At 66.1% G+C, this 44,971-nt stretch carries 39 protein-coding genes and 1 tRNA gene; 9 read left to right on the top strand and 31 right to left on the bottom strand.

Annotated elements, in window-relative coordinates; genetic code table 11:
- Positions 1-26: 26 nt before the first annotated feature.
- A tRNA-Met gene (locus AC1DQK_RS18845) sits at positions 27-103 on the top strand.
- A gap of 87 nt (positions 104-190) precedes the next feature.
- Here AC1DQK_RS18845 and cobA read toward each other — a convergent pair.
- The 12 genes from cobA to AC1DQK_RS18785 all read right to left on the bottom strand — a co-directional run bounded on the left by cobA (position 191) and on the right by AC1DQK_RS18785 (position 14,622).
- Entirely contained in the window at positions 191-1,000 is an 810-nt protein-coding gene (cobA, locus tag AC1DQK_RS18840; protein ID WP_477873352.1) for a uroporphyrinogen-III C-methyltransferase, read from the bottom strand.
- A gap of 4 nt (positions 1,001-1,004) precedes the next feature.
- Entirely contained in the window at positions 1,005-3,626 is a 2,622-nt protein-coding gene (locus tag AC1DQK_RS18835; protein ID WP_477873350.1) for a molybdopterin-dependent oxidoreductase, read from the bottom strand.
- Positions 3,623-3,979, bottom strand: a complete 357-nt coding sequence (gene nirD, locus AC1DQK_RS18830) for a nitrite reductase small subunit NirD (RefSeq protein WP_477873348.1) — start codon at positions 3,977-3,979, stop codon at positions 3,623-3,625. Before nirD ends, AC1DQK_RS18835 begins: the two co-directional genes overlap by 4 nt.
- A 5-nt stretch (positions 3,980-3,984) precedes the next feature.
- Entirely contained in the window at positions 3,985-6,456 is a 2,472-nt protein-coding gene (nirB, locus tag AC1DQK_RS18825) for a nitrite reductase large subunit NirB (protein ID WP_477873346.1), read from the bottom strand.
- Positions 6,457-6,504: 48 nt separating this feature from the next.
- Positions 6,505-7,713 (bottom strand): nitrate/nitrite transporter, encoded by a 1,209-nt coding sequence (locus AC1DQK_RS18820; protein WP_477873344.1) that lies wholly within the window; start codon positions 7,711-7,713, stop codon positions 6,505-6,507.
- Positions 7,714-7,722: 9 nt separating this feature from the next.
- Positions 7,723-7,959, bottom strand: a complete 237-nt coding sequence (locus AC1DQK_RS18815; RefSeq protein WP_477873342.1) for a hypothetical protein — start codon at positions 7,957-7,959, stop codon at positions 7,723-7,725.
- 178 nt (positions 7,960-8,137) lie between these two features.
- Positions 8,138-9,424: an alginate export family protein gene (locus AC1DQK_RS18810; RefSeq protein ID WP_477873340.1), complete on the bottom strand. Its 1,287-nt coding sequence runs from the start codon at positions 9,422-9,424 to the stop codon at positions 8,138-8,140.
- An 83-nt stretch (positions 9,425-9,507) separates the two neighbouring features.
- A complete protein-coding gene (locus tag AC1DQK_RS18805) occupies positions 9,508-10,311 on the bottom strand; it encodes an ABC transporter ATP-binding protein (RefSeq protein WP_477873338.1) in 804 nt (267 codons plus the stop codon).
- Positions 10,312-10,324: 13 nt separating this feature from the next.
- Positions 10,325-11,278, bottom strand: coding sequence for a nitrate ABC transporter permease (gene ntrB / locus AC1DQK_RS18800; RefSeq protein WP_477873336.1), 954 nt, complete (start codon positions 11,276-11,278; stop codon positions 10,325-10,327).
- Positions 11,279-11,301: 23 nt separating this feature from the next.
- Positions 11,302-12,606, bottom strand: coding sequence for a CmpA/NrtA family ABC transporter substrate-binding protein (locus AC1DQK_RS18795; RefSeq protein ID WP_477873334.1), 1,305 nt, complete (start codon positions 12,604-12,606; stop codon positions 11,302-11,304).
- 232 nt (positions 12,607-12,838) lie between these two features.
- Positions 12,839-14,044 carry a CmpA/NrtA family ABC transporter substrate-binding protein gene (locus AC1DQK_RS18790; RefSeq protein WP_477873332.1) on the bottom strand — a complete coding sequence of 402 codons (1,206 nt, stop codon included), beginning with the start codon at positions 14,042-14,044 and terminating at the stop codon, positions 12,839-12,841.
- Complete coding sequence (locus tag AC1DQK_RS18785; RefSeq protein ID WP_477873330.1) at positions 14,041-14,622, bottom strand: ANTAR domain-containing response regulator; 582 nt, start codon at positions 14,620-14,622, stop codon at positions 14,041-14,043. Before AC1DQK_RS18785 ends, AC1DQK_RS18790 begins: the two co-directional genes overlap by 4 nt.
- Before the next feature lie 185 nt (positions 14,623-14,807).
- On the opposite strand from AC1DQK_RS18785, the gene AC1DQK_RS18780 reads away from it, so the two are divergent.
- Positions 14,808-17,327, top strand: coding sequence for an esterase-like activity of phytase family protein (locus AC1DQK_RS18780; RefSeq protein ID WP_477873328.1), 2,520 nt, complete (start codon positions 14,808-14,810; stop codon positions 17,325-17,327).
- Between the two features lie 19 nt (positions 17,328-17,346).
- On the opposite strand, the gene AC1DQK_RS18775 is transcribed toward AC1DQK_RS18780, so the two are convergent.
- The 8 genes from AC1DQK_RS18775 to AC1DQK_RS18740 form a co-directional block, all read right to left on the bottom strand.
- A complete protein-coding gene (locus AC1DQK_RS18775) occupies positions 17,347-18,678 on the bottom strand; it encodes a PQQ-dependent sugar dehydrogenase (protein ID WP_477873326.1) in 1,332 nt (443 codons plus the stop codon).
- Positions 18,675-19,154, bottom strand: a complete 480-nt coding sequence (locus AC1DQK_RS18770) for a DUF2231 domain-containing protein (protein WP_477873324.1) — start codon at positions 19,152-19,154, stop codon at positions 18,675-18,677. Before AC1DQK_RS18770 ends, AC1DQK_RS18775 begins: the two co-directional genes overlap by 4 nt.
- Before the next feature lie 62 nt (positions 19,155-19,216).
- Complete coding sequence (locus AC1DQK_RS18765) at positions 19,217-19,990, bottom strand: DUF3618 domain-containing protein (RefSeq protein ID WP_477873322.1); 774 nt, start codon at positions 19,988-19,990, stop codon at positions 19,217-19,219.
- Complete coding sequence (locus AC1DQK_RS18760) at positions 19,987-20,382, bottom strand: phage holin family protein (RefSeq protein ID WP_477873321.1); 396 nt, start codon at positions 20,380-20,382, stop codon at positions 19,987-19,989. Before AC1DQK_RS18760 ends, AC1DQK_RS18765 begins: the two co-directional genes overlap by 4 nt.
- A complete protein-coding gene (locus AC1DQK_RS18755) occupies positions 20,369-21,004 on the bottom strand; it encodes a hypothetical protein (RefSeq protein ID WP_477873319.1) in 636 nt (211 codons plus the stop codon). Before AC1DQK_RS18755 ends, AC1DQK_RS18760 begins: the two co-directional genes overlap by 14 nt.
- A 42-nt stretch (positions 21,005-21,046) precedes the next feature.
- A complete protein-coding gene (locus tag AC1DQK_RS18750; protein WP_477873317.1) occupies positions 21,047-21,682 on the bottom strand; it encodes a hypothetical protein in 636 nt (211 codons plus the stop codon).
- 11 nt (positions 21,683-21,693) lie between these two features.
- Positions 21,694-22,872 (bottom strand): zinc-dependent alcohol dehydrogenase, encoded by a 1,179-nt coding sequence (locus tag AC1DQK_RS18745; RefSeq protein ID WP_477873315.1) that lies wholly within the window; start codon positions 22,870-22,872, stop codon positions 21,694-21,696.
- Between the two features lie 227 nt (positions 22,873-23,099).
- The gene (locus AC1DQK_RS18740; protein ID WP_477873313.1) at positions 23,100-23,309 is read right to left on the bottom strand and encodes a hypothetical protein; all 210 of its coding nucleotides are present in this window, start codon (positions 23,307-23,309) and stop codon (positions 23,100-23,102) included.
- A gap of 128 nt (positions 23,310-23,437) precedes the next feature.
- Between AC1DQK_RS18740 and AC1DQK_RS18735 the strand changes: the two genes are divergently transcribed.
- The 4 genes from AC1DQK_RS18735 (at position 23,438) to AC1DQK_RS18720 (ending at position 27,333) form a co-directional block, all read left to right on the top strand.
- Positions 23,438-23,722, top strand: coding sequence for a hypothetical protein (locus AC1DQK_RS18735; protein WP_477873311.1), 285 nt, complete (start codon positions 23,438-23,440; stop codon positions 23,720-23,722).
- Positions 23,723-23,829: 107 nt separating this feature from the next.
- On the top strand, positions 23,830-25,362 hold the full coding sequence (locus AC1DQK_RS18730) for a TIR domain-containing protein (protein WP_477873309.1): 1,533 nt from the start codon (positions 23,830-23,832) through the stop codon (positions 25,360-25,362).
- Positions 25,363-25,364: 2 nt separating this feature from the next.
- Positions 25,365-25,844 carry a nucleotide synthetase gene (locus AC1DQK_RS18725; RefSeq protein ID WP_477873307.1) on the top strand — a complete coding sequence of 160 codons (480 nt, stop codon included), beginning with the start codon at positions 25,365-25,367 and terminating at the stop codon, positions 25,842-25,844.
- A 19-nt stretch (positions 25,845-25,863) separates the two neighbouring features.
- The gene (locus AC1DQK_RS18720; protein ID WP_477873305.1) at positions 25,864-27,333 is read left to right on the top strand and encodes a TRAFs-binding domain-containing protein; all 1,470 of its coding nucleotides are present in this window, start codon (positions 25,864-25,866) and stop codon (positions 27,331-27,333) included.
- 36 nt (positions 27,334-27,369) lie between these two features.
- Here the strand turns inward: AC1DQK_RS18720 and AC1DQK_RS18715 are convergent, their stop codons facing one another.
- Positions 27,370-28,023 (bottom strand): Crp/Fnr family transcriptional regulator, encoded by a 654-nt coding sequence (locus tag AC1DQK_RS18715; RefSeq protein ID WP_477873303.1) that lies wholly within the window; start codon positions 28,021-28,023, stop codon positions 27,370-27,372.
- Between the two features lie 267 nt (positions 28,024-28,290).
- Between AC1DQK_RS18715 and AC1DQK_RS18710 the strand changes: the two genes are divergently transcribed.
- Positions 28,291-29,784, top strand: a complete 1,494-nt coding sequence (locus tag AC1DQK_RS18710; RefSeq protein ID WP_477873301.1) for a malonate--CoA ligase — start codon at positions 28,291-28,293, stop codon at positions 29,782-29,784.
- 15 nt (positions 29,785-29,799) lie between these two features.
- Here AC1DQK_RS18710 and AC1DQK_RS18705 read toward each other — a convergent pair whose 3' ends face one another.
- The 5 genes from AC1DQK_RS18705 to AC1DQK_RS18685 all read right to left on the bottom strand — a co-directional run bounded on the left by AC1DQK_RS18705 (position 29,800) and on the right by AC1DQK_RS18685 (position 34,150).
- Complete coding sequence (locus AC1DQK_RS18705) at positions 29,800-30,444, bottom strand: peptidylprolyl isomerase (protein ID WP_477873299.1); 645 nt, start codon at positions 30,442-30,444, stop codon at positions 29,800-29,802.
- A 55-nt stretch (positions 30,445-30,499) separates the two neighbouring features.
- Positions 30,500-31,012: a phosphoribosyltransferase gene (locus tag AC1DQK_RS18700; protein ID WP_477873297.1), complete on the bottom strand. Its 513-nt coding sequence runs from the start codon at positions 31,010-31,012 to the stop codon at positions 30,500-30,502.
- A gap of 108 nt (positions 31,013-31,120) precedes the next feature.
- On the bottom strand, positions 31,121-32,158 hold the full coding sequence (locus AC1DQK_RS18695) for an adenosine deaminase (RefSeq protein ID WP_477873295.1): 1,038 nt from the start codon (positions 32,156-32,158) through the stop codon (positions 31,121-31,123).
- Positions 32,159-32,269: 111 nt separating this feature from the next.
- Positions 32,270-33,145: a metallophosphoesterase family protein gene (locus AC1DQK_RS18690; protein WP_477873293.1), complete on the bottom strand. Its 876-nt coding sequence runs from the start codon at positions 33,143-33,145 to the stop codon at positions 32,270-32,272.
- Between the two features lie 30 nt (positions 33,146-33,175).
- Positions 33,176-34,150: a bile acid:sodium symporter family protein gene (locus AC1DQK_RS18685; RefSeq protein ID WP_477873291.1), complete on the bottom strand. Its 975-nt coding sequence runs from the start codon at positions 34,148-34,150 to the stop codon at positions 33,176-33,178.
- Positions 34,151-34,250: 100 nt separating this feature from the next.
- On the opposite strand from AC1DQK_RS18685, the gene AC1DQK_RS18680 reads away from it, so the two are divergent.
- Complete coding sequence (locus AC1DQK_RS18680; RefSeq protein ID WP_477873289.1) at positions 34,251-35,120, top strand: alpha/beta fold hydrolase; 870 nt, start codon at positions 34,251-34,253, stop codon at positions 35,118-35,120.
- On the opposite strand, the gene AC1DQK_RS18675 is transcribed toward AC1DQK_RS18680, so the two are convergent.
- The 5 genes from AC1DQK_RS18675 to AC1DQK_RS18655 all read right to left on the bottom strand — a co-directional run bounded on the left by AC1DQK_RS18675 (position 35,117) and on the right by AC1DQK_RS18655 (position 43,240).
- Positions 35,117-36,064, bottom strand: a complete 948-nt coding sequence (locus AC1DQK_RS18675) for a DUF2891 domain-containing protein (protein ID WP_477873356.1) — start codon at positions 36,062-36,064, stop codon at positions 35,117-35,119. The genes AC1DQK_RS18680 and AC1DQK_RS18675 overlap by 4 nt on opposite strands.
- A gap of 59 nt (positions 36,065-36,123) precedes the next feature.
- The gene (locus AC1DQK_RS18670; protein WP_477873287.1) at positions 36,124-37,065 is read right to left on the bottom strand and encodes a DUF979 domain-containing protein; all 942 of its coding nucleotides are present in this window, start codon (positions 37,063-37,065) and stop codon (positions 36,124-36,126) included.
- Complete coding sequence (locus AC1DQK_RS18665) at positions 37,062-37,721, bottom strand: DUF969 domain-containing protein (RefSeq protein ID WP_477873354.1); 660 nt, start codon at positions 37,719-37,721, stop codon at positions 37,062-37,064. Before AC1DQK_RS18665 ends, AC1DQK_RS18670 begins: the two co-directional genes overlap by 4 nt.
- A gap of 20 nt (positions 37,722-37,741) precedes the next feature.
- Positions 37,742-41,302 carry a hydantoinase B/oxoprolinase family protein gene (locus tag AC1DQK_RS18660; protein WP_477873285.1) on the bottom strand — a complete coding sequence of 1,187 codons (3,561 nt, stop codon included), beginning with the start codon at positions 41,300-41,302 and terminating at the stop codon, positions 37,742-37,744.
- Between the two features lie 159 nt (positions 41,303-41,461).
- Positions 41,462-43,240: a flavin-containing monooxygenase gene (locus tag AC1DQK_RS18655; protein WP_477873283.1), complete on the bottom strand. Its 1,779-nt coding sequence runs from the start codon at positions 43,238-43,240 to the stop codon at positions 41,462-41,464.
- A 219-nt stretch (positions 43,241-43,459) separates the two neighbouring features.
- On the opposite strand from AC1DQK_RS18655, the gene AC1DQK_RS18650 reads away from it, so the two are divergent.
- The gene (locus tag AC1DQK_RS18650) at positions 43,460-44,506 is read left to right on the top strand and encodes a helix-turn-helix transcriptional regulator (RefSeq protein ID WP_477873281.1); all 1,047 of its coding nucleotides are present in this window, start codon (positions 43,460-43,462) and stop codon (positions 44,504-44,506) included.
- The last annotated feature ends 465 nt before the right edge of the window (positions 44,507-44,971 follow it).

Raw genomic sequence — 44,971 nt, 5'->3', positions numbered from 1 at the left:
CACAACCCCAAGGCCGCTCTCAGTGTCGCGGGGTGGAGCAGCCCGGTAGCTCGTCAGGCTCATAACCTGAAGGTCACAGGTTCAAATCCTGTCCCCGCAACCAAATAAACAAACCAACATAATCTCAGCCCGCTCGGATAACTCCGCGCAGGCCGCTTCGCCTCCGGCAGGAGGCCAGGCCTCTCTACCTTTACGCGCGGAGAGGCGCCGCCTCGCCCCCGTCGTCGACAAAGCGCCGCCCATCCGCCGCTTGCGCCGCGGCAGGCAGCTCCCGCCGCACCGCTTCGCCGATGATCAGCAGCGTCGGATCGTCGTCGCTGATCGTCGAGGTAAGAAATGGCAGCGCCGACAGCTTGCCGCGGATCAGCCGCTCGCCGGGCAGCGAGATATTCACCGCGATCATTACCGGGGTGTCGGCTGCGCGGCCGGCGTCGATAAGGTTGCGCATGATCTGCGGCGCGGCGGCGCGGCCCATATAGACGGCGAGCGTCGTGTCGGCCGCGGCGAGCGCCGGCCAGTCGAGATCGATCGCCTCGCCGGCGCGCGCATGCGCGGTGACGAAGGTCAGGCGGCGGGCAAGCCCGCGCAGCGTGAGCGACGCCATTCCGCTGGCCGCGGCCGCGCTGGCGGCGGTGATGCCGGGGCAGACATGCACGGCGATGCCATGCGCGGTGAGATGGTCGATCTCCTCGGTCGAGCGGCCGAAGATCGACGGATCGCCGCCCTTCAGCCGGACGACGCGGCGGCCTTCACGCGCCGCGGCGAGGAGCAGGTCGTTGATCGAGCCCTGATCCTTGCTATGTCGTCCCGAACGCTTGCCGACGCTGACCATCTGGGTGCCCGGTCGTGCCAGATCGAGGATGCCGGGTCCCACCAGCGCATCGTAGAAGATGATGTCGGCGGCGCCGATCAGCCGCTCGGCCTTGCGGGTCAGCAGATCGGGATCGCCGGGGCCGGCCCCGACCAGCCAGACGCTTCCCGGTTCGATTCCGGGCGTCATCGGGTCATTCCGCTGCAAAGATGGTCTCCGGAGCAGGCGAGATATCGGCAAGAATGCGGGCCAGGGCGGGGCGGCAGGAACCGCAATTGGTGCCGGCGCCGAGCGCCTTGCCGATCGCGGCGACATCGGCGAGCTGCTGCTGGCTGATCGCCGCGATGATCGTCTTGAGCCCGACATCGAAGCAGGAACAGATCAGCGCGCCACGATCCGGCTGCGCCCCGGGCGCCCGGCCGGCGAGCAGGGTGGGAGCCACGTCCGGCGCGTCGAGCTGCGCGACCAGCCAGTCGCGGCTCGGCAGCTGGCCGGCCCGGGTGACGAACAGCACCGCCGACAAACGTCCTTCGTTCAGCACCGCGATCCGGCGCGATCCCAGCGCGGCATCGGCCGCCTCGATCCGGGCACCGGCGGGCAGGCTCGCCTCGAGCGCCTCATAGGCTCCGATGCCGGCGAGCTCGTAGAGCGCGCCGCCGGGCACGGTGATCCGCGTCGCCCAAAGGCTGGGGGGCGGCGTCTTCGCGCCGCCGCGCACGATCAGGAAGCCGCGCCACTCGATTGCGACCTTCTCGACTTGCGCCGGCGTCGACTTGAAGCCGGGCTGTCCCGAATGCGGATCGGTCAACGGGCGCGGCAACAGGCCGGTGCGGCCGCCGGTCGACTGGCGATCGGTCCAGTGGATCGGGGTGAAGATGTCGCCGCGGCGCTGGTCCTCGGTGGACCGCACGCGGAACAGGCTCGCGCCCTGTGGCGTCGACACCCGCGCGATATCCCCGTCGGCCAGGCCGAGCCGGTCGCAATCCTCGGGGTTGATGTCGACGAGGGGTTCCTCGCGGTGGCGCGCCAACCGGGGCGACAGGCCGGTGCGGGTCATCGTGTGCCAGTGGTCGCGATAGCGGCCGGTGTTGAGCGTCAGCGGCCAGTCGCGCAGCGGATCGGCCAGCGACGCCTGGACGGTGGGCACCAGCCGCGCCTTGCCATCGATGCTCGGGAAGCGGCCATCGACGAAGGGCGTCCCGCCCCAGCGATAGGGCTCCATCGCATCATAGCCGGGATTGCCGATCACGGCATGATGGCGCAGGTCCAGCACCCGCGCACCCTCATTGCCGTAGCTGGTGAGCCGCGCATGCTCGCGGTAGATATCCGCGGGCCGGTCGTAGCTGAACGCGCTCGCCCAGCCCATCCGGTGGGCGATCTGGCTCATGATCCACCAGTCGGGGCGCGCTTCGCCCGCGAAGGGCAGGAACTGCCGCTGGCGGCTGATGACGCGCTCGCTGTTCGTGACCGTGCCATCCTTCTCGCCCCAGCCCGCGGCAGGCAGGCGGACATGGGCGAACCGGGTGGTGTCGGTGTCGGCGATCACGTCCGAGACGACCACGAAGGGACAGGCCGCGAGCGCCTCGCGGACCCGGCCGGCGTCGGGCATGCTCACCGCGGGATTGGTGCCCATCACCCAGATTGCCTTGATCCGGCCCTCGCCGACGGCGCGGAACATCTCGACCGCCTTGAGACCTGGCTTGGCAGCCATGTTCGGTGCCGCCCAGAAGCGGCCGACCCGAGCGACATTGGCGGGCGCGAAGTCCATGTGCGCGGCCAGCGTCGAGGCGAGGCCGCCCACCTCCCGGCCGCCCATCGCATTGGGCTGGCCGGTGATCGAGAAGGGTGCCGCGCCCGGCTTGCCGATCCGCCCGGTGGCGAGGTGGAGATTGACGATCGCGTTGACCTGATCGGTACCGCGCAGCGCCTGGTTGATGCCTTGGCTGAACATCGTGACGGTGCGCGGATGGGCTGCAAACAGTTCGAAGAAGCGCAGCAGCCGCTCGGGTGCGACATCGCAGGTCTTGGCGACCGACCACAGGTCATTGTCATGCGCGATATTGTCCCAGAAGCCGTCGGGCGTGGCGACGCTCGCTTCCAGATAGGCCTCGTCGATCAGGCCCTCGCGGCGGCAATAGGCGAGCAGGCCGTTCATCAACGCCACATCGCTGCCGGGGCGCAGGGCAAGGTGGAGATCGGCGTCCTCGCAGCTTTCGGTGCGGCGCGGATCAATCACGACCAGCTTGGTGCCGCGCGCCGCGCGGGCCGCCTGGATGCGCTGATAGACGATCGGATGGCACCAGGCGGTGTTGGAGCCGACCAGCACGATCAGGTCCGCTTCATCCAGATCTTCATAGCTGGCCGGGACCACATCCTCGCCGAAGGCGCGGACATGGCCGGCGACGGCGCTCGACATGCACAGTCGCGAATTGGTGTCGATATTCGCCGATCCGATGAATCCCTTCATCAGCTTGTTGGCGACGTAATAGTCTTCGGTCAGCAACTGGCCGGAAACGTAGAAGGCGACGCTGTCGGGACCATGTCTGGCGATGGTGTCGCGGAAGCGGCGGGCGACGAGGTCCAGCGCCTTGTCCCAGCTGGCGCGGCGGTCGCCGATCATGGGAGTCAGCAGCCGCCCCTCCAGCCCGACCGTCTCGCCGAGCTGGGTGCCCTTCGAGCACAGCCTGCCGCGATTGGCAGGATGATCGGGATCGCCGGTGATCTGGACGGTGCGCCCCTCGACCGGGGCGGCGACGACGCCGCATCCCACGCCGCAATAGGCGCAGGTCGTCTTGACGGGCGCCGCTTCGTTCATGCGGCGGCCGCGTTCGCCAGCATTGCGAGCCGCGAGATCAGCACCCGCCCCGCGTCGATCCGCACCGGGATGGTCGGCACGCAGCCCTTGTCCTCGCCGAGCGCCTCGCCGGTCGACAGCGATATCCGCCAATTGTGCAGCGGGCAGGCGACCGCATCGCCATGGACGATCCCCTGGCTGAGCGGGCCATGTTTGTGCGGACAGCGGTTGACGAGGGCATAGACCCGGTTTGCGCTGGTGCGGAAGATGGCGATTTCCTCGCCCCCCGCGCCGTTGGCGCCCATCTTTATCGTGCGGGCGCCGCGGACGGGGATCTCCCCGATCGCGCCGACATCGATCCAGTCTCCAATCATCGCGCTTACTCCGCGGCTTCGAGTGCGAGCGGGCGGAATTCGCCCAGATGTGCATGCTGCTCGCGCTGGGCGCCCGCGGCGCGCGCGGCCCAGGGGTCGTCCTGCGAGAAGTTCTGCGAATAGAGGAAGCGGCTGGTCAGCGCCTCGCGGCCGACCTCGTCCTCGGCGATGCGCTGGCGGACATAGTCGATGCCGACCCGCTCGATCCAGGGCGCGGTGCGCTCGAGATACCAGGCTTCCTCGCGGTAGAGCTGGATGAAGGCCGCGCAATAATCCATCGCCTGCTGCTCGGTCGCAACCTTGCAGAGCAGATCGGTGCCGCGCAGCTTGATCCCGCCATTGCCGCCGACATGCAGCTCGTAGCCCGAGTCGACGCAGATCACGCCGAAATCCTTGATCGTCGCTTCGGCGCAGTTGCGCGGGCAGCCCGACACCGCGATCTTGAACTTGTGCGGCATCCACGAGCCCCAGCTCATCTGCTCGAGCTGGACGCCGAGCCCGGTCGAATCCTGGGTTCCGAAGCGGCACCATTCGGATCCGACGCAGGTCTTCACGGTGCGCAGCGCCTTGCCATAGGCATGGCCAGAAACCATCCCCGCGGCATTGAGATCGGCCCAGACCGCGGGCAGGTCCTCCTTCTTGATGCCGAAGATGTCGAGCCGCTGGCCGCCGGTCACCTTGACCATGGGCGCGTCGTACTTCTCGACGACGTCGGCGATCGCGCGCAGCTCGCGCGGGTTGGTCAGGCCGCCCCACATCCGCGGCACCACCGAATAGGTGCCGTCCTTCTGGATGTTGGCATGGAGGCGTTCGTTGACGAAGCGACTCTGCTGGTCGTCGACATAGTCGCCGGGGTGCGCGCACAGCAGATAATAATTGAGCGCCGGGCGGCAGGAGGAGCAGCCGTCGGGCGTCGACCAGCTGAGCTTCTGCATCACCTCGGGGATCGACTTCATATCCTGCGCGACGATCTCGCGGCGAACGTCGTCATGGGTGAAGCTGCTGCACTTGCAGATCGTCTTCGCCGTGCGCTCGCCATGATAGTCGTCGCCCAGCGTGACGGCGAGGATCTGTTCGACCAGCCCGGTGCAGGAGCCGCACGACGCCGATGCCTTGCAGGTCGCGCGCACCGCGTCGAGCGTGCAGGCGCCGGCCGCGATCGACGCGACGACCTTGCCCTTGGAGACGCCGTTGCAGCCACAGATCTCGGCATCGTCCGAGAGCGCTGCAACGGCAGCCTTAGGGTCCGTCTGCCCCCCTCCGGAGGCGAAGGCTTGGCCGAAGATCAGCACGTCACGGATCGACGCGATGTCCTCGTTCTTCCGCAGCAGATCGAAATACCAGCCGCCATCGGCGGTGTCGCCATAGAGCACGGCGCCGACGATGCGATCGTCGCGGACCACGACGCGCTTGTACACGCCGCGTGAGGCATCGCGCAGCACGATGTCCTCGGCGCCCTCGCCGCCGGCGAAATCGCCCGCCGAGAAGACATCGATGCCGGACACCTTGAGCTTGGTCGACGTGACCGAACCGCGATAGCCGCTCGGCTGCTGGACCAGCCCGTCGGCCAGCGCGCGGCACATCTCCCACAGCGGCGCCACGAGGCCATAAACCATGCCGTCATGCTCGACGCATTCGCCGACCGCCAGGATCGCGGGATCGCTGGTCACCATATGATCGTCGACCTGGATGCCGCGCCCGATCGCCAGGCCGGCCTCGCGGGCCAGCGCGACCGAGGGGCGGATGCCGACCGCCATCACCACCAGGCTGGCGGGGATCGTCCGGCCGTCCTTGAGCTGCACGCCTTCGACCTTGCCGTCGCCGACGATCGCGGCGGTGTCGGCGCCGATCAGGATCGTCTGGCCGCGGCGTTCGAGCTCGGTCTTGAGCAGCCAGCCGGCCGCCTCGTCGAGCTGGCGCTCCATCAGCGTCGGCATCAGGTGGATGACGGTGACCTTCATGCCGCGCAGCGTCAGCCCATGGGCGGCTTCGAGGCCCAGCAGGCCGCCGCCGATCACCACCGCATCGCCGCCGCCGTCGGCCGCCGCGAGCATATGATCGACGTCCTTCATGTCGCGGAAGCTGATCACGCCGGGCAGGTCCTTGCCCGGCACCGGGATGATGAACGGATCGGAGCCTGTTGCGATCAGCAGCTTGTCATAGCCGACGGTGCGGCCTCCCTGGGAGGTGACGGTGCGCGCGGCCCGGTCGATCGCGATCACCGGATCGCCGCTGATCAGCTCGATGGCGTTGTCGCGATACCATTCGGGCCCGTTGATGACGATGTCGTCGAAGCTCTTCTCGCCGGCCAGCACCGGCGAGAGCATGATGCGGTTATAGTTCACATAGGGCTCGGCCCCGAAGATGGTGATCGAGTAGCGGCTGGCATCGCGCTCGAGGATCTCCTCGACCGCCCGGCAACCGGCCATGCCGTTGCCGATGACGATCAGATGTTCGCGGGGAGTGGGGGACAGCATCGCGCTTCCTTCAATTTGCGATAGCGAAGAGGAGGGCGGCGGCGCGCATCAGATACGCGCGCCGGCCAGTGCGGTCGGCCAGGTCGAGCGCCAGCGGCCCTTGACCAGGCTGATCCCGCCGAGGGCGATCATCGCCAGTCCCGCGAAGATCAGGAAGCCGAGCTGCGGGCTGCCGGTGAGCTGCTTGGCGAGGCCCAGCGACGAGGCCAGGTAGAAGCCGCCGACGCCGCCCGCGAAACCGACCAGACCGGTCATCACGCCGATCTCCTCCTTGAAGCGCTGCGGCACGAGCTGGAACACCGCGCCGTTGCCGAAGCCGAGCGCCAGCATCGCCACCAGGAACAGGCCGAGCGCCAGTGCGACCGTCGATGGGCCGGTGCTGATCGCGCTGAGGGTGATCGCGGCGAGCAGATAGGCGATGCTCAGCGCCTTGGTGCCGCCGATGCGATCGGCCACGGCGCCACCGAACGGACGGATCAGCGAGCCGGCGAACACGCAGGCGGCAGTGCAGTAGCCGGCGATGACCGGGGTCAGGGCGAACTGGTCGGTGAAGTAGATCGACAGCGACGAGCTGAGGCCGACGAACCCGCCGAAGCTGACCCCGTAGAATAGCATGAACCACCACGCATCGGCCTTCTTGAGCGGCTCGAGATAGGCGGTGACGGGCTTGGCAGCGGGCGGGTTGGGCGCGTTCCTGGCGTAGATCATGTACACCACGAACACGATCGCGAGCGGGATCACCGCGAGGCCGAGCACGCTGTTCCAGCCGAACAGCTTGGCTAGCGTCGGCGCGAACAGTGCTGCCAGGACGGTGCCGCTATTGCCCATGCCGGCGATGCCGAGCGCAGTGCCCTGATGCTCGGCGGGATACCAGCGGCTGGCGAGCGGCAGCGCCACCGCGAAGCTCGCACCGGCAAAGCCGAGGATCACGCCGACAGCAATCGTGCCGCCGAAGCTATGGACCCCAAGCAGCCAGGCCGTGAGCAACCCTGTCATCACGACCACCTGGCCGATCGCGCCGGTCATTTTCGGGCCGATCCGGTCGACCAGCACGCCATTGACCAGGCGCAGGATCGCGCCGGCCAGCGTCGGAACCGCGACCATGAAGCCTTTCTGGGCAGGGCTCAGGCCCAGGTCAGTCGCGATGCTCGGGGCCAAGGGGCCGAGCAACACCCACACCATGAAGGCGATGTCGAAATAGAGAAAGGCGGCGATCAGTGTCGGCCGGTGGCCCGCTGCCCAGAAACCCTTGTTCATTGCTCAACCTCAACTCAAGCCAGTTTCATCCGAATTGGCGCAGACATGAAAAAAGCCGCCTCGAAGCACGATCGAATCGATCGGTTCGGGCGGCGTCATTGCCTGAGCCGTGGCCTTGCGGCCTTGGCGGTGGACCTTTCCTGCGTCGGATCGGCCCATTTTATGGATTCGAGGCGTCCTTGCCTCGATGCATGAATTCCCACGGATGCCGCGCAATGGCAAGAGGATTTTTGCGCGGTGCAGCATTTGCAAGTGGTGGATCAACCTCGTCCGTCACAACCCCGTCGGTAAATGACTTTCAGGCGCCCCTCCCCACATCGCCATGCTGAACTTGTTTCAGTATCCACCTGAACCCAGGTGCCGCCCCGAGGGACGATTAAATGCTGAAACAAGCCAGCATGACGGGAGGGCTGTCAGTTAGCCTCTACAGGGCCCATTCGACCTGCAGCCAGATCTTCTTGGTGTCGGCATCGCCGGCGAAGCTGGCGATGCCCTGGCGCTGATAATCGGCATATTTGGCGGTGAAGGTGTATTTCTTCATCTTCGCCTGGAGCTGGAGATCGATCTCGTCGCCATAATGGATGCTGGCGACGTCGCTGTCGAAGCGATGGTAGACGGCCGTCGCCGAGATCACGTCAAATACACCGACCTTCTTCCAGCCATAGCCCGCAGAGGCATAATAATCGGTGATGCCCTGCGCCGGGGTGGTGAGGAACTTGTCAGCCCAGCCCTGGAATTTGTGGAGCGTCGCGAACGGCGTCTGGAAGGCGAAGCCGCCGGGAAAGCGAAGGCCGGTCGCCTTGGTGGTGACGTTGCGGTCGGCGCCGAGCTGCTCGACGCCGGCGCCGAGCTTGAACGCGGCGACATCGAGCGAGCCTTCCGCCAGGAAATAATCCGCCGAATAGTCGATCGGGCTGGTGCCGATATCCTGCTGATGCGCGTAGCTCAGCGTGTAGGTCCATTTGACGGACTTCGTCAGCGGCCGGCTGCCCGAGAAGCGGGCGCCGAACGTGCCCGAGCTGTTGCGGAGAAGCGCCACGACCGGCTTGTCCTCGTCGACCCGGTAATAGAAGCCGGTCAGGCTGCCATAGGGCGTCTTGTACGAGACGTTGGCGAAGACATTGTCGCCGCTGATCGCCTGGGGCCGGCCGAGCGAGTAGGCATGGCGGCCGCCGTCGATGCCCCATATGGTGCGATTGGACCAGCTATAGGTCAGATCCACCTTGAGATTCTTGACCTTGCTCCATTCGATGCGAACCGCGTCGAAAGTCTGTTCGTTCTGGCGCCAGCCGGCCGCGCCGACAAAGCGCTGGTCGTCGAGATTGATGCGCTGGCGGCCGGCGGTGGCGACGGTGCCGGGCAGGCCCTTATATTGCACCTGGATGCGGTTGAGTTCGACATTCTCGGGATCGCCGACGACGGGATAGCCGATCGCGGCCGGGAGCGCCGTCTTCCGGTTGACTCCGCTGGAATATTTCTCGTCCAGCGCCAGCGTCCCTTCGGCCTCGACCAGGAAGGAGAACGGGCCTTGGACGGCTTCGACGCCGAGCCGGGCGCGTGCGGTCAGCGCATCGGCCTTGTTGCCGAACCCGGTCTGGTCGACATTCTCGTAGCGGAGCCGTGTATCGATGATCGGCTTGAGCGTGACGGCCTGCGCGGCGGCCGGAAGCAGAGCTGCTGAAGACAGCAGGCAGCATGTCAGGAATCGCATGATCTTTCCCCCATATAAGATCGTAATCTGGTTCGATGCCGGTGAAGGCATCCTCTCCCCGGCCGGGCTGTTACCCGGCCAATTCAGGCTGCCTTGTCGGCTGGATTGGAATAGCGCTGGTGCAGGAACTGCAGGATCTCCTGCCGGGCATGGTTATAGTCGGGCGTGTCGGCCATCGCGATCCGGTTGCGCGGCCGGGTCAGCGTGACGGACAGGTCTTCGCCGATGGTTGCGGCCGGGCCGTTGGTCATCATCACCACCCGGTCGGCAAGCAGCACGGCTTCGTCGACGTCGTGGGTGATCATCACCACGGTGTTGTTGAGCTTGGCCTGGATGGCCATGACCGCATCCTGAAGGCTGGCGCGCGTCAGCGCATCGAGCGCGCCGAACGGCTCGTCCATCAGCAGCACGCGCGGGCTCATCGCAATGGCGCGGGCGATGCCGACGCGCTGCTTCATGCCGCCCGAAAGCTCGCCCGGGCGCTTGGCGGCGGCATGCGCCATCTGGACCAGGTCGAGATTGTGCATCACCCAGTCGCGCCGCTCGGCGCGCGGCTTGCCCGCCATCACCTTGTCGACGGCAAGGCGGACATTTTCCTCCACCGTCAGCCAGGGCAGCAGCGAATGATCCTGGAAGATCACCGCGCGGTCGGGCCCCGGCTGGTCGATCACGTCGCCGTCGAGGAAGATGACGCCGCGACTCGGCCGGGTCAGTCCGGCGATGATGTTGAGCAGCGTCGACTTGCCGCAGCCGGAGTGGCCGATCAATGCGACGAACTCGCCCTTCTCGATCGACAGGTCGATGTCGCGAAGCGCTGTGAAGGGGCCCTTGGGCGTAGGAAAGGTGACCCCGATGCCCTCGAGCGCGAGATAGCTGCGATGCTTCATGCCATGTCCTCCTTCAGGCTGCGCGAGCGATGCGGCGGCCGATCCAGCCGACGATTCGATCGAGCGCGAAGCCGATCAGGCCAATCCAGACGAGCGCGACGATCGTGTCGGTAAGCAGCGAGCTGTTGTAGCTGTCCCAGATGAAGAAGCCGATGCCGGTGCCGCCCTGGACCATCTCGGCCGCGACGATCGCCAGCCAGCTCATGCCGACGCCGATGCGCAGGCCGGTGAACATGTGCGGCACGGTGGCCGGCAGCATGATCTTGGTGAAATATTCGAAGGGGTTGAGCGACAGCACCCGGCCGACATTGCGGTAGGTGGCCGGGATGTTCTGCACACCGGCGGCGGTGTTCAGGATCACCGGCCAGATCGCCGTGATGAAGATCAGGAAGATCGCCGAGGGTTGCGCCTGCTGGAAGATGGCGAGGCTGATCGGCAGCCAGGCGAGCGGCGGAACGGTGCGCAATATCTGAAACAGTGGATCGAGCGCGCGATAGGCGAACTTGCTCTGGCCGATCAGGATGCCGAGTGCGATGCCGAAGGTCGCCGACAGGCTGAAGCCGATGCCGACGCGCCCGAGGCTGGTCAGGATATGCCCGGCGATACCGACGTCGCCGCCATCCTGGATCTTGAAGCCGAAGCCGTCCAGCTCGATGCCCTTGAGCGGATGCATGATGACGTCGTGGCTTCCGGTCCACACCTTGGACGGACTCGGCAGCGTGGCGCCCTCGCCGCTGCAGGCGATCTCCCACACCATCAGCAGCGCGACGAGCATCAGCAGCGTCGGCAGGATGGTGAGGACGATGCCGCGCAGCTTGTCGAGCAGCGGCGCGACATCGAGGCGCTTCCTTGCGTCTGCCACGGCGGGGCTTGCTCCCGGATAGGGGATGATCTCCGCCTCCGTGCGGGCAACGCCGTTTTCGGAGGCGCCCGACGAAGGGGTGACGAGGCGGACAGGAGACGACATGCGCTAGGCTCCTTTGCGGCCGATCAGGCCTTCTTGATCTTAAGGCTGGCCAGATAGGCAGCCGGGTTGGCGGGATCGAAGACCTTGCCGTCGAAGAAGCGCTCGACGCCGCGGCTGTCGGACTTGGGGATCTGTGCGGCCGGCACCTTCGCCAACACCGCGGCCTTGCGCCAGATGTCGGCGCGGTTGACCTTCGCGATCACCGCCTTGGTGTTGAGATCCGCTGGCAGCTTGCCCCAGCGCTGGTCCTCGGTGAGGAACCAGAGATCGTGGCTCTTATAAGGGAAGGAGGCGTTTGACGCCCAGAACTTCATCTTGAACGGCGCGTTCTTGAACACGCGGCCATCACCCATCGTGAAATTGCCCAGCAGGCGATCCTGGATGTCGGTGACCGGCACCTTGAGCCAATCGCGCCCGCCGACGATCTCGGCCAGCTTGGCGTTATTGGCGGGGACGTCGCACCAGCGCTGCGCCTCGATGATCGCCGCGGTCAGGGCAATCGCGGCATTGGGGTGAGCMGCCACCCAGTCCGAGCGCATCGCGAACGCCTTTTCCGGGTGGTTCATCCAGAGCTGGCCGGTCGATACCGCGGTATAGCCAAGCCCCTGCGCCACGAGCTGGTCGTTCCACGGCTCGCCGACGCAGAACGCCTCCATCGTCTTGGCGCGCATGTTGGCGACCATCTGGGGCGGCGGAATGGTGATCAGCTCGACATCGCTCTCGGGGTTGATGCCCTGCGCCGCGAGCCAGTAGCGGATCCAGAGGTCGTGGGTGCCGCCGGGGAAGGTCATGGCCATGGTGATCTTGCGGCCGGCGGCCTTGCGCTGCGCGATCAGCGGCTTCATGCGCGCCGCGTTGATGTCGGCCCGCGCGGCGAGATATTGCTTCTCGACCGAGATCGCCTGGCCGTTGACGTTCAGCCGGGCGAGCAGGCTCATCGGGGTGGCCTTGCCAATCGTGCCGAGGGTCAGCAGATAGGGCATCGGCGACAGGATGTGCGCGCCGTCGATCCCGCCGCCGGCCGCGCCGAGCACCAGATTGTCACGCGTTCCGGCCCAGCTCGCCTGCTTGGCCACCACCACATCGGGCATGCCATATTTGGCGAACAGGCCGAGTTCCTTGGCGATGATCAACGGGGATGCGTCGGTAAGGGCGATGAAGCCGAGCTTCGCGCCGGTCACTTCGGGCTTGCCGGGTGCGGCACCCAGCACCGGGCCGGACAATCCGGCAGCGGCCATGCCGGCGGCGGCGGCGGCGCCAGTCTTCAGGAAAGAGCGGCGCGCCATCATCGTGGCGGCGTCCCTACGGTCTTCGATGTCGTCGGCCATGTTTTCCCCCAAGCGCAAAAATGAAAAAAGCCGCGATCGGCCCCCCGATGAAGGGCCGACAGCGGCTTTGCTGTTTCGATAAAGGCGCCTCACCCATCGTTGGGGAGGCTGCCGGATTTTTCGCGCACATCCATTGTGCGGTGCACACATAACAAGCGATTCGCGGCTACGGCGCAAGTAGTTTTTTTGCATTCGCGAATGTCGGTGCCGCCAGCGGCGCCTGCGGTAGCGCCTAACTATCGAAGCCGGAAAGATATTCCTGAATCTTGGAAGGGTCGAAAATCCGCCCGTCGAAGAACCTGTCCGGCCCCAGGGTCAGCGTTCCGCTATTCGAACCGACCGCCAGCGGAGTCGACAAGGCGCCTTCGACCTTCATGCTGGCGCCCGGCATCGGCAATGCTGCGTCTGCGAGGGCGCGGCGGAAGATATCGGAGCGGAACACGTCTGCCGCGAGCCGCTCATTGGCTGCGCTTGCCTCCGCCAATCCCCACCGGACGAGCTGCGAGTAGATCCACAGCGCCTGGCTGCGCCACGGAAAGTTGGCAGCCTCGCGCGCGAACAGCATGAAATCGTCGATCACCACTGGCGGGCTGCCCGAACGCAGCACGAAGCGTCCGCTCAGCGCCGGAAGAAGTGTAGAGGCCGGCTGGCCGACATAGCCGGGACGCTCGAGCAGTGCGGCCAGTTCCTCGACATTGGCCGGGTCGTCGCACCAGGCGGCAGCGCCCGCCATGGCGATGAGCAGCTTGTCGGTGGTCTGGGCATTGTCTTCCATCCAGTCGGTCCGGAAGGCGAGCACCTTTTCGACGCCGCGCTGCCAGATGCGCGACCCGACAGCGACGATCTCGGCCAACCCTTCGGCGACGGCAACGCTGCTCCAGGGCTCGCCCGCGATGAAGCCGTCGATTTCGCCGCTGCGCATCGCCTCGGCCATCAGCGACGGCGGCAGCACCCGCAGGGCGAGATCGCGATCGGGATCGACTCCGGCGAAGCTCAGCCAGTAGCGCAGCATCAGCGCATGGCTGGAGTAGCGATGAACGATGCCGATCACCGGCTTGCGACGATGCAGGCCGATCGCCGCCGCGAAATCGTGCGCCGCCGCCACGGGATCGGCAATCCGCTTGGCGAGATCGGGATCGAGCGCCGCCGCGAACTCAATCGACATCGACAGCGCATTGCCGTTGACGTTGAGCTTGAACGGCGCCGACAATGCGGCAGGATGCTGGCTGAGGCCCAGCGTGACGGCGATTGCCTGCGGAGCGAGCATATGGGCCGCCTGCACCTGGCCATAGACCAGCCTGTCGCGCAGCGTTGCCCAGGAGGTCGTCTTGTGCAGCACCAGATCGATGCCCACGTCCGCGGCGAAGCCCTTCTCGCGCGCGACGACCAGCGGCGCGCTGTCGGTGAGAGGAAGGAAGGCGATCGAGATGGGGGTCATTCGCCGCCTCCGAGCAGGCTGTGCGCCGTGATCAGTGCCTCGGCGACCTCAATGATCTTGCGGCCCTGGTTCATCGCGGTCGATCGCAGCAGCGCATAGGCTTCGGGCTCCGGCAGGTTTCGGCTTTTCATCAGCAGCGTTTTGGCGCGGTCGATCGTCTTGCGGTCGGCCAGGGCGGATCGCGCCTCGTCCAGCTCCGTCTGCATCCGCGCAAAGGCGTTGAAGCGGCGGATGGCGAGGTCCAGGATCGGCTTGACCCGCTCCTTGCGCAGGCCATCGACGACATAGGCCGACACGCCGGCATCGATCGCCGCCCCGATCATCTGGTCGTCGGAGCGATCGACGAACATGGCGATCGGCCGGGCCAGCGCCCGGCTGACCGCCAGCATTTCCTCCAGCGTGTCGCGACTCGGGCTGCCCAGGTCCATCAGCACGACATCCGGCGCCATGCGCTCCAGCTTGGCTACGAAGGCGCCATGCGGCGGGACGACATGGATATCGTCATAGCCGGCATCCCGCAGCCCGTCCTCCAGGACGGTTGCGCGCAGTCCGCTGTCGTCGATGATCACAATTCGCAAGTCTGGGCTTCCATGCCGCGGAGGGCCAAGCGCCGCCTATGCGATAAGGGCGTTTTCGTTGCAATGCGGGTCTCGGCCCCGTCCGTCGCACGCAAGGGGCGACAGAACCTCGTTCCGTAACAAGGATGTCGCGTATCGGTCATGTGCCGCTGCTTATCCCATGGCGACTCAAGGGGATAAGAATCATGATCAGATCCACCGCTCGGTTCGCCCGCGCCGCTTCCGCCTGTGCCTTCGCTCTCGCCAGCCCGGTCGCGGCACAGTCGCTGACCTATACGACGCCGCATATCACCACCACCGCCGGCAGCCAGAGCGTGCAGCTGGGCGGCGTCGCCTTCGCCAATCAGGGGCTGGTCGGCGTCGGCCGGCTTGCGGCATCGACGCGCGACTTCGCGGGCGAGACGCTCGGCTCCTTCTCCGGCATGGCTCTCGACCTGAACAGCTGGCGCCGCAATGCGGATGGCAGCTACTCCGGCAGCGTGCGGACTCTTCCCGATCGCGGCCCGAACGATGTCGGGCCGTTTGTCGGTACCACCGACTATCGCAACCGCGTGCATGTCTCGGCGCTGACCCTGACGCCCTATACCGGCATTTCGGCGCTGCCGCAGTCGGTCACGTCCCAGAACCAACTGACGATCACGCCCAATGGCGGCTTCTTTCTGACGGACGCCACCGGCGCGAACTTCACCGGCAAGGATGCCGGATCCAACGTCATCACCCGCAACGGCATTCTCTACCCCAGCCCCGTCAGCGGCGAAGGCAGCGGCCACATCAGCCTTGATTCCGAAGCCATCACCTATGCACCCGATGGAAGCTTCTACGTTTCGGACGAATATGCCGCCGGGATCTACCATTTCGATGCGACCGGCAAGCAGATCGGGGCGATCCAGACCATCGCGGCACTGCTTCCCCGGGTCAACGGCATCGTCAATTTCGATGGCGCCAACGCACCTAACACCGGCCGGCGCAACAATCAGGGGCTCGAGGCGCTGTCGGTGACGCCCGACGGCAGCCGTCTGGTCACCATCCTGCAATCGGCGACGGTGCAGGATACCAATGGCGCCAATCAGGATACGCGCAACAACACCCGCATCCTGGTCTATGACATCTCGACCAGCGCCACGCCTGCCAATCCGGTCGGCCATTATGTGCTGCAGTTGCCGACCTTCACCCAGAACGGCAACGGCACCGCTGCCAACCGCACGGCCGCGCAGTCCGAGATGCTCGCGCTCAACTCGAACCAGTTTCTGGTCTTGTCGCGCGACGGCATCGGCCGCGGATCGGGCGCATCGGCAACCAATTCGCCCGTGTTCAAGAGCGTGCTGCTGGTCGACACCACCGGCGCGACCAATCTCGCCGGCACCCCGTTTGAAACGGGGACCGCCCCGATCGCCACCGGCGGCGTGCTCAATTCGACGATCAAGCCGGTGCAGCAGGTCGAACTGGTGAACATGCTCAATCCGGTCCAGCTCGGCCGATTCGGAATGAACCTGAACACGGCCCCCTCGAACGCCACGTCGCTGTCTGAAAAGTGGGAAGCGATGGGCCTGGCGCCCGTGCTCGAGGAAGCAAAGCCGCAGGATTTCTTCCTGTTCGTGGGGAATGACAACGACTTCATCACCTCGAATGGCTTCATCAACGGTCAGCCGTTCAACGCCGGTCTGACCGGCGCCGGCGGCACGGGCGACAATGACAGCGTGATCCTGGTCTATCGCCTCACGCTGCCGACCTATGTCGATCCGCAGGCGCTGAGGGCGATGACGGTCGAGACGCCGGCGGTCGCACTGGCAGCCCGCGCCGTGGCCGCAGAGCTCGGCAGCGCTGCGATCCAGCCCTCGATCGACGCGCTCGCGAACCTTCGCCGCACCAGCGATAGCGGCTTCGGTGAAGGCGTCCGGCTGTGGATGGACGGCACATGGTCGCGCATCGACACGGTGGCGCTCGGCCAATCGGATCTGCGCGCCGATACCCAGGGGCTGGCGGGCGGTTTCGATATCGGGATCGGCCCGGTGCGCCTCGGCGCCAGCGTCGCCTATCGCGACGCCGATGGCAGCTTCGGCGGCGATACCGGCATCAAGGCCAATGCCACCAGCATCGCGGTCTATGGCGGCGTCGCCTTGCCAGGCGGCTTCTATCTGGAAGCCGCTGGCAGCAAGTCCGTCCGGCTGAGCTACGACAGCATCCGCCGGCCGGGGGCCTATGGCCAGGTCGCCGAAGCTAGTAGCAGCGGCAAGGCCTATGCGGCCGGTGCGGAGATCGGCTGGAGCATCCCGGTCGGGAGGGTCGCCGCCGGTCCCTTCGCGACGGTCGACTATGTCGATGCCAGCATCGACGGCTTCAGCGAGGCCGGCGCCTCGCTGTCTAACGCGCGCTATGCGGGGCTGAACTACAAGCGCCTGCGCTATGGCGCGGGCATCGAGCTGCGCGGCACCTGGTCGGAGGCGGTCCGTCCGAACATCCGCGTGGGGTATGCGAAGGAGGACGAGCGCGGCGATCGTGCCACCACCGCCAGCCTCATCGCCGCGCAGCATGTGATGGGCACGCAGGCCATCGTCCTGCCGTCCACCGAACGCGATCGTCTCGTTGCTGGTGGCGGCATCGACGGCAGCATGGACAACTGGTCCTATCGCTTCGGTGCGGAAGGCCGGTTCGATCGCGGCGACGACGAGGCGCGGGTCAGCCTGACGATCTCGACCCGGCTGTAGCGCATCGCCTGTGACGGGCTCACCGCGCCGCGGTGACCCGCCACACGGTGTTGCCGACATCGTCCGCGATCAGCAGCGCGCCGGTGCGGTCTACCGCCACGCCGACCGGCCGGCCGAAGCTCTTGCGGCGCTCCCTGTCGAGGAAGCCGGTGACGACATCCTCGGCCATCCCTGACGGGCGGCCGTTGCGGAACGGCACGAACGCCACCTTGTAGCCCGATGGCGAATAGCGGTCCCAGCTGCCATGCTCGCCGATGAAAGCGCCGCCGCGATAATGCGGTGGCAGGGCCGTGCCCGTGTAGAAGGTCAGGCCAAGCGCGGCGACATGGCTGCCGAGGGCATAATCAGGCTTGATTGCGCGGGCGACGAGATCGGGCCGCTGCGGACGGACGCGTGGGTCGAGATGCCGGCCATAATAGCTGTAGGGCCACCCATAGAAGCCGCGCTCGCGCACCGATGTCAGGTAATCCGGAACGAGGTGGGGGCCGAGTTCGTCGCGCTCGTTCACCACCACCCACAGGGTGTTGGTGCCGGGGTAGAAATTGGGGCTGTTCGGATTGCGCAGGCCGGTCGCGAACTCACGCGCCCGGCCGCTGGCCCGATCGATTTCCCAGACGCTGGCGCGACCCTTTTCCGCCTCGATCCCGTTCTCGGTGATGTTGCTGTTTGATCCGACAGTTGCGTAGAGCCGCTGGCCGTCGGGGCTCACGGTCAGGCTCTTGGTCCAGTGATGGTTGATAGGGCCGGCGGGCAATTCGGTGAGCACCTGCCCCGGCGCCGTCATCCGCGTCTGGCCCGGCACGAACGGATAGCGGACCACCGCATCGGTGTTGGCGACATAAAGCGCATTGTCGGCCCACACCACGCCGAACGGCGAGTTGAGATTGTCGATCAGGGTGACCCGCAGCTCCGGCCTGCCGTCGGCATCGGCGTCGCGGATCAGGGTGATGCGGCTGGCGGCCTTCGGGCCGCCCGGAAAGGATGTAGCCTTGTTCTTCACCATCGCGACGATTGGATCCTTCGGACGTTTGACCGGCTCGGGCGGCGGCGACTTCGCCTGGACCGCGAGGATGTCGCCGTTCGGCAGCACATAGACCATCCTCGGGTGCTGCAGCCCCGTCGCCAGCGGCTGGATTCTGAGCCCGGCCGCCACGGCTGGGCTCTGTCCGGCCTTCCAACCCTCGCCCGGCGAGACGCTGATCGGCGGCAGCAGATATTGCCTGGGTTCCGGCAGCAGCGGATCGGGGCCGATCTGCTTGCTTTCGTCGAAGGGCGGATCACTGCACGCCGCGAGCGTCAGCGCGAGGAGGGACGCGGCGAATGCGGCTCGCCCGGCGACGCCGCGCCTCATTCGGCCACGCCGACGCGATGGCGATAGACCAGCGATCCGCCGAGCCAGCCGCTGACGCCCAGAATCGCGACGACAACGCCCGACAGGATAATGCCCTGCGGCACCACGGCCGTCCATCCGTCACGGCTGTGCACGAAGGCGTTCAGCAGCGACAGGATCATCGCCGTGATGTTGAGCAGCATATGCCATGTCGCTGGCCGTTTGGCGCGTATGCGCCGGTCCCCGAGATAGTCGATCAGGCCGGCGACAGCGGCCAGCGCTCCCATCACCAGGCCCGCGGTGATCAGCCAGATCGAAAAATACTGCCAGAAGAGGTTGGCGGAGCGCGCATACACGATGTCCGTCACCAGGGCGCCGATGAAGCAGGTGATCGGGAACGGCACCAGCATCGGGTGGATCGGATGGCCAAAGAGTCTGGCTGTCGAGCGGGGGTGCGTTCGGTCTTTGTCCGCGGGCCGGTCTCGGTCGATTGGCATGGCGTGCGCTACCTCATCGAACAGCGAAACCCCCGTGGCGGCGCGCGGTTCCGCAGCGACGTTCAGGCCAGGTCGACCGCGCCGAGTGCTTCCTGGGCCACCTCCGTGCCGCGGTCGAGCAGGCGCTGGGTGGCGTCATGTCCGGCGGAGCGGATCCGCGTCGCGGTCGAGCCGAGCACTGCCTTTTCCTGGCGGCTGATCGGAAGCAGGCCACCGGCCAGCGCGCCGAGAGCCACCGCGATCCCGCCGATGGCCAGGCCGCTCGGCATCGAGACACTGCCGCGACGCCGGCCGCCGGAGTCGTGCGACGACGAACCGAGCCCCACCTTCTCCCCGATCTTGCCGAAAGTGTCGCCGACGCGATGGCGGGCGTCATGAAAGCCGGAGGCCGCCGAGGCCATCGCCTTGCGAACCTGCCAGGCATAAGAACCGTTGCTGTCTTCGGGCGAGCGCGAGATACCGAGCATCTCGCCGCGGGCGTGATCGAGCCGGGTGCGATAGTCTGCGTCGCTTTCGCCTTCGCCACGGGTGATGCGCGCTTCGGCCTCGCGGATACGCGCCCACATCCCGCCGTCAGAGGCCTGGCCACCGTCGGCGGGCCGGTCGGTCGCCTGATCGGACCGCGCCAGCGCCATCCAACCCAGGCCGATACCGATCAGGGCGATCGGAATCGGGTTGGCTTTGGCGTCGGACAGGACGTTGCGGGCGATATTGTCGGCCAGCTTGGCGGGCGTCAGCCTGTCCTGCAACGCATCGAGGCGCTGATCCATGCGGGCACGCGTCTCGGCGAGGTTGCGCTCTATGTTTTCTGGATCTTCAGGCATATCGGCCATCATGCATGTTCCTTGATCATGCGCGCATCGCGCTCAATATTCTCGATCGTTCGTTCGGGAGTCAGCGCCTTCAGCGACAGCCTGGAGAGAGCGGCCCGGGCGATCAGTCCGCCGATCAGCAGGATCGCGGCTCCGACGATCAGCAGCGCCAGCCAGGCGGGCATCCACCGCGCCAGCACCGCGGCGACACCTTCGAGCAGCACCACCAGCCCCGCAAAAGCAAGCAGGGCGCTGCCCACCAGCGAGATCAGGCCGGCGAGCAGTACCCTGCACTTCTTGTCGAGCTCGACGCGGGCGAGCGCCAGTTCGCCGCGCACCAGATCCTGCATGTCGCTGACGAGACCGCTGGCGATTTCGGCCAGACCGGGCGACGGCGCCGCGTCAACTTGCGACATAGCGCATCTCCGGTGCCCTCGGCAGATTGCCGCCGGAGCCACCCGCCGCCGCAAGCTTCACGAGCCGGCCGAGAGCGAGCCCGGCGACCAGCGAGGCGGCGGCAAACATCGCTGGCTGCCGATCGGCGAAGCCGCGCAGCTGGTTCAATAATTCGCGGGCATCGGCGTTGCGCAGCCTACCGGCGATCGACTGGAGTTCGTCGGCGCCCCGCTGGATCGCTTCCGCAGCCCAGTCCTGCTGCCCGCGCAGCTGTTCGCCCGAGCGATGCACTGCCTGCGCCACGTCTTCCAGCCGGCTCGCGACACCGTGTTTCTGCTGATCGGCCGCCGACATCGCCTTGTCGCGCAGCTGGCCGACAAACCGGTTGACGGAGCCGCCGAGATTGGCGCGTCCGCCGCCGTTCGCGCCCGATTGCCCGCCGCCCGATTGCCGAATGGCGTCAGCGTCGGCATCGCTGCCGCTGAACTGCGAGGCCGCGCCCGCCGACTGATCGGGCTGCGGCTGGCCGGGCCGCGCGCTGCCTGCGCCGGCGTTGATGTTCTGGCTGGCATCGCTCCCATCCGAGCCGCCTGCATTCGGCGATGCTGTGCGGTTGTCGCCCATGTTCACCGGTTCATTCATCTCGACCTCCATCCTTATCGTCAGCGGTGCGATGCCGCCGCCTCACGCCGTGCCCATGGCTTCAGGTGCTGTCCGGCCCGCGCGGTCGCCCGTCCCGCCATTGCGCGAAGGGGGCATGCTGGCCGGCTCGGCGCGCATGTCGGGCGGCGTCTCGAAATCGCGGCGCGCGATCCCGCGCGAGCCTTCCACGCCCTTGGGCAGGCCGCTCCGGTCGCCATAGTCGCGCGGCTGGCCGGTGCGGCGACGGGTCGACAGCACGCCCGCAAAGGCGGCTATGTCGAGCGCGGTGACCGCCGCGACCGCGGCGGTTGCGATCATCGCGTTCCTGCGCTTCGGATTGTCGCGCCTCAGTGCGGGCGCCAGGGTGGCCAGGTCCAGCGCGTCGCCGGCGATGCGCGCCGACAGCCCGACCTGCTTGTCGAATGACAGCGTCGGGACGCCCGCTGCCATTTCGCGCGCCCCATAGGCGCGGATCAGCCCCTTCCTGCCATCGAGGCCGAGCGACCGGGCGATCTTCCCGGGCGCTATGAGCTCGGCGGCGCCCAGGCCGAAGCTGAGCCAGCCCAGCCCTTTGGCCAGTCGATCCCATCCGTCGAGCGAGCTGACGCCCGCGGCCTGGACCTTTGGGTCTCCCGGAGAACGGGCGACCTTGTGGGTGATATTTGCAAGCGTTGCCATGATGGACACCTTCAGGGCTTGAGAACGACCTTGATGCAGCTGTCCGCCTTGTCGCGGAATTTCCGGTACATTTCAGGTCCTTGCGCCAGATCGGCAGTGTGGGTGATAACGAATGAAGGGTCGATCTGCCCCTCTTCGATCCGGCGCAGCAGATCACCGGTCCAGCGCGGGACATGGGCCTGCGCCATGCGGAAGGTCAGTCCCTTGTTCATCGCCTGGCCCATCGGGACCTTGTCGATCAGGCCGGTATAGACGCCGACGATCGAGATGATGCCGGCCGGCCGGCAAGCATAGATCATCTCGCGCAGGGCGTGGGCGCGATCATTGGCCATCAAGGTCATTTGCTTGGCGCGGTCGAGCAGGGTGTCCGGCTGCGACAGGCCGACATGGCTCTCCGTGCCGATCGCGTCGATGCACTTCTGCGGGCCCTTGCCGCCGGTCAGTTCATTCAGCCGCTCGACGACGCTTTCGCTGGTGAAATCGATGGTGATCGCGCCGGCCGCCGCCGCCATCGACAGGCGCTCGGGCAGGCAGTCGATGGCCACCACATCCTGCGCGCCCAGCAGGAGCGCGCTGCGGATCGCCATCTGCCCGACCGGCCCGGCGCCCCAGATCGCCACCATGTCGTCGGGCTCGATGTCGCATTGCACCGCTGCCTGCCAGCCTGTCGGCAGGATATCGCTGAGGAACAGCAATTTCTCGTCCGGAATGCCGTCGGGCACCTTGATGTGGGTGGCGTCGGCGAAGGGCACCCGCAGATATTCGGCCTGGCTGCCGGCATAGCCGCCGGTCAGGTGGGTATAGCCGAACAGGCCCGCCGTGCTGTGGCCGAACATCTTGTCGGCGAGGCCCTTCTTGCGATTGGTGGTTTCGCAGACCGAGAAATTGCCGCGCCGGCATTGCTCGCATTCGCCGCAGACGATGGTGAAGGGGATGACGACCCGATCGCCCTTCTTCAGCGCGCTTTGGGCCTCATCGCCGACTTCGACGACCTCGCCCATCGACTCATGGCCGAGGATGTCGCCGGGCAGCATCGCGCCGGGAATGAGATTGTGAAAGAGGTGGAGGTCGGAGCCGCAGATCGCGCAACTCGACACCTTGATGATCGCATCGCGGGGATGTTCGATGCCGGGGTCGGACACCGTATCGCAGCGTATGTCTTCCTTGCCGTGCCAGACCAACGCCTTCATGCACCTTCTCCTGACCTGCCGCCCTCCCTGCACGGCATCTTGCACCGCCCCTGCGGCAGCTCCCACCAACTAGGTTAGCCGGGTCTGCAGGCGGCGCACGGTCCATCGCCACGATGCAACGGTGTGGCGGAATCCTGATCTTGGCGGAGAGAAGTTAACCTTTAAATATAAGTACTTGCAGCCGTAACGACGGCGAAGGCCGAGCGGTTCAGCCTAGTGAAACAGACTCAGTCCAGTCCATTCTCCGCGCGGCGTTTGGCGCGCAGTTTGGCAGCCACCAGCACGACCAGCAGTACGATCGCCACGGCAGCGACGGTCCGCGACGCGGTGGAGATCGCGATGACGACGCCGGCGATCATCAGCAGGCCGACCAAGACGGTGTCGGTCGCGGTGGTGGCGGTACATTTCGGGCAGCCGCACCCCAGATCATGTCGCATTGCTATCCTCCGGTCGATGGCGGCACGCTACCGGCCGACTCGTGTCGAGGCGCGTGACACCGATCACGCACGACTCCCTTCGGCGCGCTTTAGGGGGCGCTTCTCGATCCGCACGGAAGGGAGACGTCATGTCCTGTTCGATCGTTACGCTGGACAGCATTGCGCGCAGGATCGCGGCCGATGCGGGCGTTGCGTGGCGCGACCTGCCGGATCACCCCGGTTATTCGAAGGGTCGCTGGCGCGACGATGCGCGTTGGCTGGTCCTGCAATCGACGCCCGATGCCGTCTTCGTCGAGGGCGGCGAATTGTGGGACGGCCGGCGGAGCGAGGATCTGGTCGTCAACTTCTCGGCCGCGGATTTTCGCCGCGCATTGCAGAACGGCCTTTGCGAACCCGCCAGGACGAAGCGCTGACGCCGTCATGGGCACTTGCAGGGCCGCCGCGCTTTCCGCCACAAGGATGGCCGATCCTGTACCGACGCATCGCTCGTGCCGTAGGGGGCGGTCCATGGAACATGCCGATGGCCCCCGCGGGCGCGGCCGCGCGCCTCCACCACCGGCTGGAGACCTATCGGCTGCCGTCGCGGCTGGTCGGGCGCGGCACCGCGCGGGGCACGGTGCCGCGGCGGCTGTCGCCGATATTCCGGGATCGCAACGAGCTACCCGCTTCGGATAATCTGGACGAGGAGGTTCGGATCGCCCTGGCCGAATCGGCGAGCCTCGTCATCCTCTGCTCGCCAGCAGCCCGGGTTTCGCGCTGGGTCGAGGAGGAGATCGGCTATTTCCGCAGCATCCATCCCGACCGCCCAGTGCTCGCGGCGCTGATCCGCGGCACGCCCGAGGACGCCTTTCCGCGCGCGTTGATCGAAGGCGGCGCGTCGGCGCAGAAGCGCGAGCCCATCGCCGCGGACTTCCGCAAGGGCGGCGACGGCAAGCTCGCGCGGCTCAAGCTGGTCGCCGGGCTTACCGGCGTGGGGCTCGACGAGCTGGTCCAGCGGGAGGGGCAGCGGCAACTGGCGCGCGTGATGGTGATCACGCTCCTGGCCGTCGTCTCGGCGCTAATATTGGCGGCGTTGCTGATCGTCGCCATCTGGGCGCGCGACGAAGCCGAACGCCAGCGGCAGCAGGCCGAAGGATTGATAGAGTTCATGCTCACCGACCTGAGGTCACGATTACAGGGGGTCGGGCGGCTCGATATCCTCGGATCGGTCAACGAACGGGCGCTCGGCTATTATGGAGCGCAGGGCGACCTGACCCGCTTGCCGAGCGAATCGCTGGACCGGCGCGCGCGCGTCCTGCAGGCGATGGGCGAGGACGACCAGAAGCGCGGCCGGCTCGATGCCGCGCTGGCCGAGTTCCGCGAGGCGCAGCGTGCGACGGCAGCGCTGCTCGCCGACAGCCCGAACGATCCGCAGCGGGTCTTCGCCCATGCCCAGAGCGAATTCTGGGTGGGCTATACCGACTATCAGCGTGACCGCTATGCGCAGGCGCGGCCGCATTTCCAGGCCTATCTCAGGCTCGCGCAGCGGCTGCTCGAGCTTCAGCCGAACGATAGCCGGGCGCTGCGCGAGATCGGCTATGCGCAGGGCAATATCTGTTCGCTCGAACTGTCGAGCCGGGCCGATCCGCGCGTGGCGCTCGATGCCTGCGCCAGGGCGCTCGCCGCGATCGAACGGGTCGCCGAGCGGATGCCCGGCGATCCGGCAGTCCGCAGCGATCTCGCCAATCGCCACGCCTGGATGGCGGACGCGCTCCACGCGCTGGGGCGCACCCAGGATGCGCTGGCGCATCGCCGCGAACAGGCCCGGATCGTCGATGGGCTGCTCCGCTCCGATCCCCTGAACGCGAGCTATCGGCAGGATTGGATGCTGGCGCGCTACTCGATCGCCTTGCTGCTCGACGATCTTGGTGAGAAACAGGAAGCCCGCCGGCTTGCCCGCCAGGCGCGAGACGCGGTGGACCGATTGATCTTCACCGATCCCGCCAACCAGGACTGGCATATCTGGAGTCGGCGGATCGACAGCAGCTTCCCTGATTCCGGCAAGGAGAATTGACGATGTCGCAATGCCCGTTGGCCCATTTTGCGCTGGGACGAACCCCGCCGCTGCCTGAACATCCCTGTGCCAAGGTCGTCTTCACGATCGCGCTGGGAACCGACGGGCGACAAATCTCGCTGGTGATGCAGCAGGAGGGCAAGAGCGGCCAGGACTATATCGCCATCGAGGAGGACACGCTGGTCGAGATCGTGCTGCGCGGCGACCAGCTGTTCTTCTCGAAGGAATTCGACGCGATCACCATGAAGGGCGCCAATCTCGACTTCTTCTACGGCGCGATCGAATATGGCCAATATGAGCGCGACTTTGATCGCTACAAAAGCGTCCATTTCGTCGCCCGCTACAACAAGGGCGGCAAGCTCGGCACCACCCATGGCTTCAACGTCAATGTCGACCTGTTGCAACATGGCGGCAAGCATCCGCGTTGGATCGGTCTGACGATCGATCCGGATATCAAGAATCCGCCGCCCAAGCTCACCTGACCTCGAACTGGATGACGATGTGAACAGCGCCACGCTCTCGATGATAAGACGGCTCGCCCGGTCGGGTGACACCGAGCGAGCGTGGGAGCTGTTCGCCGAGGCCGGGTTCGAGGACGAAACCGCGCAGGCCGACACGCTCAGCCTCAAGGGGCGGCTGATCAAGGATCGCGCGCTCAAGGCGTCGGCAATCGAGCGGTCGCCGCTGCTGCAGGCGGCGCGGCACGCCTATCTGCGCGCGGCGACCTGCGCGCCGGCCACCTATCCGCTAATCAACGCGGCGACGATCGCCTTGCTCGATGGAGACCGTGCGCAGGCGGCCGAACTGGCTCAACGGGTGCTGGCCATGCTCGATAGCGGCAGCCACGAGGCCGAAACCTCCTACTGGCTGAACGCTACCCGCGCCGAAGCCTGCCTGCTGCTCGGCCGCGGCGACGACGCGAAGGCCGCGCTGGCGGAGGCGGTGAGGCAGGCGCCCCGGGCGTGGGAGGACCATGCTTCGACCTTGCGCCATTTCCGGCTGATCCTGGAGACGCTCGACCAGTCGGCCGACTGGCTCGACGCGCATCGCCCGCCGGCAAGCCTGCATTTCAGCGGCATCATCCAGGTCGCGCCCGACCAGCCGGGATCCGCCGAGCGGATCGCCGGTGCGGTCGACGCCATCGGGCCGGGCTTCGCCTTCGGCGCGCTGGCGGCGGGGGCTGACATCATGGCGGCGGAGATATTGCTCGAACGCAACGTCGAGCTCCACATCATGCTGCCCTCGACGATCGAGGCGTTCCGACGCGAGTCGGTGAGCCATTTCGGCGCCGAGTGGGAAGGGCGGTTCGATGCCGTGCTCGCCGCCGCCCATGCGGTCGACGCGATCGACACGCTCGACCTGGTGTCGCAGGCGGGCATCTTCGTCAGCGACGAGATGGCCATGGGCATGACGATCCGTCAGGCGCAGATGCTGGAGAGCAATGCCGCCGCGCTGCGCATCGGCGAGGGCGCGCGGGCGCAGGGTAGCCTGCTCGATGCCGCATGGGACCAGCGCGGCCTGCCGATCCGACGGGTTGCGCTCGACCGCGACGGGCAAGCGACGGCGCTGCCGCTGCCATCCTTTGCGCGAGAGGCGGTGGTGGCGCTGTCCGCGCGGCACGATCCCGGCCGGCTGGCGGAAGCCGGCGGGCAAGTCGACAGCCTGGGCGGCTTCGCGATCGCGCGCTTCGGCGACCCGGTCGCTGCGGCGCACGCCGCACTGGCCGAGGTTCGCGATGGCGTGGTGTCGATCGGCATCGCCTATGGCGCCTATGATCCCGACCACGGCGATGCCGAACTGCGCGAAACGGCGACCCGCATCGCCGGGGCAGGCCATCCCCATCGCGTTCCCGTCTCGCGCGCCGCGGCGCTGGCGCTGACGCTCGAGACGCCCGAATTGCGCTGCGAGAATTTCGGCCATATCGCGAGCGCCCATGGCGATATCGCGCTGAGCATGCTGTCGGCCGGCTGACCCTCTCCCCTCGCGATCCGAGGTGGCACAAGCGGATCAGTACATCATCTCGCGCAGCATGCGCGGCGCCATGATCGTCATGCTATGCTCGCCCCGCGCGATGACTCCACGCCTCTCGAGCGCGCTGATGGCGCGCGATGCCGTCTCGCGGGTCGTGTTGGCGTTCAGCGCGAGCGCGGTCACTTTCGGCGCCGGGGAAATCTCATTGCTGTCGCCCGCCAGTCGCAGCAGTTCGGCGTGGACCCGGCCCGGTGCGGACAAGGTGCTGCGCGCGGCCATCCGGTCGAGCGACATGTCGAGCTGCCGGCCGAGGCGGCGCGCGAGGCCGGCGGCGATCGGCGCATGCGCGTCGCACAGGGCGGTCAGGCGAACAGTGGCGATGCGCAACGCGTAGACAGCGCCATGGGCCATGACATCGGCGCGGTGGGTGGTCGGCTCCGGATAGGCGCCGAAGAATTCGCCGGGCCCGTGATAGGCAAGCTGCACGCGCTGGCCGTCCATGCCGTTCAGCTGGATATGGACCATGCCGTCGATCATCAGCCAGCAATGATCGGACGGATCGCCCTGATGCGCGATCAGGGTCTTGTGGGAGATGGCGAGCGGCACCATCGCCGTATCCAGCAACGCGGCCAGCCCCCCGTCACAGCCGAACACGGCGGCGATCGCCGTCAGTCGTTCGTCCTTGCGCACCTTGTCTATCCCTGTCCGTCCGCACCCGGTGCCTCGCGGTGAATCTACAGTCGGTCGCGGGTTAAGGAAAGAAAACAGCGACGCGGGGCACATTCTCCAACCACGGCGCGCGCGGTGGGTCCGTGAGCGCCGTCACGCCGTGCTGCTTCCCCCCATCGCGGGCAGCAGCGTGGCCGGCCAGGACGAAAGCGCCGACTCGGCGGCCAAGGCATTGGCGTGGAGGCGGCCGCATCCTAAGCTGGTTCGCCGGCTCGGGAGGCGGCAGCATTGACCAATCTCTACGCACGTCTGGCCAGCCGTTTTCCTGAGTCGAATCGCCCCTTTGCCCACCTGCCCGATGGCGGCGTCGTCAGCTATGGCGAGGTCGAGGCCCGCTCGGCCGGCTTCGCGCATGTGCTGCGCGATCATGGCGTCGGCATCGGCGACCGGGTGGCGGTGCAGGCCGAAAAGAGCATCGACATGCTGATGCTCTATCTCGGTTGCCTGCGCGCCGGGGCGGTCTTCCTGCCGCTCAACCCAGCCTACACATCAAGCGAACTCGACTATTTCATGCGCGATGCCGAGCCGGCGCTGTTCGCCTGCGATCCGGCCGCGGTCGACAGGATCGCGCCTCTGGCGGCGGCGGCGGGGGTGCCGCGCGTGGCGGCGCTTGCGGCACTCGCCGGCGGCGCGGCGCAGGCCCCGGCGCGATTCGACACTGTGGAGCGCGGCGACCAGGATCTCGCGGCGATCCTCTACACATCGGGCACCACCGGCCGCTCGAAGGGCGCGATGCTGAGCCATGACAATCTCGGTTCGAACGCGTTCATGATCCGCGATGCATGGCACTTCACCCGCGATGACGTGCTGCTCCATGCGCTGCCGATCTTCCACACCCATGGGCTGTTCGTCGCGACCAACGCGATCCTCGCGGCCGGCGCGTCGATGATCTTCCTGCCGCGCTTCGACGCCGCCGAAGTGCTGCGGCAGCTGCCGCGCGCGACGACGATGATGGGCGTGCCGACCTTCTACATCCGGCTGCTCGACGAGCCGGGCTTCACCGCCGACCTCGCCCGCCACATCCGGCTGTTCGTCTCCGGCTCGGCCCCGCTCTCGGCCGACATCCACCGCGAATTCCGCGAGCGCACCGGCCATGCCATCCTCGAACGCTATGGGATGACCGAAACCAACATGAATATATCCAACCCCTATGATGGCGACCGCATCGCCGGCACGGTCGGCCTGCCGCTGCCCGGCGTGTCGATCCGCATCGCCGATCCGCACAGCGGCAAGGCGATGCCGCAGGGGCAGGTCGGGGTGATCGAGATCGCCGGGCCGAATGTGTTCAAGGGCTATTGGCGCATGCCCGAGAAGACCGCGGCGGAGTTCCGCGACGGCTATTTCATCTCGGGCGACCTCGGCGTGGTCGATGCGCGCGGCTATGTCTCGATCGTCGGGCGGGCCAAGGACCTGATCATTTCGGGCGGCTACAACGTCTATCCGGCGGAGGTCGAAGCCGCGCTCGACGAGCTGCCCGAGGTTCATGAGTCGGCGGTGATCGGCGTCCCCCAGCGCGATCTGGGCGAGGCGGTGGTGGCGGTGGTGGTGCCGCGCGACCGCACCTTCGACGATGCCGAAGCGATCAAGGCGGGCCTCGTCGACCGGCTCGCCCGCTTCAAGCAGCCGCGCGCGATCGTCTTCGTCGACGCACTGCCGAAGAACGCGATGGGCAAGGTGCAGAAGGCCGCGCTGCGCGAGCAGCACAAGGCGCTGCTGGCATGAGCAGCGTAGTCCTGTTTACTTCGTAACGACCCGCCGCGCGCTGATGATCCTGACCGGTGCGGCGAGCATCTGGCCCTTCATCATGCCTTCGCCCAGCGTGGGCGAGCGCGGGGCGGCGAGGATGCGCTTCACGACATCCATCCCCTCGACGACATGGCCGAACGCCGCATAGCCGGCATTGTCGCCGGGCGCTGACGGATCGGCGTTCATATAATCCATCTGGCCGATGGTGATGAAGAAGTCGCCCGCCGCCGTGCCCGGCGCGTTGCGGGCCATCGAGATGGTCCCGTCGCCGTGAAGCACGCCGGTCTTGCTGGTCGGCTCGTGCGCGATGGTCGGGAACATCTTGCGCGGGTCATAATGCACGCCGCCCTGCACGAGGCCCAGCTCGGGCGCGTTCGGCACGTTCACGGCGCGGTAGAAGGTCATGTTGTCGAACCGCTTCGCGTCGACATAGCGCAGGAAATTGCTGGTCGTGATCGGCGCGCGCTCCTTCTCGAGTTCGAGCAGGATCGGTCCTTCGCTGGTCAAAAGGCTGACCTTGACGGTAGCCGGCTTGGGCGCAGGCGCGGCGGCCGGCGGCGGCGCGGCATCCTGCGCCAGAGCGGGAAGCGGCAGCGCGCAGAGCAGCGCGGCCAGGGCGAGTCGGGTGATCTTCATGCGCTGAAGCTAGCCTGTCTGCCCGCGCATTCAATATCCTGTCGAGCCGCGGTATCTACGCCAGCCGCGCCGGCACCACCGCTGCGTCCTCGATCACTTTCGCGACCGGGGAAACCTGTTCCCACGGGAATACGAACCAGTCCTTGTTGATCGAGCGGTCGATCGTGCGAAAGCGATAGTCGACGCGCTCGGCCGAGGCGACATTGTCGATCAGCATGGCGAAGCGGACATTCTCCAGATTGGCGCCCGCTTCGGCCAGTCCCGCCTTGAGGTGGGCGATGGTTCCGCCGCTGTCGTTGATGTCGTCGACGAACAGCAGCCGATCGGTGAGGCTGCGCCCCGCCAGCTTGACCAGCAGTTCGGCGGAAAAATCCGGCAGGTGCGAGCTATGGTCGATCGATAGCATCGGCAGGCCGGTCGCATGGCTGAGATAGACCGCAGGGGTGAGCCCGCCGCGGCCGACGCCGATGATGAAGTCTGGCGTCCAGCCGCTCTCCCTGATCCGCGCCGCGATATAATGGATCGCGGTGAGGAACTCCGGCTGGTCGACGGGGGTGAGGGTCGGCATGGGCGGTTCCTTGGTTTCGGTTCTTCATCTGTCATGCTGAACTTGTTTCAGCATCCACCTCGTCACAAGCCAACAATCGCAAGCGGAGGAGTGGATCCTGAAATAAAATCAGGAGGACGAGCCATTTTGTGTCGGCGCACTCGCCAAATAGGCATCGAGCGCCGCGAGGTGCTGGGCGACATCCGCGTCATCGAGGAATGAGCCGAGGAAGCTGTTTCGGGCCAGCGCGGCGAAGTCCTGCGCGTCCAGCTTTCCAGCGGGGATCAGTGCGCGATAATTATCGTTCACATAGCCGCCGAAATAGGCGGGATCGTCCGAGTTCACCGTCGCGCGCAGGCCCATCCGCAGCATGTGCTCGAGCGGATGCGCCGCGATATCGGCGACCACGCACAGCTTGAGGTTGGAGAGCGGACAGACGGTCAGCGTCATCGCCGATCGTGCCAGCCTCGTCGTCAGCGCCGCATCCTCGAGCGCGCGATTGCCATGGTCGAGCCGGTCGATGTGAAGCAGGTCGAGCGCCTCGTGGATATAGTCAGGCGGCCCCTCCTCGCCGGCATGGGCGACGCGCCGCAGCCCCATCGCGCCGGCGCGCTGGAACACCCGCGCGAATTTGGATGGGGGATGGCCGAGTTCGGACGAATCGAGCCCGACCGCCACGATCCGGTCCAGCCAGGGTTCGGCCGCCGCCAACGTGGCGAAGGCGGCCTCTTCGTCCAGATGGCGCAGGAAGCACAGGATCAGCTTGGAGCTGAGCCCGTGCTTCGCCTTGGCCTCGGCCATGCCCGCGAGCAGGCCGTCGGCGACCACCTGGAAGGGGATGCCGCGATCGGTGTGGGTCTGGGGATCGAAGAAGATCTCGGCATGGCGGACATTGTCGGCGGCGGCGCGGTCGAAATAGGCGGTGGCGAGGTCGCGGAAGTCCTCCTCGGTGCGCAGCACGTCGGCGCCTTGGTAATAGATGTCGAGAAAGTCCTGGAGGCGCGAGAAGCTGTAGGCGCCGCGCAGTTCCTCGACGCTCGCGAACGGGATGGCGATGCGATTGCGCCGGGCGAGGGCGAACATCTGCTCGGGTTCGAGGCTGCCCTCGATATGGAGGTGCAGCTCGGCCTTGGGCAGGCCGGCGACGAAGGCGGCGAGATCGGTCATGCCGGCCATTGGTACAGCATGTTCAGCCTCCCGCCAGCCAGATGAAAGGCAAGATCAGCAGAAAGGTGCAATCGAGGCGCTGTACAGGGGAAGCCAGGCTCCCCAACCGTGTCAGCGCGCGGCCAGCTCGCCGGCCTTCACCGGATGCCGCGCCGGCCCGAGGACGCTCGACGTCCAGTCCTCGCCAAGCCGGATGTAGCGCACGTCGTCGCCACCCTGGAAACTGTTGCCGTCCCATACCATCACCTGCAGCGTGACGTCGCTGTTGAGATGCGCATGGATCCAGTTGAAGCTCTGCGGCTCGTCGTTGCGCAGGCGGGTCGAGGTGGCGGTGCCGGCCTGGATGACCAGCGCCGAGCCGGCATTCGCGACCATCTTGCGCGCGGCTTCGGCATAGGTGCGGTGGAAGTGCCCGGCCAGCGCGATATGGACACCCGCCTCGCAGACTGCCTTCACCGCATCGCCGTGGCGCCCGACCGCCTCGCTCAGCTCGCCACCCTCGCCGATCGGCATCGCGAACAGCGGATGGTGCGTCACCAGGATGCGCGTCTTGTGCGGCTCCACCGCATCGAAGCGGCGCTTCATCAGATCGATCTGCCGGCGGTTGATGCGGCCGTCCTTGATGGTCAGCGAGCGGGCGGTGTTGATGCCGAGCACCGCGACCCTGTCATTCTCGAACCACGGGCAAAGCTCGTTCGCGATATAGCGTTGATAGCGGGCGAGCGGCGCCGCGAACCGGCGCACGATGTCGTAGAGCGGGATATCGTGGTTGCCGGGGATCACCAATGTCCGCAGCCCCGCCGCCCGCAGCCGATTGAGCCAGGCGGAGGCGGCGCGGAACTGTTCTGCGCGGGCGCGCTGCGTCAGGTCGCCGCTAATGATGACGAGGTCGGGGCGCCTGTTCTCCAGCCACGCCTCGGTGGCGCTGACGATCCGCGGATCATGAGCGCCGAAATGGATGTCCGACAGATGCGCGATGCGAGCCATCCGCGCTGAACGAAGCTGGGCCGAACCGGTTCACTGGCCGCGCCGATAGCGCGTCGCGATGATGGTGCAGACGAATAGCTGGAGTTGGTGGAAGATCATCAGCGGCAGGATGATCACGCCGACCTGCGCCGGCGCGAAGATCGCGCCCGCCATCGGCACGCCCGAGACGATGCTCTTCTTCGATCCGCAGAACAGCAGCACGATTTCGTCGCCGCGCGGCAGCTTCAGGCGGCGCGCCACGAACAGGTTTGCCGCCATGACCAGGCCGAGCAGCACCGCGCTGAGCCCGAGGATCACCAGCAGGTCGAGCGCCTCGGTGCGCTGCCATATCCCGTTGACCACCGCCGCGCTGAAGGCGGTATAGACGACCAGCAGGATCGAGGACCGGTCGACCGGCATCAGCACGCGCTTGTACCGGTCGATGAAGCCGCCGATCAGTGGCCGCAGCAGGTGGCCGGCAATGAAGGGCAGCAGCAGCTGGAGCATGATCGCCTGCAGCGCGTCCAGCGATATGCCCGGCGCGCTGCCCTGAACCTGAACCAGCAGGCCGACCATCAGCGGGGTGAGGATAATTCCGGTGATATTGGACAGCGAGGCGCTGCACACCGCCGCGGGGACATTGCCGCCCGCGATGGCGGTGAGCGCGATCGACGACTGCACGGTCGAGGGCAGCACCGACAGATAGAGCAGCCCCGAGAGGATTTCGGGCGTGGTGAGCCCGGTCGCCGCCCGCGCCATCGCCCAGCCGAGCAGCGGGAACAGCATGAAGGAGGAAGCGAGCACGAGCAGGTGGAGATGCCAGTTGCCGATGCCGGCGAGGATCGCCTCGCGCGACAGCTTCGCGCCATGGAGGAAGAACAGCAGGGCGATCGCCGCGCCCGTTGCCCAGCGGAACATTTCTACGGCTGCGCCGCGCGCCGGCAGAAGCGACGCGAGCAGGATGGTCAGAACGAGCAGGACGAGGAAGGGATCGAGCCCCTTGAGCAGACGAGACTTCATGCGCATCGCAATGCCGGGCTTGCCGGGGGGGCGTCAAGCATGGCCGGTTCTGCGAATATCGCCGACAGGCTCGACATCCGGGAGGTTTTTTCCTTAAGGCACGGCCATGCCCACGCCACGCACCTACAAGATCAGTTCTTCGCGCCTCCAGCTCAATGTCACCGAATGGGGCGATCCTTCGGCACCGCCGCTGCTGCTGCAGCATGGCGGGCGCGATCATGGCCGCAGCTGGGATGCGGTGGCCTCCGCCATCCTGCAGGACTATCGGATCATCGTTCCCGATCTGCGCGGCCATGGCGACAGCGACTGGGCGGCGGACGGCGTCTATGAAATCACCGATTTTGTCCAGGATTTCGCGACGCTGGTGAAGGCGCTCGACCTCCCGCCCTGCGCGATGATCGGCCATTCGCTCGGCGGCAACATCGTAACGCGCTTCAGCGGCCTGTATCCCGACCGGGTGACGAAGCTCGTCAATATCGAAGGCCTCGGACTTTCGCCGACGGTGATAGCGGAACGCGACAAGCGCGACCAGATCGACCTGCTGCGCGGCACGATCGAGGAACGTGCGCAGCGGTCGACCTTCGTCCCTCGGCGCTTTGCCGACATGGCGGCGATGGTGGCGCGCATCAGCGAGGTGAGCGAGCATCTGTCGCCGGAGCTGGCCGAACATCTCGCGCGCCACGCCGCGAGGATCAATGAGGATGGCACCGTCACCCCCAAGCATGATCCGGCCCTTCGCGACCCCGGGCCGTTCGATATCAGCACCGAGACCAAGCACCGGCTATGGGCGGCGATCAGCTGTCCGGTGCTGCTGGTCTATGGGGCGCAGAGCTGGGCCTCCAATCCGGCGGTCGATGGCCGCGCCAGCTATTTCCGCAACGCTCGGGTCGAGCTGTTCGAGGATGCCGGCCACTGGGTTCACCATGACCGGCAGGCCGATTTCATCGCCATGGTCCGGGATTTTCTCCGCGCCTAAAGGCCATCGAGCGCGAGCAGGGCGAAGCTGGCGAGCCAATGCTCGCCCATATAGTCGTCTTCGATATGCGGCAGGCTCGCCGTCAGGTGTCGTTCGGCCGCGGCGCCGGCCATGGCCGCGACGCGATGTCCGGCCGGCAGCGCCGCCGATATCGCCCGCCAGCACCAGGCGCGGCTGAGGTTGAGGCCATCGAGATGCGCGATCTTGCCGTCGTTGCGATCCGAGACGAAGGCGGGGGTCAGCAGCGTCTCGGGTATATCGGGCAGGAAAGCATCGAACCAGGCGGTAAACGCCGCGGCGGGCAGGATGCGCCGCATCAGATGCGCTTCCATCAGCGCCGGTGACAGGAACTCGTCACCGCCCGGTTCCCAGGCCTGGCAGCCGCGATCCTGCTCGAACCAGGCCAAGGCGCGGGCGGCAATAAGCGTCGCCAGCACCTCGTCGTGGCCCGTCGCCCAGCGATGGGCGAGCAGCAGGGCGAAACTGCTGTTCGGATGCGTGCCGACCCGGATCGGATAGGTCAGGCGTGGCAGAAACTCGTGGAACCGCAGGGCGAAGGCGCGGGTGAGTGGTTCCAGCGCCTGTGCCCAGCGCCGCTCCTCATGGCGGCCGAGTTCGTCGTGAAGCGCGAGCAGCCACGCCCAGCCATAGGGCCGCTCGAAGCCGGCGGCGCTGGGCCGTTGGAGATAGGCAAGCTCGCCCGCCACCTTGTCGGGCACCAGCATCGCATCGGCGCGGGCGCGGATCGCGGCCGCCTCCGGCATGTCGGGGAAGCGCCGCATCAGCCGCATCACCTGCCGCCAGCCATGGACGCAGCTGTGCCAGTCGAAGCTGCCATGGAAGATCGGGTGAAGCGTTACCGGCGGCAGAACATCCCCGGGGCCGGCCATCACATGGTCGAGCTTGTACGGCCACTGACGGCCGAGGTGACCCAGCGTGAGCATGGCGAAGCGCGAGGCGAGGGCCGGGGTGAGCGTGATCCTCTCCTGATCGTCAGGCCCGTTCACCGGAACGCCAGCCAGTAGAGCAGCGCGATATTCACCGCCAGCAGCGGCAGCGCCGTGGGGATCTGCATGCGGATCACGCCGTACCGGTCCTTCAGGTCGAGCAGCGCGGCGGGGACCAGGTTGAAGTTGGCGGCCATCGGCGTCATCAGCGTGCCGCAGAAGCCGGCGAGCATGCCGATCGCCGCGACCGCCGCAGGGTTGCCGCCGGCGCCATGGATCAGCACCGGCACGCCGACCGCCGTAGCCATCACCGGAAAGGCGGCGAAGGCATTGCCCATCACGATGGTGAACAGCGCCATGCCGAGCGCATAGGCCAGCACCGCGCCGATCAGGCTGCCGCCCGGAATGACATGCGCGATCATCCCGCCGACGACATCGCCGACGCCGGCGAGCGCGAACAGCGCACCGAGGCTGGCCAGCATCTGGGGGAGCAGCGCCGCCCAGCCGACGCTGTCCATCAGCCGCCGCCCTTCGTCGAAGGGCGTGGCGATGTGCGGCCGCAGCCAGGCATAGCCGACGCCGAGCGCCAGAAGCACGCCCAGGGTGAGCGCCACCAGCGTCGCCTGCTTCGGATCGACCAGTGCCGGCAACTGCTTGAAGACCAGTGTGCCGAGCAGCGCCGTGGCCGGGATCAGCAGGGCGGGGATGAACAGCCGGTTGCGCCGCGCCGCGGCTTCTGCGGCGCGCGCTTCCGGCGAACTGGTGTCGCCGGCGCCGCGCCCGATCCCCCCGGACCCGGCGATGGCCACCAGCCCAAGCACCAGCACGCCATTGCCGAGATCGCCAAGCGCGTCACCGGCGATCAGGCTCAGCGCGATCAGCGCGTAGAACAGCGCGTTGCCCAGCCGCTTGCGATTGCTGCGGTCGCGCAGCGCCGACAGCGAGAAGGCGACGAAAGCGAGCCCCGCGACCGGATAGACGAGATCGAGGCCGATCACCTTCGGTCGGCCTTCAGCCTGCGGTCGAGCAGCAGCAGCCGCGTGCCGTGGATCAGCAGCGCGGCGATCGCGCTGGGGATCGCCCAGAGCGACAGGTGGAGCGGCTCGATGAAGATGCCATAGCCCTCGAGAATGGCTTTCATCAGCAGGATCGATCCGACCGCGAGGAAGATATCCTCTCCGAAGAACAGGCCGATATTGTCGGTGGCCGCCGCCATCGCCGCGACCTTCTCGTCCCGCGCCTCCTCGCCGCTTTGCTGCGCGGCGGCGGCCTCGGCCATCGGCGCGACCAGCGGGCGGACGGTCTGGGGGTGGCCGGCCACCGAGATCAGTCCCAGCGCAGCGCTGACCTGGCGGAAGACGAGATAAAGGAGCAGCAGCCGGCCGGCGGTCGCGCCGCGGAATTCGGCGATGAGCGCCCGGGCGCGCTCCTGCAGGCCATGGCGCTCGAGCAGGCCGATCACCGGCAGCACCATGTAGATCACCGTCACATAGCGATTGGCGTTGAACGCCTTGCCGAACGCAGCGACGATCATAAGCGGGTCCATGCCCGCGGCCAGCCCGGTTGCCAGTGCCGAGACCAGCACCACCAGCAGCGGATTGAAGCGCAGCAGGAAGCCCACCACGATGACGGCGATGCCGCAGAGGACGAGCATGGAGCTCACCGGCTCATCTTTCATCCCGCCTTACCGCAGCCGCCGCCGCCCGGCGTCTCGATCACGAACACGTCGCCCGGCGCCATTTCGGCGGAGCCGGTCGGCCCGAGCAGTTCGACCGAACCGTCCGCGCGCTCTATCCGGTTCACGCCCACCGCGCCGTCGCTACCGCCGCCCAGTCCCGATGGTGCAACCCGCCGCCGGTTCGACAGGATGTTGGCCTGCATCGCGTCTAGGAAGCGAATGCGGCGGATGGCACCGGCGCCGCCGGCCCATGTGCCGCCACCGCCAGAACCGTGCCGGATCGCGAACTGCTCGACCAGCACCGGGAATCGCGTTTCCAATATCTCCGGATCGGTCAGGCGGCTGTTGGTCATGTGCGTCTGCACTGCCGCCGCGCCGTCAAAGCCCGGCCCTGCGCCTGATCCGCCGGCGATCGTCTCATAATATTGGCGGCCCTCGTCACCAAAGGTGAAGTTGTTCATCGTACCCTGCGATCCCGCCATCGCGCCGAACGCGCCGAGCAGCGCATCGGTGATCGCCTGGCTGGTCTCGACATTGCCGGCGACGACCGCCGCGGGATAGCGCGGGTTGAGCATCGACCCCTCCGGTACGATCATCGTCACTGGGCGGAGGCAGCCGTCATTCATCGGGATCGGGGCATCGACCAGGATGCGCATCACGTAGAGCGCGGCGGCCCGGACCACCGACAGCGGCGCGTTGAAATTGTCCGGCAGCTGGCCGCTCGTGCCGGTGAAGTCGATCGTGGCGGTCCCGGCGGCGCGGTGGATGCGGACCGCGACCCTGATGGTCGCGCCATTGTCGAGCTCGACCGCATGTTCGCCGTCATCGAGCCCGCCGATCAGCGCGCGAACCGCCGCTTCGGCATTGGCCTGGACATGCTCCATATAGGCGGCGACGACATCGCGCCCATAATCCGCCGCCAGCCGCCGCAGCGCATCGCCGCCGCGCGTGCAGGCGGCAACCTGGGCGCTCAGGTCGGCGATATTCTGGTCGGCATTGCGCGCGGGCCAGCGATTGCTGCGCAGCAAATTCCGGATATCGTCCTCGCAGAGCCGCCCCTCATCGACGAGCAGGGCATTGTCGAGGATCACCCCTTCCTCGTCGATGCTGCGGCTGTTCGATGGCATCGAACCCGGGCTGATCCCGCCGATATCGGCATGATGGCCGCGGGCCGCGACGAAGAAGCTGGGTTCCGCGTCGCCGCTTTCGGCGAACACCGGCATGATGACGGTGATGTCGGGCAGGTGGGTTCCGCCCTGATAGGGCGCATTCAGCGCATAGGCGTCGCCGGCGCGCATGCCGCGGCCGTCGACGCCGCTCCCGCGCCGCGCGATGATCGTGCGGATGCTCTCGCCCATCGAGCCGAGATGGACCGGAATGTGCGGCGCATTGGCGATCAGGTTGCCGGCCGCGTCGAACAGCGCGCAGGAGAAGTCGAGCCGTTCGCGAATGTTGACCGAGGACGCGCTCTGACGCAGCGCCGCACCCATCTCTTCGGCGATGCCCATGAACAGGCCCGAGAAGATTTCCAGCCGCACCGGATCGACCGCGGTGCCGACGGCCTGCCGCGCCTGCCGCGCGAGATGGCGGGTGAGGATCAGGTTGCCGAGGGAGTCGACCTCGGCGCGCCAGCCCGGCTCGACGATGGTGGTGGCGACGCTGTCGACAATCAGCGCGGGGCCATCGACGGCGAAGCCGCTCGCCAGTCCGGCACGATCGAACAGCGGCGTCTTGCGCGCAGCATCGGCCATCCATGTCTCGACGATTGCGGTCGGGGCCGCGGATCGGGCCGGCAGCGCCGCAGCCTGGGTGGCGTCCTCGCCGCCGGGCATCACCGCCTCGACGCGGAGCATGTCAATGACCGGCTCGCCCTGGCCGGCAAAGCCGAAGCGCTGGGCGAAGGCGCGCTCGAAAGCGGCCCGCATCGCTGCAGCATCGGCAAGCGGCACGGCGATGCTGTTGTCGCTGGCGGCATAGCGGACGTGCGCGGTTGCATCGATCCGCCCGGCAGCGGGCAGGGTGGCCAGCGCCTCGGCTGAAAGTGCCGCCACCGCTGCAGCAATTTCCGCAGCATCGTCCAGCGCGAGCAACAGGCTGCGCTCGCGGATGACGCTGCGTTCGGCCAGGCCGATGCCATAGGCCGACAGCACTCCCGCCAGCGGGTGGATCATCACCCGGTCGATCGCCAGCGCGTCGGCCACCAGGCAGGCATGCTGGCCCGCCGCGCCGCCGAAGCAGGCGAGGGTGAAGCGCGCCGGGTCGTGGCCGGCGCCGATCGATACCGTCTTGATCGCCTTGGCCATGTTCGCGACCGCGATGGCGATGAGGCCTTCGGCGAGACGCCGGGGGTCGATGCCGCCGCCGGCCTGGGCGATCAGATCGGTGAAGCGGGATTCAACCGCGGTCCTATCGATCGGCTGGTCTCCATCGGGACCGAACAGTCGTGGGAAATGATCGGGCTGGATCTTGCCGAGCATGACGTTGCAGTCGGTGACGGTCAGCGGCCCGCCGCGGCGATAGCAGGCGGGCCCCGGAATGGCGCCCGCGGATTCGGGGCCGACCCGGAAGCGGCCATTGTCGAAGCGGCAGACCGATCCGCCGCCCGCCGCGACGCTATGGATCTTCATCATCGGCGCGCGGATGCGGGCGCCCGCGATCATCGTCTCCGTTTCACGGTCATATTGGCCGGCATAGAGCGACACGTCGGTCGAGGTGCCGCCCATGTCGAAGCCGATGACATGGTCGTAGCCGGCCTGCGCGGCGGTGCGCGCCATGCCGACGATCCCGCCCGCCGGCCCGGACAGGATCGCGTCCTTGCCGCGAAAGCCGCCGCCATCGACCAGCCCTCCGTTGGACTGCATGAACAGCGGCGCCGCGCCGGCACCGAGCGCGTTCGAGAAGCTGTCGACATAGCGGTGCAGCACCGGCGAGAGATAGGCGTCGACCACGCTGGTATCGCCGCGCCCGACCAGCTTGATCAACGGGGCGACCTGATGGCTCGCGGAGATCTGGGTGAAACCGATGTCGCGGGCGAGGGCGGCCAGCGCCGCCTCATGCGCGATATGGCGGTAGCCGTGCATCAGCACGATCGCGATGGCGCGCAGGCCGTCCTCATAGGCCGCGGCAAGACCGGCGCGCGCCTTGTCCAGGTCGAGCGGGATCGTCACGTCGCCCGCCGCCGTAACGCGCTCGTCGATTTCCAGGGTGCGCGCGTGGATCGGCGGAGCGCGGCGGATGGCGCGGGCGAACAGGTCCGGCCGGTCCTGATATCCGATGGTCAGCGCGTCGCCGAAGCCGCGGGTGATCGCGAGCAGGACAGGCTCACCCTTGCGCTCGAGCAGCGCGTTGGTGGCGACCGTCGTTCCGATCCGCAGGTCGAGCGGCGGCAGCGGCCCCTCGCGACAGCCGGTCAGCCGGCGGATCGCGGCGACAGCGGCGTCGCCATAGCGCTCGGGATCCTCGGAGAGCAGCTTGGCCGTGCGGATCCGACCCTGCGGATCACGCGCCACCACATCGGTGAAGGTGCCGCCGCGATCGATCCAGAAGTTCCAGGCCACCTGCGCGGGGTAGCAACCGGCCCGCTTGGGGACAAGCGCCGGGAAAGCTTAGAGTGGTTTCGAGGCAGATGGAGTCATCTGCCGGCTCGGAAACCACGGAAAACGGACAAAATCTAGAGCCTTCCCGGCTTCATCGAGTTGCGGACGGATTGACAAGCTTTACCGTAGCTCGAGACCTTCAAGCCCCCCCGTGGCACGCCATTGTTCCAGCTGATGACAGAATGCGCCTACTCCGTTTCCGTATGGACCGCTGCGTAGCGCCTTGAGCGTCATATTTCCCTCGTTGTTGAAGAAGCTTGGAGTGCAGTTCTCCCAGACGCCCGCGATATTCAATGCGAGTTGTTCGTGGTGTTTGACCCATGCAGCCTCTGCAGTCCTTGACACCTCCGCGACAGCAACTCCCCTCTGCATCAATTCCGCAATAATGTAGGCGACGTGGCGCCCCTGTTCGAGCAGCATGTGCATCAGATTGGCACCCCAAGCGCTCTGAGCTATGCTGATGAGGAAGAAGTTGGGAAATCCGTGTATATGGAAGCCATGAAGTGTGGTCGCACCGTCGCGCCACTTTTCTGAAAGTGAGATTCCATCCCTTCCAAACAGGGATACCGGAGGTTCATCCGCGTATGCGCCAAGCTGGAATCCCGTCGAGTAGATGATGCAGTCCACCGGGTAGTGGCGATCATTGGCAACGATCCCAGTTTCCGTCACCCGCTCGATACCCCTTCCTTGGGTATGGACCAACGTCACGTTGGATAGATTGAACGTTTGCAGATAATCGTCATGGAAGCACGGACGTTTACAATAGCGTTGATACCATGACTTCAGTCCTTCCGCCGTCTCCGGATTGTGGACGATGTCCGAGACTCGTCTACGGAGCTCTTCGCCCGCTTCGATATCAGCCGCTTGGAGAAGGTCACCGATTTCTTGGCCGGACATATCTGGCTTGAGGTGCTGAAGAGTCGCGAATTGCCGCTTCGTCCACCAGTCGTTGACAAGATCGACCTCGACCGGTTCCAAGCCGATCAGCGATGTGTAGTTCTGGATGCGTCGCATCTGCCAGCCGAGTTCTTGCGATTTGTACCACGCTTCATCGGTAGGGCGTTCATCGCGCCAATCGATGGCGGAAGGCGTTCGTTGGAATACGTAAAGGTTTTTGGCCCATTTCCCGAGATGGGGAATGCACTGCACTGCGCTGGCACCCGTCCCGACCACCGCCACGCGCTTATCTCTTAGGTTGGTCAAGTGCCCATCTGAACAGCCACCAGTATACTCGAAATCCCAACGACTTGAATGGAAGCTTTTGCCGAGGAAGCTGCCGATCCCGGGAACATTCGGCACCTTTGGAGATTCGAGCGAACCAGGCGCCATCATGAGAAATCGCGCGCGCAGCACATCGCCACGGTCCGTGCAGACCGCCCAGCGACCCGCATCTTCATCCCATCGAGCTTCGGTAACACCCGTTTCGAATAACGCATTTTGATCGAGGTCGAACCGGTGGGCAACCCTGGTCGCATGGGCAAGAATTTCATCGCCGCTCACATAATTCGCTGTGGGCATGACCCCCATTTCTTCGAGTAACGGCATGTAGATGTAAGCGTCGGTGTCGCAGGCAACACCGGGATAGCGGTTCCAAGACCATACGCCACCAAATCCCGAAGCCTTGTCAATCATTCGGATGTTCTCAACGCCAGCCTTGCGCAATTCCACGCCCGCGACTATGCCGCCCCATCCGCAACCGACAATTACTACTTCCACATCCTCGTTGACGAGATTGCGCGAGTTATTGCCCGCTTGATGGCTGTCGGTAATATCTGCTGCTGGGTCCTTTAGCCGCAAATACTGACCAGCACTGTCTGTGCGCACCCGTATTTCCCGTTCCTCCTGATATCTCTTGATGATATCGGCCAGAGGTGACGCCGCATCTTGCCTTTCGACCATGTCTTCGAGATTCCTTCCTTGCATCGCCCGCCTGCTGGGACGGTCGTTCCATTCGGGTGCCGTGGCTCCACTCGGCGCAGTGCCATGACGCCGGGAGCCGAGTTCTGGGCACCCTGTTCAGGAAACGCCCCGTTTTGATCTCGCTGGCTTGACTTGAGCAGGACATATTTGCTCATATAACGCGTCACAATTGCTCGCGATTTTGCGGAGGCGCCGACTGTGAGGATCAATGCGCAAAGCGGCGCTGGAGTGGTGTCCTTGTCAGCTGTCGAAGCACTTCTGGAAGTGCTGGAAGCCACGGGCGGTAACATCGAGGAAGCACTAAGCAGCGCGGGCCTGCTCGATCTCAGGCCAATGCTCTGGCGGGGAGGGGAAGCGGAAATCACATGGGAACGCTTCTCTCGATTGTCCGGACATTGCGTGGTCATCTTTCACAATCGGGCATGTGGACGTGACGGTGTCAGACCGCTGCCGGCGAGCTATTTCACCTTCCTCGCGCACTCGGTCCTATCCTGCCCTTGCCTAAGAACGGCGATTACGGTTGCGTCCGGGTTTCAGGAGATGATGCTTGCGAACCGGGGGCATCTGCGCCTGACGCTTTCGGAAGGCATGGCGACTCTGATGCTCGATTTGGGTAATCGCGATCGCGATGTTCCCAATCTGTTGGTTACCATGTACGCGCTTGCCTACTTTTATCGGCTTTTCGGATGGCTGATCCGGGAAGATATTCCGCTGACAGACATGTCGCTGGATTTTCCGGCGGGCGTTGAACAAACGGCATTCAATGCCCTCATCGGCTTCCGCCCAAAATTTAGCCAACCGCGTAGCGCTATTATATTCCCTGAATCCTATTTGAACTACACTGTCAAAAGAACATATCGAGAGCTGCCGGAGATCCTCGAAATTCTTCCATTCGATATGATCCGCTCACAAGACGGTGCACCAAGTCTGAATGATAAGGTCCAGCGGGCAATCCATGCCGCTTTGGATTTCAACTCCCCTATTCCAACAATGCCTGCCCTTGCCAGGATATTCACGCTAACTGTCCCGACATTTCGCCGACGCTTGGCAGCCGAGGGCGCCTCCCTCCGCACGATTCGCAAAAGTTGCCAGATAGGCTTGGCTTCTCGTTTACTAGCAGAAACGAACATCTCCGTAACGGAAATAGCACTACGCAGCCAATATCATGATGCAGCTTCGTTTCGCCGCGCTTTTTATGCATCAATGGGAATGGCCCCTGAAAAGTATCGCAAGTCTATTAAGTAATTAATACGAGTACTGTGTCGTTGCATTGTGGTATGCATACAGCATTACACGTTACGCGCTATTTAAGTCGAATGCGATTGAAGTCCTAGCGTGTGCGCTTTCCGCCATCAATGGCTGGTGTTGCAATGCGCGCTGATGTGACGGCCGTCCATTCCGAGTCCGTACAGGTATCTAGTCGCCAAAATCACACACTTGGTACCCGACGGCAGATTGGCGTGAAACGACCCATAGCCCACTCGGATGATGCCTCAGGGAGCAATCGGCGAAAGCTGGCGTTTTCGCCCGAGGTTTGGACGCGAGCCGACGCGAAGATGGCTCTAGGCTGAATCGACATTCAGCACCAGAAGCTGAGGGCAGCGAGGCATAGGCTAGCGAGATAGTTTTGCGGGATGCGATCGTATCGTGTGGCGATACGGCGTAGCTGCTTGAGTTTACCGATGGTCCGTTCGATGCGATTGCGCAGCT

The organism is Rhizorhabdus sp. P4_G5 (assembly GCF_056401065.1).
Note: the sequence above shows the minus strand (reverse complement) of the source record. Positions and strands in the feature narration are given on the sequence as shown.

Excerpts from the sequence above, each read along its gene's own strand:
- cobA (WP_477873352.1), bottom strand. The coding sequence starts at position 1,000 with ATGACGCCCGGAATCGAACCGGGAAGCGTCTGGCTGGTCGGGGCCGGC.
- AC1DQK_RS18835 (WP_477873350.1), bottom strand. The coding sequence starts at position 3,626 with ATGAACGAAGCGGCGCCCGTCAAGACGACCTGCGCCTATTGCGGCGTG.
- nirD (WP_477873348.1), bottom strand. The coding sequence starts at position 3,979 with ATGATTGGAGACTGGATCGATGTCGGCGCGATCGGGGAGATCCCCGTC.
- nirB (WP_477873346.1), bottom strand. The coding sequence starts at position 6,456 with ATGCTGTCCCCCACTCCCCGCGAACATCTGATCGTCATCGGCAACGGC.
- AC1DQK_RS18820 (WP_477873344.1), bottom strand. The coding sequence starts at position 7,713 with ATGAACAAGGGTTTCTGGGCAGCGGGCCACCGGCCGACACTGATCGCC.
- AC1DQK_RS18815 (WP_477873342.1), bottom strand. The coding sequence starts at position 7,959 with ATGCTGCACCGCGCAAAAATCCTCTTGCCATTGCGCGGCATCCGTGGG.
- AC1DQK_RS18810 (WP_477873340.1), bottom strand. The coding sequence starts at position 9,424 with ATGCGATTCCTGACATGCTGCCTGCTGTCTTCAGCAGCTCTGCTTCCG.
- AC1DQK_RS18805 (WP_477873338.1), bottom strand. The coding sequence starts at position 10,311 with ATGAAGCATCGCAGCTATCTCGCGCTCGAGGGCATCGGGGTCACCTTT.
- ntrB (WP_477873336.1), bottom strand. The coding sequence starts at position 11,278 with ATGTCGTCTCCTGTCCGCCTCGTCACCCCTTCGTCGGGCGCCTCCGAA.
- AC1DQK_RS18790 (WP_477873332.1), bottom strand. The coding sequence starts at position 14,044 with ATGACCCCCATCTCGATCGCCTTCCTTCCTCTCACCGACAGCGCGCCG.
- AC1DQK_RS18780 (WP_477873328.1), top strand. The coding sequence starts at position 14,808 with ATGATCAGATCCACCGCTCGGTTCGCCCGCGCCGCTTCCGCCTGTGCC.
- AC1DQK_RS18775 (WP_477873326.1), bottom strand. The coding sequence starts at position 18,678 with ATGAGGCGCGGCGTCGCCGGGCGAGCCGCATTCGCCGCGTCCCTCCTC.
- AC1DQK_RS18770 (WP_477873324.1), bottom strand. The coding sequence starts at position 19,154 with ATGCCAATCGACCGAGACCGGCCCGCGGACAAAGACCGAACGCACCCC.
- AC1DQK_RS18765 (WP_477873322.1), bottom strand. The coding sequence starts at position 19,990 with ATGATGGCCGATATGCCTGAAGATCCAGAAAACATAGAGCGCAACCTC.
- AC1DQK_RS18760 (WP_477873321.1), bottom strand. The coding sequence starts at position 20,382 with ATGTCGCAAGTTGACGCGGCGCCGTCGCCCGGTCTGGCCGAAATCGCC.
- AC1DQK_RS18755 (WP_477873319.1), bottom strand. The coding sequence starts at position 21,004 with ATGAATGAACCGGTGAACATGGGCGACAACCGCACAGCATCGCCGAAT.
- AC1DQK_RS18750 (WP_477873317.1), bottom strand. The coding sequence starts at position 21,682 with ATGGCAACGCTTGCAAATATCACCCACAAGGTCGCCCGTTCTCCGGGA.
- AC1DQK_RS18745 (WP_477873315.1), bottom strand. The coding sequence starts at position 22,872 with ATGAAGGCGTTGGTCTGGCACGGCAAGGAAGACATACGCTGCGATACG.
- AC1DQK_RS18740 (WP_477873313.1), bottom strand. The coding sequence starts at position 23,309 with ATGCGACATGATCTGGGGTGCGGCTGCCCGAAATGTACCGCCACCACC.
- AC1DQK_RS18735 (WP_477873311.1), top strand. The coding sequence starts at position 23,438 with ATGTCCTGTTCGATCGTTACGCTGGACAGCATTGCGCGCAGGATCGCG.
- AC1DQK_RS18730 (WP_477873309.1), top strand. The coding sequence starts at position 23,830 with ATGGCCCCCGCGGGCGCGGCCGCGCGCCTCCACCACCGGCTGGAGACC.
- AC1DQK_RS18725 (WP_477873307.1), top strand. The coding sequence starts at position 25,365 with ATGTCGCAATGCCCGTTGGCCCATTTTGCGCTGGGACGAACCCCGCCG.
- AC1DQK_RS18705 (WP_477873299.1), bottom strand. The coding sequence starts at position 30,444 with ATGAAGATCACCCGACTCGCCCTGGCCGCGCTGCTCTGCGCGCTGCCG.
- AC1DQK_RS18700 (WP_477873297.1), bottom strand. The coding sequence starts at position 31,012 with ATGCCGACCCTCACCCCCGTCGACCAGCCGGAGTTCCTCACCGCGATC.
- AC1DQK_RS18695 (WP_477873295.1), bottom strand. The coding sequence starts at position 32,158 with ATGACCGATCTCGCCGCCTTCGTCGCCGGCCTGCCCAAGGCCGAGCTG.
- AC1DQK_RS18690 (WP_477873293.1), bottom strand. The coding sequence starts at position 33,145 with ATGGCTCGCATCGCGCATCTGTCGGACATCCATTTCGGCGCTCATGAT.
- AC1DQK_RS18685 (WP_477873291.1), bottom strand. The coding sequence starts at position 34,150 with ATGCGCATGAAGTCTCGTCTGCTCAAGGGGCTCGATCCCTTCCTCGTC.
- AC1DQK_RS18680 (WP_477873289.1), top strand. The coding sequence starts at position 34,251 with ATGCCCACGCCACGCACCTACAAGATCAGTTCTTCGCGCCTCCAGCTC.
- AC1DQK_RS18675 (WP_477873356.1), bottom strand. The coding sequence starts at position 36,064 with ATGCTCACGCTGGGTCACCTCGGCCGTCAGTGGCCGTACAAGCTCGAC.
- AC1DQK_RS18665 (WP_477873354.1), bottom strand. The coding sequence starts at position 37,721 with ATGCTCGTCCTCTGCGGCATCGCCGTCATCGTGGTGGGCTTCCTGCTG.
- AC1DQK_RS18655 (WP_477873283.1), bottom strand. The coding sequence starts at position 43,240 with ATGGTCGAAAGGCAAGATGCGGCGTCACCTCTGGCCGATATCATCAAG.